Genomic DNA, 57671 nt, shown 5'->3' on the forward strand with positions numbered 1-57671 from the left:
TCTCGAGCGTAATGGTGACATCGCTCATTGTGAAACCTGTGACAAAAATTTCTCTCTCCAGGCATTGTGCCCTGATTGCCATCAGCCTTTGCAGGTACTCAAAGCCTGCGGTGCGGTAGATTACTTCTGTCAGAATGGTCACGGGCTTATTTCCCGCAAACGTGTTGAGTTTGTCCTTCCTGAATATTAAGTTTTATTTAAAATTTATATTCACACTATAAAAATTAGATTTATCAGTGTCTGGTCGATAAACAGATCGGTTAGACCATTTTAATTAAAATTGTATTTATATTTGCTTGAGTGATTTTTCCTTTATGTGTGGAATATACTGCCTGTCATTATTAATTTTTTGTATTGATATATTATTCAGGGATGGTGCATTGGGGGCGCTGTATTGTAATGATGCTGATCTCTGGTGCAGCCATTACCGCACCGGAGACAAACATTAAACAAAATAACGACCCATAGCTCGAGTTCGGCAGCGAAGCGACCCGACAAGAAGCACAAAATAATAAAGGAACTTCATTTAAAGAACGCAGTGCCGATTACATCACCAACTCTGCAACACAAGGGTTTGAAAAACACATCGACCTCTGTTGAAAACAGAATTACCTTCTGGTGCAGTTGTTGTGGCGGCACCAAATGTCGCCAACGAAACCTGGGCGTTGGGACACTGAGTTGATTCAGGCAAATGTGATATAGCAAAACAGTGTGGAAGTATGAGTAATACGGCAGGGTACATTCAGTGATGCCCGGATTATATCTGGTGTTGGCATGGTGATATTGCCGGATGCGATACTGGCGCATCTTATCCGGCCTACGGATTAGCCGCTTTTTTACGTGGTTTGCGGGTTTTCATAACTGAACTGACTTCGCTGACCACCACGCCATCACCTAACCGCGTGGTCAACGTATCGCCCGCTTTGACCTGCTTAACCTGTTTCAGCACTGTGCCATCGGCGGCGCTGGTTACGCTATATCCACGCGCCAGTGTTGACAGCGGGCTCACGGCTTCCAGGTGTGTTACTGCATTACCAAAACGTTCACGTGTTACGCTAAGTTGTGCGTGTAACACTTCCGCCAGACGATATTCCAGTTGCTGAATCCGCGTTTGCGCGCGATGAATACGTGACTGCGGATTTTGCTGGGTTAGTCGCTGTGTTAATCGCTGCTGTTGCTGTCCGACACGTTTTAGCTGATTTTCCAGTGCAAAGCTCATCCGCTTTTGTAGACGTTCGAGAGTGGTTTGCTGACGCGCCAGCCGTAGCTGTGGGTGCTGCTGCTGTAATCGATGATGAATCTGTGTAAAACGCCGGGTGCGATTGGCGAGATAATAATCCATCGCCATCTCCAGTCGCTGACGGGCAGATTGCACCTGACGGAGTAATTCTTGCTGATTACGGCTCACCACTTCGGCGGCAGCCGATGGTGTGGGTGCTCGTAAATCGGCAACAAAATCGGCAATGGTCACATCAGTTTCATGTCCAACGGCGCTGACAACCGGAATGTGACTGGCAAAAATCGCCCGCGCTACGCGTTCGTCGTTAAAACTCCATAAATCTTCCAGCGACCCGCCGCCGCGCCCGACAATCAATACGTCGCACTCGTTGCGCTTATTCGCCAGTTCAATGGCGCGAACAATTTGCCCAGGCGCATCATCACCCTGTACGGCGGTAGGATAGATGATCACGGGTAGAGACGGATCGCGGCGTTTAAGCACATGCAAAATATCGTGCAACGCGGCACCGGTTTTTGAGGTGATGACACCTACACAGTGCGCGGGGGAGGGGAGCGGCTTCTTAAACTGTTGATCGAAAAAACCTTCAGCCTGCAATTTCGCTTTTAGCTGTTCATACTTCTGTTGCAACAAGCCTTCACCGGCGGGCTGCATACTTTCAACGATTATCTGATAGTCACCACGCGGCTCATACAGCGTAATATTGGCGCGAACCAGCACCTGTTGCCCGTGCTGTGGGCGAAAGGCTACCCGGCGGTTGCTGTTACGGAACATTGCGCAGCGCACCTGGGCGGTATCGTCTTTGAGCGTAAAATACCAGTGACCGGAAGCCGGTTGCGTGAAGTTAGATATTTCACCGCTGATCCATACCTGTCCCATCTCATGCTCAAGCAGCAGACGAACCGTTTGATTCAGGCGACTAACGGTAAAAATTGCAGGGGATTGAGAAGGTAACATGTGAGCGAGATCAAATTCTAAATCAGCAAGTTATTCAGTCGATAGTAACCCGCCAGCAGGGGATAGCAAGCATTTTTTGCAAAAAGGGGTAGATGCAATCGGTTACGCTCTGTATAATGCCGCGGCAATATTTATTAACCACTCTGGTCGAGATATTGCCCATGCTACGTATCGCTAAAGAAGCTCTGACGTTTGACGACGTTCTCCTCGTTCCTGCTCATTCTACCGTCCTGCCGAATACCGCTGACCTCAGCACTCAACTGACGAAAACTATTCGTCTGAACATCCCTATGCTTTCCGCAGCAATGGATACCGTAACGGAAGCGCGCCTGGCTATTGCCCTGGCTCAGGAAGGCGGTATTGGCTTTATCCACAAAAACATGTCCATTGAACGCCAGGCGGAAGAAGTTCGCCGCGTGAAAAAACACGAGTCTGGCGTGGTGACTGACCCGCAGACTGTTCTGCCAACCACGACTCTGCGCGAGGTGAAAGAACTGACCGAGCGTAACGGTTTTGCTGGCTACCCGGTAGTAACCGAAGAAAACGAACTGGTTGGTATCATCACCGGTCGTGACGTGCGTTTTGTGACCGACCTGAATCAGCCGGTTAGCGTTTACATGACGCCGAAAGAGCGTTTGGTGACCGTGCGTGAAGGCGAAGCCCGTGAAGTTGTGCTGACCAAAATGCACGAAAAACGCGTTGAGAAAGCGCTGGTGGTTGATGATGAATTCCACCTGATTGGCATGATCACCGTGAAAGATTTCCAGAAAGCGGAGCGTAAACCGAACGCCTGTAAAGACGAGCAAGGCCGTCTGCGTGTTGGTGCGGCGGTTGGTGCTGGCGCAGGTAACGAAGAGCGTGTTGATGCGCTGGTGGCCGCTGGTGTTGACGTTCTGCTGATCGACTCCTCTCACGGTCACTCTGAAGGTGTTCTGCAACGTATTCGCGAAACCCGAGCCAAATACCCGGATCTGCAAATCATCGGCGGTAACGTCGCCACTGCTGCAGGCGCTCGTGCGCTGGCGGAAGCCGGTTGTAGCGCGGTTAAAGTTGGTATCGGCCCTGGTTCTATTTGTACCACCCGTATCGTCACTGGCGTAGGTGTTCCGCAGATCACCGCCGTTGCTGACGCAGTAGAAGCCCTGGAAGGCACCGGTATTCCAGTTATCGCTGACGGTGGTATTCGCTTCTCCGGCGATATCGCTAAAGCTATCGCTGCTGGCGCAAGCGCGGTGATGGTAGGCTCCATGCTGGCAGGTACGGAAGAATCTCCGGGTGAAATCGAACTCTACCAGGGCCGTTCTTATAAATCTTACCGTGGTATGGGCTCTCTGGGCGCGATGTCCAAAGGTTCTTCTGACCGTTACTTCCAGAGCGACAACGCCGCTGACAAACTGGTGCCAGAAGGCATCGAAGGCCGTGTGGCTTACAAAGGTCGCCTGAAAGAGATCATCCACCAGCAGATGGGCGGTCTGCGCTCCTGTATGGGCCTGACCGGCTGTGGTACTATCGACGAACTGCGTACTAAAGCGGAGTTTGTACGTATCAGCGGTGCTGGCATTCAGGAAAGCCACGTTCATGACGTGACCATCACCAAAGAGTCCCCGAACTACCGTATGGGCTCCTGATTCTCTTCGCCCGACTTCATGTCGGGCGATTTATATTATCTGTTTCACTTGCCTCGGAATAAGCGTCAATGACGGAAAACATTCATAAGCATCGCATCCTCATTCTGGACTTCGGTTCACAGTACACCCAACTGGTTGCGCGCCGCGTGCGTGAGCTGGGCGTTTACTGTGAACTGTGGGCATGGGATGTGACAGAAGCACAAATTCGTGACTTCAACCCAAGCGGCATTATTCTTTCCGGCGGCCCGGAAAGCACCACCGAAGAAAACAGCCCGCGAGCGCCGCAGTATGTCTTTGAAGCAGGCGTACCGGTATTCGGCGTTTGCTATGGTATGCAGACCATGGCGATGCAGTTAGGTGGCCATGTTGAAGCCTCTAACGAGCGTGAGTTTGGTTATGCACAGGTTGAAGTACAAACTGATAGCGCGCTCATTCGTGGCATCGAAGATGCGTTAAGTGCAGACGGCAAACCGCTGCTTGACGTGTGGATGAGCCACGGCGATAAGGTAACTGCAATTCCTGAGGGTTTCGTTACCGTAGCCAGCACCGAAAGTTGCCCGTTTGCCATAATGGCTAACGAAGAAAAACGTTTCTATGGCGTACAGTTCCACCCGGAAGTGACTCACACCCGTCAGGGGATGCGTATGCTGGAGCGTTTTGTGCGCGATATCTGCCAGTGTGAAGCACTGTGGACACCAGCAAAAATTATCGATGACGCCGTAGCCCGCATTCGCGAGCAGGTGGGCGATGATAAAGTGATCCTTGGCCTCTCTGGTGGCGTGGACTCTTCTGTTACTGCGATGCTTCTGCACCGTGCTATCGGTAAAAACCTGACCTGCGTATTCGTCGACAACGGCCTGCTGCGTCTGAATGAAGCTGAACAGGTAATGGATATGTTTGGTGATCGCTTCGGCCTGAACATCATTCACGTTCCGGCAGAAGAGCGTTTCCTGGCTGCGCTGGCGGGTGAAAACGATCCGGAAGCTAAACGTAAAATCATCGGTCGCGTCTTCGTTGAAGTATTCGATGAAGAAGCGCTGAAACTGGAAGATGTAAAGTGGCTGGCGCAGGGGACTATCTACCCTGACGTTATTGAATCCGCCGCTTCTGCGACGGGTAAAGCGCACGTTATCAAATCTCACCACAACGTAGGCGGCCTGCCGAAAGAGATGAAGATGGGCCTGGTTGAACCGCTGAAAGAGCTGTTCAAAGACGAAGTGCGTAAGATTGGTCTGGAGCTGGGTCTGCCGTACGACATGCTGTACCGCCACCCGTTCCCGGGGCCTGGCCTTGGCGTTCGTGTGTTGGGTGAAGTGAAGAAAGAGTACTGCGACCTGCTGCGCCGTGCGGATGCCATCTTCATTGAAGAACTGCGTAAAGCTGATCTGTACGACAAAGTCAGCCAGGCATTCACTGTCTTCCTGCCAGTACGCTCCGTAGGCGTAATGGGCGATGGTCGTAAATATGACTGGGTTGTCTCTCTGCGTGCTGTCGAAACCATCGACTTTATGACCGCACACTGGGCGCACCTGCCATATGATTTCTTAGGGCGCGTTTCCAACCGTATTATCAATGAAGTGAATGGTATTTCCCGCGTGGTGTATGACATCAGCGGTAAGCCGCCAGCTACTATTGAGTGGGAATAAACCCGAACACTAAATGCTGAGGTTTTCTATTCGTACGAGGCTTCAGCATATTTTGGTAACAAAACCCTCTGTTCATCCACTGGAGGGTTTTTTATGCAATTAAAAAGCCCATAATCCTCACGAATTACAGGCCTGGTAGTGGAAAGACGATTAATTAAACCAACTGTCTGATTTATTCTCTTCTGCTTTACCCACGCTTTTCATCAAATCACGACCACCTTCAGTCATATTCCTGTTAGCGTCAGCTTCAGATTGTACAACATCGGTTTGCGCTGCTTTGTGCTTCAGTTCCTGATCGATAAATTCGTTCTCACGCTTAACGCGCGCTTCTTCTTTTGCCAGCGCCAGTTTTTGCTTCTGAATCTCTAAGTTGCGCAGCTCATCTTCATAACTTTGATCGCGCTTTTTATCCGCAGTGAATTCGGCGTCCCGTTTATCCTGGCGAGCTTTTTTATCCGCTGCTGCTGCTGCCGCTCTTTTATTCGCTGCGGCCTGAGCGTTTGCGCGTCGTTGCTTCTCTTGCTGGATTTCCCTGTTGCGCTCCGCAACCCATTCGTCATGCTGCCTTTGTTCTTCATTTTTGCCTTGCTGTTCAGCTTCTGCGACCGCAGAGAGTTGATCCTGTAATGAAGAGGCGAAAGCCGGGCTACTAACAGCAGCTAATATGGCGGCGCAAAGAAAAACTTTCTTCATGAGTCCTCCTGATAGTTAGCTCTTTTCAGGACATTTTGTATTTGGCTGAATACGCGTTTCGTTATAAGTGGTGGTAATAACAACGGCTAAACCCGTTGTGAACTGGCATTCTTTACCCACCTGGGTGGAGGTGTACACTTTGGTGCCTTCCTTATAAGTTAAAGAGACACCTTCCACTAAGGTTTTATCATTCACCATAGTACCCGCTGCCGCGCCTACAGCTCCGCCACCAACTGCACCAGCCGTTGTTCCGGAGTTACTACCAGATCCAACGTTATGGCCGATAACGCCGCCTGCGACAGCGCCAATAAGTGCGCCAAAGGCTTGCGCATTCCGTTTATTTTGTGAGTTATCTACGGCAACTTTTGCGGGAAGAATGGAGATAATATTAACGGTTTTAGTTTCTTGCTTTGTATTCAGTTGATCGGTTTGATAGACATCGGCGGCATGGTCGTCAGCATTTGACTGGCATCCTGCCAGGGTGAATGACGCTAAAATTGCCACAGGCAGAAAACATTTTTTAAATTTCATCACTATTCCTTGTTGTACACATTACGAAAAATAAGACATTTAAGATCATCAAAAGAAGAAAGTAAATGTATTGCGGATAAAGGAATAGATTTAATTTATTAAAATTCACCAGAATAATAAATTAATAAAAAATATAATTGAAATATATATATTAATTTAATGTTTATTCCGTCCTTAGGCAAGATGATCGTCAGTCAGGGCAAAGAGGCGAGATTTAAGGTGAAAGAATGCTTGCCGCTTTGATAACAACAAAGAGCAACAGCATCTGACAACATTGAGCCGTCTTGTTCAGGAAGGATGACGAAGGTAACCGCTAACGTTGTACCGATGATTCGATAGAGAGTGTGGATTGTTGAGCTTCTTTTTTGCTCTGATGATGCTGCCAGGCACTGACGGACGAGTAGATAAAGCGGCCAAAGAAGAAGATAAAGCTAATGAGTAGTACGATACGGGTCATACGACTGTTAAATCGGTGTCGTTTTCGCATACTGGTTGCCTGACTCACAAAAGGTTCCTTGAAGTATGTCCCACTCAGGAGACGGTACTTACATTAAGGCACATCAGGAAAAAATGGTCAATTCTTCGTTATGTAAAAAAGCGTCAGTGGATACATATTTTAATGTTATGGAAATTAATTTAATTATTTACAGTGCTGATGTAATAATGATGAATTAACATAATAAACGTAATAATTCATTAATCAGGGTTATTTTGTTTGATATATATCAATTGGAACTTTCATATGACACTTAGAATCAATGTCCTCTATAGCGATGAGTAATCATCTTTCGAAGTCAGGTGGGATGCCTGTCTGAATACACCCCTTCAGGATGTGGGGGATTCTGCTGAGCATCTATGAAACTGAATGCAACTTATATAAAAATACGTGATAAATGGTGGGGGCTTCCGCTGATCCTGCCTTCTTTAATTTTACCTGTTTTCGCACAAATAAATACTTTCGCGCATATTTCCTCTGGTGAAGTATTTCTCTTTTATCTGCCCCTGGCTCTGATGATCAGCATGATGATGTTTTTTGGCTGGGCAGCATTACCGGGTATAGCATTAGGCATTTTTGTTCGTAAGTATGCGGAGCTTGGCCTTTACGAAACGCTTTCGTTAACGGCTAATTTTATTATCATTATTATTATTTGTTGGGGCGGTTACAGGGTCTTTACTCCCCGGCGTAACAACGTTTCACATGGCGATACCCGCTTAATTTCCCAGCGAATTTTTTGGCAGATTTTTTTTCCTGCAACGTTGTTCCTGGTGCTTTTCCAGTTTGCGGCGTTTGTAGGATTACTGGCGAGCAAAGAAAATCTGGTAGGCGTCATGCCTTTTAACCTTGGAACCTTAATCAATTATCAGGCCCTGCTGGTCGGTAATCTTATCGGTGTCCCGCTGTGCTATTTCATCATTCGGGTGGTGCGAAATCCACTTTATTTACGTAGCTATTATTCGCAGTTAAAACAGCAGGTTGACAGAAAAGTGACCAAAAAAGAATTTGCGATCTGGTTACTGGCTTTAGGTACGTTGCTGTTGCTGTTATGTATGCCGTTAAATGAAAAAAGCACAATTTTTAGCACCAACTATACGTTATCGTTATTGTTGCCGCTGATGATGTGGGGAGCAATGCGCTACGGCTATAAGTTTATATCGCTGCTCTGGGCGGTAGTGCTGATGATCAGTATTCACAGCTATCAGAATTACATTCCCCTTTATCCAGGATATACCACGCAACTGACCATAACTTCCTCCAGTTATTTAGTTTTTTCTTTTATTGTCAATTATATGGCTGTACTGGCAACCCGTCAGCGAGCGGTGGTCAGACGCATTCAACGGCTTGCCTATGTGGACCCGGTTGTTCATCTGCCAAATATTCGCGCCCTGAACCGCGCGCTGCGCGATGCACCCTGGTCCGTGCTATGTTATTTACGCATCCCAGGCATGGAAATGCTGGTAAAGAACTATGGCATCATGCTACGCATTCAATATAAACAAAAAATTTCACACTGGCTGACATCATTGCTGGAGCCGGGCGAATCTGTTTATCAGCTTTCCGGCAACGACCTTGCGTTACGATTGAATACAGAATCACACCAGGAGCGCATTACCGCGCTGGATAACCATCTGAAGCAGTTTCGTTTCTTTTGGGATGGAATGCCGTTACAACCTCAGATTGGCGTTAGTTATTGCTATGTCCGCTCACCGGTTAATCATATATACCTCCTGCTCGGGGAGTTAAATACGGTTGCCGAACTTTCCATCGTGACCAATACCCCGGAAAATATGCAACGTCGTGGGGCAATGTATTTACAACGGGAATTAAAAGACAAAGTGGCGATGATGAATCGGCTACAGCAGGCGCTTGAGCATAACCAGTTTTGCCTGATGGCCCAGCCGATTACTGGGGTGCGTGGTGATGTCTATCATGAAATTCTGCTGCGCATGAAAGGAGAGAACGATGAACTCATCAATCCTGACAATTTCTTACCGGTTGCGCATGAATTTGGCTTATCGTCCAGCATCGACATGTGGGTCATCGAACATACACTGCAATTTATGGCGGAAAATAGAGAAAAAATGCCTGCCCGCCGATTTGCTATTAACCTGTCGCCAACTTCCGTTTGTCAGGCGCATTTTCCTTTGAACGTCAGTCATTTTTTAGCTAAATATCAAATAGAAGCGTGGCAGCTTATTTTTGAGGTAACAGAAAGTAATATCCTGACCAATGTTAAACAGGCACAGAATACGTTGCAGCATCTTCAGGAGTTAGGATGCCAAATTGCAATTGATGATTTTGGCACCGGCTATGCCAGTTATGCGCGGCTAAAAAATGTGAATGCCAATTTATTAAAAATTGATGGCAGCTTCATACGCAATATTGTCTCGAATAGTCTGGATTACCAGATAGTGGCGTCAATTTGTCATCTGGCGCGAATGAAGAAAATGCAAGTGGTTGCGGAATATGTTGAAAATGAAGAGATTCGCCAGGCGGTTCATTCTTTGGGTATTGATTACCTGCAAGGCTTTTTGATTGGTGAACCGCAACTGTTAGTGGATATGCTGGATGAAAGAGAACCTGTCCGGGAAAGCGCGTAATTTATTGGGGCCGACATAACATGTTGGCCCGTTTTCATTTCATCTTAAGCCGCGATTTCAGGCGTGCTTTCTTCTTCAATTTTTAACCGCCAGCCAGCCACGCCTTCCCAGTATTCTTGCTCTTTTTCCAGATCAAGCAGAACCAGCGCGTTCTGGCTAAACCAGTCATGCGGAAAACGCAGAGTCCAGTGGCTGTCATCGGTAATCAGCGTTAATGTCGGTGGGGTAGTGGTTGCCTGACGTTGGTTGTTTAGCAATACGCCAAGGCGCAATAGCTGGATTAAGGGCAGAAACTGCTTCTTCTTAAACAGCGTAAAGCGCGGCAGATCGTCGAGCTTAATCGCTTTACGGTGATAGCGTACCAGCGTCGCCATCATCAATTGTTGTTCCTGATTAAAACCCGGTAAGTCGCTGTTTTGCAGGATATAGGCCGAATGGCGATGCAATCCGCTATGGTTGATATTTAACCCGACCTCATGCAGCATGGCGGCCCAGCGTAGCAAGGCTTCCAGTTGCGGATGCGCCAGCTTCGGTTGTTGTTCCCGCCACTGTTCGTACATCTGCATGGTGGTTTCCAGCACCCGCCGTGCCTGTTCACTGTCAATGTGATACTGGTTGGCGAGGCTGCTGGCGGTACGACTACGTACATCCTGATGGCGAAAACGGCCTTCCATTTCATAAAGTACGCCTTCGCGTAGCGCACCGTCAGAAAGCCGCAGTTCACGGATAGCTAAGGCATCAAACACACCGCATAAAATTGCCAGTCCAGGGACAAATACGGTTTTCCGTTCTTCGGAAAGGCCCGGTAAACTAAGCGATGCAAAATTACGATGGCGTAAAACTTCTTTCACCAGTTTTTCGAGACGTTCCGGGGTAATAATCCCGTCTTTCTCGCCCATTTCCATCAACACTTCATGGGCGGCTTTAATGGTGCCGGAAGCGCCCATTGCCACGTTCCAGCCCTGAATCCGGAATTGCCAGGTTAAGGTTTCCAGTTTTTGCGCCGCTGCCATGCGTGCGCGCTGAAAATTCTCTTTATTGATGACGCCACCCTGGAAATAAAGCTGGGCAAAGCTGACGCAACCCATTCGGCGGCTTTCCACGAGAATGGGTTCAAAATTTTCGCCAATCACCAGTTCCGTTGAGCCGCCGCCAATATCAATAACCAGCTTGCGGCCTTTTTCCGGTTGGGTATGCTCCACGCCCATAAAAATCAGACGTGCTTCTTCATTACCGGAGATAATTTCAATCGGGTAGGGGATAACCTTTTCTGCTCGCTTCAGAAAGTCAGTGGCATTCAGCGCCTGACGTAGCGTATGGGTCCCAACAATACAGACGCTGGAAGGAGAAAATCCTTGCAGGCGTTCGGCAAACAGCGACAGGCAGTTTAAGCCGCGCGTCATTGCTTCTTCACTCAACATATTATCTGGCCCCAGACCGTCCGCCAGATGCACACGCTGTTTCAGGCGACCAATAATCTGCATTGCGCCATCCACCACACGGGCAATGACCATGTGGAAACTGTTTGAACCAAGGTCGACCGCAGCAAACTCCTGTGGACGAGGGGATTTGTCGTGTATTGGCATAGGGTTATTCAGATTGTTCGAGTGATTTGATGTAGTCGTAAATCGCCAACTGCGCCCGTACTTTGCGGCGGTTACCGCGGGGAACGTAGCGATTACTGAGTTCTTTATCGATATAACGCGCTTTGACTGTATCGCTGAACAGAATTTCGATGATGTCCAGTACCCGCTGCTTCAGCCGTGGGTCGAGCAGTGGCGTTGCCACTTCAATACGATAATCAATATTGCGTGTCATCCAGTCGGCGGAGGACAGGTAAACCTTTTTATCGCCGCCATTTTCAAAAATATAAACCCGGTCGTGTTCCAGGTAACGATCGACAATGCTGATAGCACGGATGTTATCGCTAATGCCTTCCAGATTAGGGATCAGTGAACACATCCCGCGCACCAGCAGATTCACCGGCACGCCGGAGCTGGAGGCCGCATACAGACGATCAACCAGACCTTTATCGACCAGGTTATTCAATTTCAGGGTAATACCGCTGGGTAGCCCTTGTTGAGCGTTGGCGATCTCGCGGTCTACCATTTCATACAGCAGGCGACGAGAGTTTTGCGGTGACACCATTAAATAATCGAATGTCACGGGACGGTATGGATTTTCAATAAAATTGAACACTCGCCGTACTTCGTTGGTGATACGCGCATCGGCAGTCAGCAGCGAGTAGTCGGTATAAAGGCGCGCCGTTTTTTCGTTAAAGTTCCCGGTTCCGATATGCGCATAACGCACAACTTCGCCGTTTTCTTTACGCGAAATCAGGAATAATTTGGCATGAATCTTCAGCCCCGGGGCAGAGAAGATCACATGTACTCCCGCTTCGGTAAGCCGCTTCGCCCAATGAATGTTAGCTTCTTCGTCGAAACGTGCCTGTAACTCAACCACCACGGTGACTTTCTTACCGTTGTGCGCGGCGTGGATCATCGAGTCGATGATGCGCGAATCTTTCGCCACGCGGTAAATGTTAATTTTAATCGCCAGTACGCTTGGGTCGAACGAGGCCTGGCGTAGCAGTTCCAGCACGTGCTCAAAAGTGTGATAAGGATAATAGAGCAGCACATCGTGTTCGCGAATGGCGTCAAAACCGTTGCGGAACTGGGCTTTATCAAACCATATATGACGTAAACGCGGCAGTGGTTTGTTCACCAGATTGGCTTTGCCGACATTGGGGAAATTAATAAAGTCTTTAAAATTGTGATAACGGCCGCCGGGTACGATGGAGTCGTAGCGGGAGATGGTCAGTTTCTCACGCAACACTTCAACCAGCGCACTGGGCATATCGCGTTGATAAACAAAACGTACCGGTTCTGCGGTTAAGCGCTGCTTCAGGCTGGAAGACATCAACTCCATCAGGCTGGCTTCCATCTCGTGCACTAAATCGTATTCGGCATCGCGGGTCATCTTCATCGAATAGGCATTCAGCGCGTCGTAATCAAAGAAGCCTTTGAAAATATCATCAAGGCAGTAACGCAGAATGTTATCCAACAGAATCATTGGCTTGCGTCGACGCGGTGCTTCCGGCGGTAAATTCACAAAGCGCGGCACTTTATCTGATGGGATCTCCAGCAGCGCGTAACGGATGGTATCGCCACGGATAATTTCCACCGCCAGATAGGTGTAATCATCTTTCAGGAACTGCACTAAATCAGTGTCAGCATTGATTAAAATCGGCGTAATGTGCTGACGCAGATACTGCTTAAAGTAATGACGCAGCCAGTTTTGTTGATTGACGGAGAGCTGGCGTTCATTAATCAGGAAGATCTGGTTACGCGCCATCTCCAGCAGCAGTTCGTTGTAGAGACCGTCGAATTCCTGATCGGCTTTCAGCACGCGGGACTGAATTTTGCCCAGTAAATGGCGGGAATGAGAGTTAGAACCTTGTTCTTCGCTAATAATGATGCGTCGCTTCAGTTCAGCGAAGCGGACTTTATAGAACTCATCAAGGTTATTGGAATAGATCCCAAGGAAACGCATCCTTTCAATCAGCGGGTTAGATTTGTCCGCCGCTTCCTGAAGCACGCGTTCATTGAACGATAACCAACTGAGCTCTTTTTCGATGTATAGCTTTTCCTGACCCATTACCACTTTTACTCCGTTTTATTCACGGGACACTGCCTGGATATTATGGCGAGCAATATTGGCAGATGTCCAACTATGCCAGAAAAGGGGGAAAAAAACTGCTGGAGCTTGCGATTTACAAGGGAATTGAAAAGCGCCAACGGTAGAGCTGACGCTTTAACTACGGGGGCATTACTCGTCGGCGGCGTAACCCTGCGGCGGCAGGCGTTGACCATCCAGCCACGCGGCGTTTTCGTGCATCTTCAGACGCCCATCGGCAAACCAGCTAATTACCAGTGGGTAAATAGCGTGTTCCTGGGTTTGCACGCGGGCGATGATTTCATCTTCCGTATCACCTGCAAATACCGGGACTTTTGCCTGTAAAACAACCGGTCCGCCGTCCAGTTCATCGGTGACGAAATGCACCGATGTGCCGTGTTCCTCATCACCATTTTCCAGCGCCTGGCGATGGGTATGCAAACCGGGATATTTTGGTAGTAGGGAAGGGTGGATGTTCAACAAACGCCCGGTGTAGTGAGAAACAAACGTCGGGCTGAGAATGCGCATAAAACCGGCCAGCACGACCACGTCGGGTGCGTACATGTCGATTTCGTGAATCAACTCCCGGTCATAGGCTTCACGACTGTCAAACGCGCTGGCGATGAGCGTATGTGTTGCAATACCGGCTTTGCGGGCGCGTTCAAGGCCGAACGCGTCGGCCTTATTGCTGAAAACTGCCCGTAGGGTGCCTTTAATTTTGTTGGTTTTGCAGGCGTCAATAATTGCCTGCAAATTACTTCCGTTGCCGGAAATAAGCACCACAATATTCATTATTCGATAACCACGCGTTGTTCGGAATCAGAGGCTTTGATGATACCGATTTTCCACGCGTTTTCACCGTTGTCATTGAGCAGGGCGAGAGCTTTGTCCACTTCCGGAGCCGGCAGGGCGATAATCATCCCGACGCCGCAGTTGAAGGTGCGATACATTTCATGGCGGCTGACATTGCCTGCCGTTTGCAGCCAGTTGAATACTTCCGGCCATTGCCAGGAGGATTCATCAATCACTGCCTGGGTATTTTCCGGCAATACGCGCGGAATATTTTCCCAGAAGCCGCCACCGGTCAGATGCGCAATGGCGTGCACATCCACTTTTTCGATCAACTCCAGTACCGATTTCACATAAATACGGGTTGGGGCCAGCAGATGATCGGCTAATGGTTTGCCGTCGAGTTCAGTGGTTTGCGGATCGCAGCCACTGACTTCAAGAATTTTGCGTACCAGCGAATAGCCGTTCGAGTGCGGGCCGCTGGAGCCGAGAGCAATCAGCACATCGCCGTCGCTGACTTTCGAACCGTCGATGATTTCTGATTTTTCTACCACCCCAACACAGAAACCAGCTACGTCATAATCTTCGCCGTGATACATCCCCGGCATCTCTGCCGTTTCGCCACCCACTAGCGAGCAGCCCGATTGCAGACACCCTTCCGCGATGCCGCTGATCACCGATGAGGCAGTATCAACATCCAGTTTTCCGGTTGCGTAATAGTCGAGGAAAAACAGCGGTTCAGCGCCTTGCACCACCAGGTCGTTAACGCACATGGCGACCAGATCGATACCGATAGTGTCGTGACGTTTTAAGTCCATCGCCAGACGCAGCTTGGTGCCTACGCCGTCAGTGCCGGAAACCAACACGGGTTCGCGATATTTTTGCGGCAGCGCACACAACGCACCGAAGCCGCCCAGACCGCCCATCACTTCCGGGCGACGCGTTTTCTTCACTACGCCTTTGATTCTTCCAACCAGAGCATTACCCGCGTCAATATCAACACCGGCATCTTTGTAGCTAAGAGAGGTTTTATCGGTCACTGCTTGGGTCCCCACGCGTTACTTGCGGTAGAAAAATAAAATTCGGCGCAATTCTAACAGGGAAAGCAAACGTTTGCGAGACTGCTTTACACAACCTTTTTTACCCCCTTTTTGCTGAGCGAGAGGTGAAAAAATGCGCGAGCAGAGGCAACGAATGATTTATTGCCAGGATAATTATCTTTTTTAACTATTTGAATGTTAAATGTATTTATCTAAATTTTCTATGGGTTTGACTAAAATCAACGAAAATAATATTGCCGCCTTGAAGAAAGGCGGTATAATCCGTCGATTTTTTTTGTGGCTGCCCCTCAAAGGAGAAAGAGTATGAAGATCGTGGAAGTCAAACACCCACTCGTCAAACACAAGCTGGGACTGATGCGTGAGCAAGATATCAGCACCAAGCGCTTTCGCGAACTCGCTTCCGAAGTGGGTAGCCTGCTGACTTACGAAGCGACCGCTGACCTCGAAACTGAAAAAGTAACCATCGAAGGCTGGAACGGCCCGGTGGAAATCGACCAAATTAAAGGTAAAAAAATTACCGTAGTGCCGATTCTGCGTGCCGGTCTGGGGATGATGGACGGCGTTCTGGAAAACGTTCCGAGTGCGCGTATCAGCGTAGTCGGTATGTACCGTAATGAAGAAACACTGGAGCCGGTGCCGTACTTCCAGAAACTGGTGTCTAACATCGATGAGCGTATGGCGCTGATCGTTGACCCAATGCTGGCAACCGGTGGTTCAGTTATCGCCACCATTGACCTACTGAAAAAAGCAGGTTGCAGCAGCATTAAAGTGTTGGTGCTGGTGGCAGCTCCAGAAGGCATCGCTGCGCTGGAAAAAGCGCACCCGGACGTTGAGCTTTATACCGCATCGATTGACCAGGGGCTGAATGAGCACGGATACATTATTCCGGGTCTCGGTGATGCCGGTGACAAAATCTTTGGTACAAAATAAAGAATAAAAATAATTAAAGCCGACTTTAAGAGTCGGCTTTTTTTTGAGTAAAGCGCCTATAACACATAATACAGAGGAATATACTATGACGCGCCGTGCTATCGGGGTGAGTGAAAGACCGCCACTTTTACAGACAATCCCGCTTAGTTTGCAACATTTGTTCGCCATGTTTGGTGCAACCGTCCTGGTGCCCGTCTTATTTCATATTAACCCGGCGACCGTACTGTTATTTAACGGTATCGGAACGCTACTGTATCTCTTCATCTGTAAAGGTAAAATCCCGGCTTATCTCGGCTCCAGCTTTGCCTTTATTTCTCCAGTATTGTTACTGTTGCCGTTGGGTTATGAAGTCGCGTTGGGCGGCTTTATTATGTGCGGCGTGCTGTTCTGCCTGGTTTCTTTTATTGTGAAGAAAGCGGGAACCGGCTGGCTGGACGTCCTGTTTCCGCCCGCAGCAATGGGCGCGATCGTTGCCGTCATCGGTCTGGAGCTGGCAGGCGTAGCTGCCGGTATGGCTGGCTTACTCCCGACTGAAGGGCAAACGCCAGATTCCAAAACCGTCATCATTTCTATTACCACCCTGGCAGTCACGGTTTTAGGTTCCGTGCTGTTCCGTGGTTTCCTGGCGATTATCCCGATTTTGATTGGCGTGCTGGTGGGTTATGCGCTCTCCTTTGCGATGGGGATCGTCGATACCACGCCGATTATTAACGCTCACTGGTTTGCACTGCCAACCCTTTATACACCGCGCTTCGAGTGGTTTGCTATTTTGACTATTCTGCCAGCGGCGCTGGTGGTGATTGCCGAACACGTGGGGCATCTGGTCGTAACGGCTAACATTGTGAAGAAAGATCTGCTGCGCGATCCGGGCCTGCATCGTTCGATGTTCGCTAACGGTCTGTCGACCGTGATCTCCGGTTTCTTTGGTTCCACACCAAACACCACCTACGGGGAAAACATCGGTGTTATGGCGATCACCCGCGTATACAGTACATGGGTAATCGGCGGCGCGGCGATTTTCGCCATCCTGCTTTCCTGCGTTGGTAAACTGGCTGCCGCTATCCAGATGATCCCTCTGCCGGTGATGGGCGGCGTTTCACTGCTGCTTTACGGCGTGATTGGTGCTTCTGGTATTCGTGTGCTGATTGAATCGAAAGTGGATTACAACAAAGCTCAGAACCTGATCCTGACTTCTGTTATTTTGATCATCGGCGTCAGTGGCGCGAAGGTAAACATCGGCGCGGCGGAGCTGAAAGGCATGGCGCTGGCGACTATCGTCGGTATCGGCTTAAGCCTGATCTTCAAACTGATTAGCGTGCTGCGCCCTGAAGAAGTGGTGCTGGACGCAGAAGACGCGGATATAACAGATAAATAATGTACAGACCGGGCAGTGTTGCTGCCCGGTTCAAACATAATGGAATTCTGTGGTAAACTTCTCGCGATTTTGTGGAATCCCTGGTTGAGGTATCTCTGAACACACCGGCACAGCTCTCTTTGCCACTTTATCTTCCTGACGACGAAACCTTTGCAAGTTTCTGGCCGGGGGATAACTCCTCTCTACTGGCCGCGCTGCAAAATGTGCTGCGTCAGGAACATAGCGGTTACATTTATCTCTGGGCACGCGAAGGCGCGGGGCGCAGCCATCTGCTGCACGCGGCTTGCGCGGAATTGTCGCAGCGTGGCGATGCGGTGGGTTATGTCCCGCTGGATAAACGCACCTGGTTTGTCCCGGAAGTGCTCGACGGTATGGAGCATTTGTCGCTGGTCTGCATCGACAATATTGAGTGTATTGCTGGCGATGAGTTGTGGGAGATGGCGATTTTCGATCTCTACAATCGGATTCTGGAGTCGGGCAAAACGCGGTTGTTGATCACCGGCGATCGCCCTCCGCGCCAGTTGAATCTGGGATTACCTGATCTCGCGTCTCGTCTCGACTGGGGGCAGATCTACAAATTGCAGCCGCTTTCTGATGAAGATAAGTTGCAGGCGCTACAGTTACGTGCTCGTTTGCGTGGTTTTGAACTGCCGGAAGATGTGGGACGTTTCTTGCTGAAGCGACTCGACAGAGAGATGCGCACGCTATTTATGACGTTGGATCAGTTGGATCGCGCGTCTATTACCGCGCAACGTAAGTTGACCATTCCGTTTGTGAAAGAGATTTTGAAGCTGTAAACGGGACGTTTATTGTCGGATGCGGCGCGAGCGCCTTATCCGACCTACTCGAATCAAGTTCATTGTATTTGTAGGCCGGATAAGACTCGGCAAGCGTCGCATCCGGCAATATGCCTTAGCTACCGAAGGGGTACATCTTAACCCACGATTTCCAGCACCTGCTCCGGCGGACGACCAATGCGCGCTTTGCCATTCGCGACCACAATCGGGCGTTCCATCAGCTTCGGATTCTCCACCATCGCCTGAATCAGCGCCTCTTCGCTAAGCGAACTGTCAGCCAGATTCAGCTCTTTATAAAGATCCTCTTTCTGGCGCATTAATTCACGGGCGCTGTTCATCCCCAGCATGTTCAGCAAATCACGCAGCGTTGCCGCATCAGCGGGGGTTTCAAGGTAGAGCACTACTTCAGGCTCTACGCCGTTTTCTTTCAGCAAGTTCAGCGTTTCACGGCTCTTTGAACAGCGCGGGTTATGGTAGATTTTTACCTGTTTGGTCATTGTTCTTCCTTTAATGCGAATTACATCTTGGTATAAGGCTTAAAGCGTTCCTGCAACTGGCGCAACTGGTCAATACGCGCATCATAGCGGGCCTGTTGCAGGCTGCCTAATTTCACCTGCGAACTGGCGCTACTCAATAAGGAAATGGCCTGATCGAGTCGCCCGGCGAGCGCATAACCTTCTGCTCGCGCAGCCAGTTCCTGATCGCGGTTATTTAGCGCGGCCTCCGCCTGTGCCAGTAAATCCCAGCCATTAATGTCATCTTTATTATTAAAGGTGTAGCGATTCAGAATATTGGCCGCTTCCTGTGGTTGACCACCTTGTAAATAAGCATTCGCCAGGTTGAGCTGCAACACCGGATTGGTGCGTAAATCTCGAGCATTTTTCAGCCGATTGATCGCGTCATTGGCTTTGTTTTGCCCAAGGTCGATATCGGTTGCCAGATCGAGAAACCATGCATTCGTTGGTTCTGCCGTCAGTAATGGCTGAAGCGTTTTCCGCGCCTCGTCGTATTTATTGGCTTCCATCGCCTGCAAAGCACGACCATACTGCGCCGCGCGCTGCTGGCGGACGTTACCTTTCGCCCATTCATCCAGTAAATCGCTGGTGAGCTGGTTACGCCCGGAATTGTACATCCCCAGTGTGCGGGCTTTCGCCAGATAGAAATCTTCTGACGATTGCACCACCATCGGGCGCATCTGATTAGCACGGTTACGGGCATCTGCCAGACGGCTTTCCGGTAACGGGTGCGTCAGCAAAATTTCTGGCGGACGCGAAGAGTAGCGCGCCTGATCGAGCAATTTTTCGAGGAAAGTCGGCATCGCCTGCGGATCGAACCCCGAGCGTTGCAGCACCTGGATACCAATACGGTCTGCTTCCTGTTCGTTTTGCTGAGTGAAACTGATCATCCCCTGGCGTGTTCCCGCCAGCGTACCGGTCAGCGCCGCCATCCCCGCCTGCGGGCTGGCCATCGCCAGTAAAATAGAACCTAGCGCGCCAACCCAGGTCAGTGGTGCGCTACGCTGCTGATCTTCCATCGCTCGCGCCAGGTGACGTTGGGTGACGTGGGAGATTTCGTGCGCCATAACCGAAGCCAACTGGCTTTCGTTATCGGAATAACGGAACAGGGCAGAGTGCAGCACCACGTTGCCGCCAAAGAAAGCAAAGGCGTTAATTTCGTCGTTATTGATCAGAAAGAAATGGAACGGCGTCTTCACTGAGTTGGCATGTGAAACCAGGCGCATCCCCAACGAATTAATATATTGTGTTAACAGTGGGTCATTAATTAATGGTGCGCTACCGCGTAGCTGGCGAACGTAATAGTCGCCCATCTGCATTTCCTGACCAATGGAAAGCGTGCTTCCCGCGGAGGTTCCCATATCCGGCAAGGTGTCTGTGCTGTCGGCAAACGCCGGGGCTACCTGACCGATGGTCATGGCAGCAATGAGGGTAGCAACCAGGTTTTTTTTCAACTGCCTGAACATAACCTCTGTCCTGTATTTCTGGAGATAGTCATTTGACCGATACTGTGAAATATCGTTCCCACCGCACTGCCTTTGAGTGTAACGACGAAGATTAGCCCACTCAAATGGCTTTTCAGTTTCCTTAATCCGTCATAAAAAGCGAAGTCTTTTTTGTGACATTTCGATACAATTGCGGATCGCAATCCCGCTCTTGAGGTTCAGGGAAGGTCTTTATGCTCGAAATGTTGATGCAATGGTATCGCCGCCGTTTTAGCGACCCGGAAGCGATTGCCTTGCTGGTTATTTTAGTTGCCGGTTTTGGCATTATCTTTTTCTTTAGTGGCCTACTCGCGCCGTTGCTGGTGGCTATTGTGCTGGCCTATTTGCTGGAATGGCCGACCGTCCGCCTACAATCTATTGGCTGTTCCCGCCGTTGGGCGACGTCGATTGTGCTGGTTCTGTTTGTTGGCATCCTGCTACTGATGGCATTCGTGGTACTGCCTATTGCCTGGCAGCAGGGTATTTACTTAATCCGCGATATGCCGGGGATGCTCAATAAACTTTCCGATTTTGCCGCCACGTTGCCGCGACGTTATCCGGCGTTGATGGATGCGGGCATCATTGATGCGATGGCCGACAACATGCGCAGTCGGATGCTCACAATGGGCGATTCGGTGGTGAAAATCTCTCTCGCCTCGCTGGTGGGATTGCTGACCATTGCCGTCTATCTGGTGCTGGTGCCGCTGATGGTCTTCTTCCTGCTAAAAGACAAAGAGCAAATGCTGAATGCCGTTCGTCGGGTGCTACCACGTAACCGTGGGCTGGCAGGTCAGGTCTGGAAGGAAATGAACCAGCAAATCACCAACTACATTCGCGGTAAAGTGCTGGAGATGATCGTGGTGGGGATAGCCACCTGGCTGGGTTTTTTACTCTTCGGGCTGAACTATTCACTACTGTTGGCGGTACTGGTCGGCTTCTCGGTGCTTATCCCGTACATCGGTGCTTTTGTGGTGACTATTCCCGTAGTGGGGGTGGCGCTATTCCAGTTTGGAGCAGGCACTGAATTCTGGAGTTGCTTTGCGGTGTATCTGATTATCCAGGCGCTGGACGGTAACCTGTTAGTTCCCGTGTTGTTCTCCGAGGCGGTCAACCTGCATCCGCTGGTGATTATTTTATCGGTGGTGATCTTCGGTGGGCTGTGGGGATTCTGGGGCGTATTCTTCGCCATTCCTCTGGCGACACTAATTAAAGCGGTGATTCATGCCTGGCCCGATGGCCAAATCGCACAAGATTAACCTTCATTCCGGAATGTGAGATGTGCTGGCCGCAAGCGCAGCCAGCACGGAATGGAGCAAAGTAATCAGGCGTGTTCTTTCAGCCAGTTAATCACTACGTCGTGGTGATTGCTGGTTTTGAAATCGTCAAATACATGTTCGATTTTGCCGTCAGCGTCGATCAGGAAGCTGATGCGGTGAATACCATCGTAGGTTTTGCCCATGAAGGACTTCTCTCCCCAGACGCCGAATTGCTCGCACACCTGGTGATCCTCATCAGACAGAAGCGTAAAGTTGAGCAGCTCTTTTTCCGCGAAACGGAAGAGTTTTTCGGGTTTATCAGTGCTGATACCCAGCACATCAACACCGGCTTTTTTCAACTCATCCATGTTATCGCGTAAGCCGCAGGCCTGTACGGTACAGCCGGGGGTCATGGCTTTCGGGTAGAAATAAACCAGAACACGCTGTCCCTGGAAGTCGGCCAAATTAACTTGCTCTCCGTCTTGATCCGGCAAGCTAAATTTCGGTGCGATGTCACCGGCTTTCAGTGGATTCATTACTTAACTCCATCCTGTTCATCATGTTGGGAATAATTGACGACGCTAATACTGCCTTGCGCATTGAGTTCTGTACATAGTGCTTTGAAGGCTTGTTCAATATTTGCTGAATCCGCAGACGCCGGGCTGTGGGCTGTGATCTGAATATGTAGTTGTGCAGCGCGTTCATTTTCAGCAGGTTGCGTGCGAGACACCAGCTCCGCAATGTTCATATGGTGCGCGTCAAAAAGTGCGGTAAAGCGTTCAATTAAATGTGGTGAGTCTGCTACATCGACCTGAACCCAGACAGATGCTGGCATCGGCGGACGCGGACGAGCCGTCGTTCGCTTCATCACGATTAACAGATCCAGCTCGGCACCTTTCAACGGTAACGTTGATTCGATCAAGGTGATTGCGTTCCATGAACCGGAAAGCAGCATGATAAAAGTGAACTCTTCTCCCAGCATCGCCAGGCGACTGTCTTCAATATTACAGCCGCAACTACTGACATGACGGGTGATAGTGTTCACAATTCCGGGGCGATCGGCACCCAGAGCAGTAATCACCAGATAATGTTGCGATGACAGTGTCAAACCGGTTATTCCTTCAAGGGGGAGAGTAGCTCTTAAGGAAAGCATAAAAAAAACATGCATACAACAATCAGAACGGTTCTGTCTGCTTGCTTTTAATGCCATACCAAACGTACCATTGAGACACTTGTTTGCACAGAGGATGGCCCATGTTCACGGGAAGTATTGTCGCGATTGTTACTCCGATGGATGAAAAAGGTAATGTCTGTCGGGCTAGCTTAAAAAAACTGATTGATTATCATGTCGCCAGCGGTACTTCGGCGATTGTTTCTGTTGGCACCACTGGCGAGTCCGCTACCCTGAATCATGACGAACATGTTGATGTGGTGATGATGACGCTGGAACTGGCTGACGGGCGTATTCCGGTGATTGCCGGAACCGGCGCTAATGCTACTGCGGAAGCCATTAACCTGACACAGCGTTTCAATGACACTGGCATCGTTGGCTGCCTGACGGTAACCCCTTATTACAACCGCCCATCGCAGGAAGGTCTGTATCAGCATTTCAAAGCCATCGCTGAACATACTGACCTGCCGCAAATTCTGTATAATGTGCCGTCCCGCACTGGCTGCGATCTGCTACCAGAAACGGTCGGCCGCCTGGCGAAAGTAAAAAATATTATCGGAATCAAAGAGGCAACAGGGAACTTAACACGTGTTAACCAGATCAAAGAGCTGGTTTCAGACGATTTTGTTCTGCTGAGCGGTGATGATGCGAGCGCGCTGGACTTCATGCAATTAGGTGGTCATGGCGTTATTTCCGTTACGGCTAACGTTGCTGCGCGTGATATGGCTCAGATGTGCAAACTGGCGGCAGAAGGGTATTTTGCCGAGGCACGCCTTATTAATCAGCGTCTGATGCCATTACACAACAAACTATTTGTCGAACCCAATCCAATCCCGGTGAAATGGGCATGTAAGGAACTGGGTCTTGTGGCGACCGATACGCTGCGCCTGCCAATGACGCCAATCACCGACAATGGTCGTGAGACGGTCAGAGCGGCGCTTAAGCATGCCGGTTTGCTGTAAAGTTTAGGGAGATTTGATGGCTTACTCTGTTCAAAAGTCGCGCCTGGCGAAGGTTGCGGGTGTTTCGCTTGTTTTATTACTCGCTGCCTGTAGTTCTGACTCACGCTATAAGCGTCAGGTAAGTGGTGATGAAGCCTACCTGGAAGCAGCACCGCTTGCGGAGCTTCATGCCCCGGCAGGCATGATTTTGCCGGTGACCTCCGGTGATTATGCAATCCCGGTGACCAACGGTAGCGGTGCTGTCGGTAAGGCACTGGATATTCGTCCACCAGCCCAGCCGCTGGCGCTGGTATCTGGCGCACGTACCCAGTTCACGGGCGATACCGCTTCACTGCTGGTAGAAAATGGTCGTGGCAATACTCTGTGGCCGCAGGTGGTTAGCGTGCTGCAGGCGAAAAACTACACCATAACCCAACGCGATGATGCCGGTCAGACGCTGACCACCGATTGGGTGCAATGGAACCGTCTGGACGAAGACGAGCAGTATCGCGGCCGTTATCAAATCTCTGTTAAACCGCAGGGTTATCAGCAGGCGGTAACGGTGAAACTGCTGAACCTGGAGCAGGCGGGCAAACCGGTTGCAGACGCGGCTTCCATGCAGCGTTACAGCGCGGAGATGATGAACGTCATTTCCGCTGGCCTGGATAAATCCGTTACTGACGCGGCGAATGCAGCGCAAAATCGTGCTTCCACCACCATGGACGTACAAAGTGCTGCTGACGACACCGGTTTACCAATGCTGGTTGTTCGCGGGCCGTTCAACGTGGTTTGGCAACGTCTGCCAGCGGCGCTGGAAAAAGTGGGCATGAAAGTGACCGACAGCACCCGTTCGCAGGGCAGCATGGCCGTGACCTATAAGCCGCTGTCTGACAGCGACTGGCAGGAACTGGGCGCTCGCGATCCTGGCCTGGCATCCGGCGACTATAAACTGCAGGTCGGTGATTTAGATAACCGCAGCAGCTTACAGTTCATCGATCCGAAAGGTCATACGCTGACTCAAAGCCAAAACGACGCACTGGTATCTGTCTTCCAGGCTGCGTTTAGCAAGTAAAAATACAGGGCTGGAATCATCCGGCCCTTTTTTCTGATATGATACGCAAACGTGTGCGTCGACAGAAAAACGCAATTTTAGCGTTAATTCGCACGAAATTTGTTTGTCGGACACAGGTCGGATAAGGCGTTCACACCGCATCCGACAAAACATCTGGCACACCAGACAGCAAAAGATTTTAAAACGTTAATTCACACCCAGGAGTGATAAAGATGCAAAAGCAAGCTGAGTTGTATCGTGGTAAAGCGAAAACCGTATACAGCACGGAAAACCCGGATCTGTTGGTGCTCGAATTCCGCAATGATACGTCAGCAGGTGATGGCGCGCGCATTGAGCAGTTTGATCGCAAAGGTATGGTGAACAACAAGTTCAACTACTTCATTATGAGCAAACTGGCTGAAGCGGGTATCCCGACTCAAATGGAGCGTCTGCTCTCTGATACTGAATGTCTGGTGAAAAAGCTGGATATGGTGCCGGTTGAGTGTGTCGTACGTAACCGCGCCGCTGGCTCTCTGGTGAAACGTCTTGGAATCGAAGAAGGTATTGAGCTTAACCCGCCGCTGTTCGATCTGTTCCTGAAAAACGATGCAATGCACGACCCGATGGTTAACGAATCTTACTGCGAAACCTTTGGCTGGGTAAGCAAAGAGAACCTGGCGCGTATGAAAGAGTTGACCTACAAAGCGAACGACGTGCTGAAAAAACTGTTCGACGATGCCGGTCTGATTCTGGTCGATTTCAAGCTGGAGTTTGGTCTGTACAAAGGTGAAGTGGTACTGGGCGATGAGTTCTCCCCGGATGGCAGCCGCCTGTGGGACAAAGAAACGCTGGAGAAAATGGACAAAGACCGTTTCCGCCAGAGCCTCGGTGGCGTGATCGAAGCCTATGAAGCCGTCGCCCGCCGCCTGGGTGTAGAGCTGGACTGATTTTTTCGCTCATCATCTTGCCGTGCTGTTGGCACGGCAAGACAACCGCTTTTGTAAGACGTGAATTGAACGCTCATTCCTCCATCATTTCCTCCTGTTTTCCTGTGGTAATCTTCCTCTGAACCACCTACGATCATCACTATAATGAATATATTGTTGAGGTATCTATGCGCTGGCAAGGGCGTCGTGAAAGTGACAATGTTGAAGACAGGCGAAACAGTTCTGGTGGTCCGTCAATGGGCGGTCCCGGTTTTCGCCTGCCAAGCGGTAAAGGTGGGCTGATTTTACTGGTAGTGGTGCTGGTCGCTGGCTACTATGGTGTTGATTTAACCGGGCTGATGACTGGACAACCTGTTTCTCAGCAGCAATCAACGCGTTCAATTAGCCCAAATGAAGACGAAGCGGCAAAATTTACCTCGGTGATTCTGGCTACCACAGAAGATACCTGGGGGCAGCAATTTGAGAAGATGGGGAAGACTTATCAGCAACCGAAGCTGGTGATGTATCGCGGGATGACGCGCACCGGTTGCGGAGCCGGGCAGTCCATTATGGGGCCGTTCTATTGCCCGGCGGATGGCACGGTCTATATCGATCTCTCCTTCTATGATGACATGAAAGACAAGCTGGGCGCGGATGGCGATTTTGCCCAAGGGTATGTTATCGCCCATGAAGTCGGTCATCATGTACAGAAACTGTTAGGTATCGAGCCGAAAGTCCGTCAACTGCAACAAAATGCGACGCAGGCGGAAGTGAACCGCTTATCTGTGCGTATGGAGCTTCAAGCCGACTGCTTTGCCGGTGTCTGGGGACATAGTATGCAGCAGCAAGGCGTTCTGGAAACTGGCGATCTGGAAGAGGCTCTGAATGCGGCGCAAGCTATTGGCGATGACCGCTTACAACAGCAAAGTCAGGGGCAGGTGGTGCCGGACAGCTTTACTCATGGTACTTCTCAACAACGCTATAGCTGGTTTAAACGTGGTTTCGATAGTGGCGATCCGGCACAATGCAATACTTTCGGTAAAAGTATTTAACTCTCGGGGCAGGGATGGCTGAACTGACTGCGCTACACACATTAACAGCGCAAATGAAACGCGAAGGGATTCGCCGCTTGTTGGTGTTGAGCGGGGAAGAGGGCTGGTGCTGTGAACATGCACTGAAATTGCGTGACACATTACCCGGTGACTGGTTGTGGGTTTCGCCGCAGCCAACTACTGAAAACCACTGTACGCCATCGGCGCTACAAACTTTGCTGGGGCGCGAGTTCTGTCATGCCGTATTTGACGCCCACCAGGGTTTTGATGCTGCAGCATTTGCGGCGCTTAGTGGGACACTGAAAGCGGGAAGTTGGTTGGTTTTGTTGCTTCCTGTATGGGAAGAATGGGAAAACCATCCCGATGCCGATTCTCTGCGCTGGAGTGATTGCTCCAGCCCCATTGCTACTCCACATTTTGTCCAACATCTCAAATGCGTCCTTACGACGGAGAACGATGCTATTCTCTGGCGACAAAACCAGCCGCTAACGTTGGCTGACTTTGTTCCCCGTACTGACTGGCAACCCGCTACTGGCGCACCACAGCCGGAACAGCAACAGATACTACAGCAGCTTCTGACCATGCCGCCTGGCGTGGCCGCGGTAACTGCTGCGCGCGGGCGCGGTAAGTCGGCACTGGCGGGGCAACTCATTTCCCGTATCGCAGGTCGTGCGATTGTTACTGCGCCTGCGAAAGCCGCAACGGATGTGCTGGCACAGTTTGCGGGCGAGAAATATCGCTTTGTGGCACCAGATGTATTATTAGCCAGCAATGAGAAAGCCGACTGGCTGGTGGTCGATGAAGCCGCAGCCATTCCCGCACCGTTACTGCATCAACTGGTATCGCGTTTTCCGCGTACTTTGTTAACCACTACGGTGCAGGGCTATGAAGGCACCGGGCGCGGATTTTTGCTGAAATTTTGCGCTCGTTTTCCGCATCTGCAACGTTTTGAATTGCAACAACCGATCCGTTGGGCGCTGGGGTGTCCACTGGAAAAAGTGGTCAGCGAGGCACTGGTTTTTGACGATGAAAATTTCACGCACGCACCACAAGGCGAGATCACCATTTCTCCATTTGAACAGATATTATGGCGCAGTGAGCCGGAAACACCGTTAAAGGTTTATCAATTATTGTCTGGTGCGCACTACCGGACGTCGCCACTGGATTTACGGCGGATGATGGACGCACCCGGGCAACATTTCCTACAGGCGACTTGCGAAAACGAGATCGCCGGGGCGCTATGGTTGGTGGATGAAGGCGGATTATCTGAACAACTCAGTCAGGCGGTCTGGGCCGGTTTTCGTCGTCCGCGGGGAAATCTGGTGGCTCAATCGCTGGCAGCGCACGGCAGCAATCCACTGGCGGCGACATTACGCGGGCGGCGTGTCAGTCGGATAGCCGTTCATCCGGCGCGTCAACGGGAAGGCATAGGACAACAGCTTATTGTCAGCGCCCTGAAATATACGTATGACCTCGATTATCTTTCTGTGAGTTTTGGTTACACCGATGAATTATGGCGCTTCTGGCAACGATGTGGTTTTGTGCTGGTGCGGATAGGTAACCATCGCGAAGCCAGCAGCGGCTGTTATACGGCGATAGCGCTGTTACCTGTTAGCGAAGCGGGGAAACAACTGGCGGAGCGTGAGCATGACCGTTTACGCCGCGATGCGCAAATTCTCGCGCAGTGGAATGGCGAAACTATTCCGGTTGATCGGCTAAACGACACCGTGCTTTCTGACGACGACTGGCTTGAACTGGCTGGTTTTGCTTTCGCCCATCGTCCGCTTTTAACGTCGTTAGGTTGTTTAACGCGTCTGCTACAAACCAGTGAACTGGCGTTACCGGCGCTGCGTGGACGCTTGCAGAAAAGCGTCAGCGACGCGCGGTTATGTACCACACTTAAACTTTCAGGCCGTAAGGCATTGCTGGCCCGCCAACGCGAAGAAGCCGTGCAGGCGCTATTGGCACTTGATGATGTTCGCACTGAACGCCTGCGCGATGGCATAACGCAATGGCAATTTTTTCACTGACTCCTTCAATTTTCTCTCATGGTCATTGTGAGTCAGCGGCGTAAAATTACTGACATCAGTTAAGGAGTTCGCCATGAAACATGACCATTTTGTTGTTCAAAGTCCGGACAAACCAGCGCAACAGTTGTTACTGCTTTTCCACGGTGTTGGGGATAATCCAGTGGCGATGGGGGAAATCGGCAGTTGGTTTGCGCCGCTGTTTCCGGATGCGCTGGTGGTGAGTGTCGGCGGCGCGGAGCCGAGTGGTAATCCGGCAGGGCGTCAATGGTTTTCGGTGCAGGGTATAACGGAAGAAAATCGCCAGGCGCGGGTAGATGCCATCATGCCGACGTTTATTGAAACGGTACGCTACTGGCAGAAACAGAGCGGAGTAGGGGCTAACGCCACGGCGCTGATCGGTTTCTCACAAGGGGCGATTATGGCGCTGGAGAGCATTAAGGCCGAACCGGGTCTTGCCTCACGCGTAATAGCCTTTAACGGGCGTTATGCCAGCCTGCCGGAAAGCGCATCTACTGCCACGACAATTCACTTGATTCACGGTGGTGAAGATCCGGTTATCGATCTGGCACATGCGGTTGCGGCACAAGAAGCGTTAATTAACGCTGGTGGTGATGTCACGCTGGATATCGTGGAAGATTTGGGGCATGCGATCGATAATCGCAGTATGCAATTTGCCCTGGATCACTTGCGTTATACCATTCCGAAACATTACTTCGACGAAGCGTTAAGCGGCGGTAAGCCCGGCGATAATGATGTGATTGAAATGATGTGAAAAACAGGTGCCAGGTGCGTAGGCCGGATAAGGCGTTTACGCCGCATCCGGCTATGGTGCCTGATGCGACGCTGAGGCGTCTTATCAGGCCTACGGTTGAAGGCCAGACATTGTCCGGCTCCTCCAGCTTACTTCTTCGGTTGATCCTTCTTCGGCCAGTCGTCGTCATCGTCCCACTTATCGTTGAAATCACGATGCGGGGGAAGCTCCGGCTTGTTGGCGAGAAATTTCTTATGGTCGACGCGCTTGAGATCTTTGATCACATTCAGCAGAACGCCCACCAAAAAGACAATCACCAGAATCCACCAATATTTAGCCAGCCAGTCCATGCTTATTTCCTCTTGCAGAACTACTCATCAGGCGACGAGCTGTTCCATGATACGTTGATACATACGGGCAAGTAGCTGCAGGTCGGCAGCATTGACGCATTCATTAATTTTATGAATGGTGGCATTGACCGGCCCGAGTTCCACCACCTGCGCCCCCATGCGGGCAATAAAGCGCCCATCGGACGTTCCGCCTGTGGTCAGTAGCTGCGGTTTAATTTCATTATAGTGCTCAACAGCGTTGACTACCGCATCGACCAGTTTACCGCGCGCGGTCAAAAATGGCTGTCCGGAAAGCCACCAGTCAACGGTGTAGCGTAGCTGATATTTTTCCAGTAACGCATGAACCTGCGCTTTGATCATTTCGTCTGTCAGTTCAGTACTGAAACGAAAGTTAAACTGTATAAACAGCTCACCCGGAATGACGTTATTACTGCCAGTACCCGCCTGAATATTGGCTACCTGCATACTGGTTGCCGGGAAAAATTCATTACCCTTATCCCACTCGATAGCCACTAACTCATTGAGGAAAGGTGCTGCGCGATGCACGGGGTTATCTGCAAGGTGTGGGTAGGCTACGTGTCCCTGCACGCCATGAATAGTAAGGTTACAGGTCAACGAGCCGCGACGGCCATTTTTCACTACATCACCGACAACTTCGATACTCGACGGTTCGCCAACCAGGCAGTAATCCAGCCGTTCACGACGCGCCATTAAGGTTTCAACCACTTTGACCGTGCCGTTGTGGGCGCTGGCCTCTTCGTCTGAGGTGATCAGAAACGCCAGTCGACCTTTATGGTTGGGATGTTGCGCGACAAAGCGTTCTGCCGCCACGACCATCGCCGCCAACGACCCTTTCATATCTGCCGCGCCGCGCCCGAATAACATACCATCACGAATGGTCGGTTCAAACGGTGGGTTGATCCAACGGTCGGCATCGCCAGGCGGTACAACGTCGGTATGTCCGGCAAAGGCTAACGTTTCTCCCTGTCCACGCCACGCCCAGAAATTCTGCGTATCCGCAAAGTCCATGCGTTCGACGGTAAAACCGATCGCCTGTAAACGTTCGATCATAATTGCCTGACACCCTGCGTCATCAGGACTTAAGGATGGGCGGCGAATAAGCTGCTGTGTCAGCTCAATAACCGGACACGACATAGACTACACCTCATGGAAAAATTGCTGATAACTGGATTCACTGAAACCCAGCAGCATAGGCTTCCCGGGCGCGCAGAGCAATGGGCGTTTGATAATTGCAGGCATTTCAGTCATTAATGCCGCAGCAGACGCCGCATCGGTGATTTTATTGCGAGTGATTTCGTCCAGTTTACGCCAGGTGGTGCCACGGGTGTTGAGTAACGCTTCCCAGCCTAATTCGTTGATAAATGAGTTCAGCAATTCACTGTCCAGACCATCAACACGGTAATCGTGAAAGCGAAAGTCAATGCTATTGGTTTCCAGCCAACGGCGGGCTTTTTTAATGGTGTCACAGTTTTTGATGCCGTAAAGGGTAACCATAATGAATCCTTTTGCGATTATTAAGAATAAATAATCATTTAACGGGCAATACATTTCCCCTGCAAATGATTGTCAGAGAATATAACATTATTAAGGTATTTCACTTAACAACTATTAAATAATTGTGAGCAGTTTGAACGCAATTATTAAGAATATTCCCCTAGGTATCTGTCTGTATTTCAAGCAGAATTGATTCAGTATTAGAATCCGTATGAATATGTTGAAATGTTGCTTTGCATCACATAAAAATCCCTGTCTCAGGGCCATAGTATTTACATAGGTTTTGCCCCGGAGGTAGTAATCACAGCAATCGAATAAATTAGCTTCACCGCGGTATATTGTTTCCGTAGAATACCCATAATTATAAGAGAGGTTGTTATGATTGAACGTGAACTGGGGAACTGGAAAGACTTTATCGAAGTTATGCTTCGTAAGTAATTACCAGGACAAAAGGTAAAATGAAAGAACCTGATGAACAGGTTCTTTATCAGAAAGTTGAAAAAGGCGACACGTTGGCATGTCGCCTTTTTTATTGTTTATTCCGGCCGGGGTTTCAGCGGGAAGCGGCGACGTACCAGCACAAAGAATAGCGGTACGAAGTAAATTGCCAGAATGGTAGCGGAAATCATCCCCCCCATTACGCCAGTACCAACCGCATGTTGTCCGCCGGAGCCAGCACCGCTGCTGACTGCCATCGGCAGTACGCCGAAGACAAACGCCAGCGAGGTCATTAAAATCGGGCGTAAACGCTGGCGGCAGGCATAAAGCGTTGCTTCAAAAAGGTCGTGGCCTTTTTGATTCATCTCGTTAGCGAACTCGACAATCAGAATGGCGTTTTTCGCTGATAAACCAATGACCGTTAACAGTCCCACCTGGAAATAAACATCGTTTTCCAGCCCACGCATCCAGGTTGCCAGCAGCGCGCCGATAACCCCCAATGGCACGACCAGCATCACCGAGAACGGCACCGACCAGCTTTCGTACAGTGCTGCCAGACACAGGAACACGACCAGCAATGAAATCGCATACAGCGCCGGAGCCTGCGCGCCGGAAAGCCGTTCCTGATACGACATTGCCGTCCACTCCAGACCGAAGCCGTTCGGCAATTGCTGAACTAACGATTCCATAATATCCATTGCAGTACCGGTACTGACGCCCGGCGCAGCTTCCCCGACAATCTCTACCGCGGAATAACCGTTATAGCGTTCCAGACGCGGCGAACCTGTTTCCCAGCGGGAGGTCGCGAAGGCAGAGAAAGGCACCATGCCGCCGTCTTTGTTACGCACATACCACAGATTGATGTCATCTGGCAGCATGCGATACGGCGCGGCAGCCTGCACATAGACTTTCTTCACGCGACCGCGATCCATAAAGTCATTTACATAGCTCGAACCCCACGCGGTTTGCAGCGTGTCGTTAATATCGTCAATGGCAACGCCCAGCGCCTGGGCTTTACGTTGGTCGATATCAATCTGCAACTGCGGACTGTCATCAAGACCATTATGGCGCACACGGGTTAATTCCGGGTTTTCTGCCGCCAGCGCCAGTAACTGGTTACGTGCTGCCATTAGCGCATCGTGACCCGCCCCGGCGTGGTCCTGCAACTCCATATCAAAACCCGCAGAACTGCCAAGACCGCTAATTGCTGGCGGGCTGCTGGCAATAACTCGGGCTTCTTTAATCTTATTAAATTCTTTCGTTGCACGTTCGATAATGGCAAACGAGGTGCCGGTTTTACTGTCGCGTTCGCTCCAGTCTTTCAGGCGGATAAACATCCGCGCCACGTTTTGCCCGTTGCCGCCAGGGCCAGAACCGACCGTGGCAAACACCGACGTGATGTTGTCTTTCTCATGAGTGAAGTAATACTTCTCGATCTGTTCCACCACTTTCAGGGTTTGTTGCTGGGTCGAGCCGCTGGGCAACTGCACCGAGGTGGTGAACATGCCACGGTCTTCCAGTGGCAGGAACGACGTTGGCAGACGCAGGAACAGAAACACCATGCCGCCAAGTAGCAGGACATAAATCACAATCCAGCGCAGGCTGCGGTGGAGAATTTTCGCCACCCCTTTTTCGTAGCGTTCGGCGTTGCGGTTGAACATCTGGTTAAACCAGGCAAAAAAGCCTTTCTGCCCGTGATGCTCACCTTTTTTCAGTGGCTTAAGTAGCGTGGCGCACAGTGCCGGAGTGAGAATCATCGCCACCAGTACCGACAGTACCATCGCCGCAACAATAGTGATGGAGAACTGGCGATAGATAGCCCCGGTGGTGCCGCCGAAGAAGGCCATTGGCACAAAAACAGCCGAAAGCACCATCGCAATCCCGACCAGCGCGCCCTGGATCTGACTCATCGATTTCCGCGTCGCCTCGCGGGGCGAAAGTCCGTCTTCGCTCATAATACGTTCGACGTTTTCCACCACCACGATGGCGTCATCCACCAGCAGGCCGATCGCCAGCACCATCGCGAACATGGTTAAGGTGTTGACGCTGTAACCGAAGGCGTAAAGCACGGAGAAGGTTCCCATCAACACTACCGGTACGGCGATAGTCGGAATCAGCGTGGCACGGAAGTTTTGCAGGAACAGGTACATGACGAGGAAAACCAGTGCGATAGCTTCCAGCAGAGTTTTCACCACGTCTTCAATGGAGGCCTTAACAAACGAGGTGGTTTCATATGCCACCTTGTACTCCAGTCCGGGGGGGAAATACTGCGCCAGTTCATCCAGACGGTTGAGCACCAGCTCCGCCGTTGCCATTTCGTTCGCGCCGGAGGCCAGTTTTACTCCCAGACCCGAGGCTGGCTTACCATTAAAGCGGCTAAGATAATCATATTTCTCCGCTCCCATTTCGACGGTGGCGACATCGCCCAGCCTTACTTCTGAACCGCCCTGATTCACCCGCAAGGTGATATCACGGAACTGTTCAGGCGTTTGCAACAGCGACTGAGCGTTAATGGTGGCATTTAGCGCCTGTTTATCAACAGAAGGTGTTCCGCCAAGTTGCCCAACCGCAATCTGCGCATTCTGCGACTCAATGGCATCAGTGACATCTTTGGCGGTCATCTGGAAACTGTTCAGTTTTGCCGGATCAAGCCAGATACGCATCGAATACTGCGAACCGTAAGCGTCAATATCACCAACGCCATTAACACGGCTTAACGGATCCTGAATATTACTGGCAACATAATCGGCAATATCCTGTTTATCCATTGAACCATCAGTAGAGACGAAGGCAATGGTCAGAATGTTGGTATCGCCGGTTTTACGTACCGTTACGCCCTGATTTTGCACCGCCTGGGGGAGTTTACGCATGGCTGATTGCAACTGGTTTTGCACCTGTTGCACTGCTTCGTCCGGGTCTGTGCCTGCTTTAAAACTGAGCGTCACCGACGCCTGGCCGGTGCCGCTGCTTTGTGACGACATATACATCAGGTTATCGAGGCCAGTCATATTCTGCTCAATAACCTGGGTCACGGTGTTTTCCAGCGTCTGGGCCGACGCGCCAGGATAGTTAGCCGTTACTCGCACATTAGGGGGGGCGAGATCCGGGTATTGTTCAACAGGCAATGAAAAAATCGCCAGGGTTCCTGTCAGACACAACAGGATTGCCAGTACCCAGGCAAAAATGGGGCGATCAATAAAGAAATTCGCCATTAAAAGAGGACCTCGTGTTTCTGCGTATCGTTATGGGCATACCTTGCTTCACTGTAGCGGCAAGGTACGAGCCAATCGTGGAGAAAAAAAGGAGATAATGTAAATTATCAGCACTCGGTAGCAAAGTTTGCATAAGCGTAAAGTAACGGCAGCTATCTCTTTCCATTGCGGTGCATGAACGGAATGTTTTTCTAATTTGTTGAATTTTTGATAAAAAATACAGCGATTTTTTATTTTGATATCGCAAGGAAGAGCATCATTCGAACCCTGTCAGCGAAAACTCACCTTTACAAATGTAAAGCCGCAGCAGGATGTTAACAAAATTTCTTCTTAACGGAATCGTTGCCCGGCATCGTTTTTCCCGGAGAGCTTGCAAAAAGCGGATATTTCGTTTGTCTGGTTCCATATCAATAAGCGAGGAAACTGCTCGTTTTTGCTGACGCTCATCAACATACTAAACACTATTTTATGACTTCTGCTAATAATCATATGAATATATAGAGATATTAAATCGATGTCATGTATGATTTTTGTATTTTGTTTGTGTGGAATTATTTTTGATATCTATTGTTTTATACGAATATGACTTGCTCTCTATCTTATTAATTAACGTCGGGTATCTTTTCCCTCTATGGTTCTTAAAATGAGAAGACCATTTTTTTGGTTGAAAATCATATGCTAAGTGATGTGGTAAATATTCTTAGCTTTCTGAGAAAGTATTTTAATCATCTTGGTAGGTACACCGTGAACTATTCTTCATATGGATCGATCTGTTTTATAGATCGATTTTCATTTATCGATCTATAAAAACTATATGACTTTATTTAAATAAACTGTCACTATTTTTAATATCTATTTCATGGAGGGGTGTCGCTCCGGATGAACTATTGCCAATAAAATATATTGGCATGGTTTGCAATGGTTTTTTATTAACTTTTGCATTACATGCGTTTATGTTTATTGAGTATAATCAATTGATTTTATTGATATTTTTTCTTGGTGCGAAACGTTTTAAAGACTGTTTGGGCACCTTGTTTCAGGCAGGCTAACAGTAGTCCACTATTAACTAGTGAACGGTAGATGAAGATGTAATATGGAAGTGATTAATCACTAACTTGTCGATAATAATGATTTTACGTTGTTGGTTAAATATCAGCAACGGTGGCGTGTTAGCGCCAAAAATAAAAAACTTTACTCTGATGAATGTTTTTGGATGTTTTTCAATACTTGTTATGGGTAAGGGGGATATTGCGCCAAATTTTATTAAATTATATTGCGCGCAATATGTGTTTATTACCAGAGCATTGGGATAAAAAGTTCTCTGTTATGAAAATCATAATCGGTGAGTTTGTTTCTTTCCTCAAAATAAGGCGCTTTATTGAACTTTAATTAAAAAGGAATTTTACAGTGAGTAATGATGATACCCTTGTAGGTACTAAAGCGTTGCAGCAATCTTTTGCTAATGCGCCTTATGTTCCCACTCAAAAATCCCTGCACGGCATTCGCTACGATTTCAACGATGGTGCGCGCATCAAACTCCCTCCGGGTAACTGGCTGGTTAATTTAATCGACGACGCTTCCGGCAATGTTTTATTTACCTGTCAGTCCAGTGAAGGCTGGGTATTGAGCGGTAAAAAGTACTTTGTTGATTTTCGTATTCAGGTTTTTAAGGCGGATGAATCCACGCCGGTGCTGGATGTCGAGCAGGATCTGCGAGACAAGTCTGTCATTATTCATTTCCCCACCGGAACGTTAGGCGATCTCCTTGGCTGGTTTCCATATGCCGAACGTTTTCGCCAGCAGCATCAGTGTCAACTGGAGTGCGTGATGGGAGCAGAAATTATCGAACTGCTCCACGAACAGTACCCTGAAATACAGTTCTCCACCCGCGAAACCATTAAAACCCATAACCCCTACGCCAGCTACCGCATAGGGTTGTACTTCGAAGGTAACGACACCCATCAGCCGCTGGATTTCCGTCAGGTCGGTTTTACCCGCATTGCAGGCTATATCCTCGGTGTCCCGCCGCAAGAAGAACCTCCCCGGCTGAAGCTCGACGCACCGCGCGTCATTGATGAACCCTACGTTTGTATCGCCACCCAGTCCTCTTGCCAGGCGAAATACTGGAACAATGGTTATGGCTGGTCGGAGGTGGTGGCAGAGCTGAAAACGTTGGGCTATCGGGTGCTGTGTATTGATAAGGAAGCACACTACGGCTCTGGTTTTGTCTGGAATCACATTCCCCACGGGGCGGAGGATTTTACCGGTGCGCTGCCGTTACAACAGCGGGTAGATCTCCTGCGCCACGCGGACTTTTTTGTCGGTCTGAGCAGTGGCCTGAGTTGGCTGGCGTGGGGGTGTCACATCCCGGTGGTGTTGATTAGTGGTTTTACCGATCCGCAAAGCGAGTTCTATACCCCGTGGCGGGTATTCAACTCACACGGCTGCCACGGCTGCTGGGATGACGTAAGCATCGATTTTGACCAGGAAGATTTTTTGTGGTGTCCGCGGCACAAGGGCACCGACCGACAGTACGAATGCTCTCGACTCATAACTGGTCAGCAAGTTAACCGCATTATCCGCCAGCTTCATCAAACCCTAAGCGACGAACGCGCCGCCCTTAGCCTAAAGGACTAATTCATGAATAAAACCCATAACATTGTCTGGAGTGTGGCACGAAATATGTATGTCGTCGCCTCCGAATTTTCGCGTGGCGACAGCCGGATGAAAACGCAGGTGAAGACGGTGGCGACAATGGTATTGTTGGCGTTAAGCCCGCTTGATGCGCAAGCGGTGTTTACGCCAGACGTGACGGATGAAACGGTCGCGGGGGAGGCGGGGGAAAAAGGCTCGCAGCATAACACCTATGTTAACGGTAGCCTCCTGGTTGTTGGAACGGGTAATACTCTGGGGAGCGGCGGCGGGCTGGAGCTGGCGTCAGGCGCGACCTTTGACCTGAATGGTATGAGCCAGAGTTTCGATTATCTGTACAGCGATGTCGGCAGCACGCTGAACCTTGATGGCGGCGAGCTGACTCTCGGACGCGACAGCGGCTACAGTTCCAGAATATCGGGGATAGTTACCGGCAGTGGTTTGCTGGATATCTATGGTTCACTGGATATTTATGAGGAAAGCGATCTCAGCGGGCTGAGTGCGACAATCGATATCGAGCAGAATGCTGAGGTACATACCTGGAATGCGGCTCTCGGCACCGGGAGCATTGTGGTTGACGGCGTGTTATACATGGATGCATCCGCCGGCGATCTGAGTAACAACCTCAGCGGCAGTGGCGATATCTGGGCGATAAGCGCGCTCACCATCAGCGGCGAAAACGGCGATTTTGGCGGCACCTGGACCATCGACAGGGACAGCAGCCTTACCGTGGCGGATGTCCCGGTGTTGGGTACAGGTAATGTTGTTGATGGCGGCACTCTGTATCTCGGTGGCACTGAAGACTGGGCGCTGAACAGCGGCAACGTGATTAGTGACTACTACAACTACGACGGCGAGCAACACGTCGAGATAAACGCGGGTAAAGTGGTGAAACAGGACGCTAATATCATCACCATTGCGCACGCCAACACTTACAGCGGCGGCACGCTAATTGCCGAAGGCACGCTGAATGCCAGTGACGTTGGTGCGCTGGGGATGGGCGACGTGGATAACTACGCCATGCTGAACCTGAATGCGGCGGGAGAATACGTGCTGGCGAACCTGACGACATTTAGCGGTGGCACCACCACGCTGGCGGCGGGTTCAACGCTTAACACCGGCGTATTCACCCAGCAGGATGGCAGCGTTCTGAATATCAACCTTGGGGAAGACGCCAGTAGCCCAATCATCACCGCCGACAGCGCCTCGCTGGACGGTACGCTGAATATTACTGGGGTGGGTAATATTCAGGAGCCACTCAGCCATGATCCCTACACCTTCACGCTGATCGACACCGATGGCACCATCAACGGCGACTTTGACGACCTGACCGTCGCCGGAATGAAGACGAGAGCGATCGACTTCCTGACGGTCGCGGGTCGTATTAACCCCACGGATAACTCGCAGTACGAGCTCGCCACCTCGCTGTCCTGGTACGCAGATGAAAACAGTGCGGTCACAGATGCTCACGGAACCTTCACCCTGAGCGATCCCGATGGCAGCTTTACGCTGAACACCATACTGGCCGATGTTGCCCCGAACGACGCCACTCGCTGGGATGGTTCAACGCTGACCAAAGCGGGTGACGGCACGCTTATCCTGAAGGCGGCGAATACTTACAGCGGCAACACGCTCGTTAACGGTGGCACCCTGATTGCCGGAGTCGATAACTCGCTGGGTGAAGAGGGGGGGCTGGAGCTGGAATCTGGCTCCACCTTTGACCTGGATGGCATGAGCCAGAACCTTGAGTACGTATATGGCGATGTCGGGAGCACGCTGGATCTGGACGGAGGTAAATTGACTCTGGGAGGCGACAGCTATATGACCTCCTGGTTTAACGGCATCGTGACCGGCGGCGGCCTGCTGGATGTGTACGGCGATCTTATTATCGGGCAGACGAGCGATCTCAGCGGACTGAGTGCGACTATCGACATTGAGCAGTATGCCGTGGTGGAGGCTCAAACCCTGGAACTTGGCAGTGGGCGTATTGTGGCTGATGGCCTGCTGCTCATTGAATCCGCATCCGGTACTCTGGATAACAACATCAGCGGCAGCGGCGATGTCTGGAGCACAGGCGATACCACCCTCAGCGGTGACAATAGCGGGTTTAGCGGCTCCTGGACCCTCCGTAATTATGCCAGTTTCCGGGTGGCTGATGCTTCCGCGCTTGGCACGGGTAATGTCGTTGATGGCGGAACCCTGTATCTCGGCGGCACTGAAGACTGGGCGCTGAACAGCGGCAACGTGATTAGCGACTACTACAACTACGACGGCGAGCAACTCGTCGAGATGAACGCGGGTAAAGTGGTGAAACAGGGCGCTAACGCCATCACCATTGCGCATGCCAACACTTACAGCGGCGGCACGCTGATTGCCGAAGGCACGCTGAATGCCAGTGACGTTGGTGCGCTGGGGATGGGCGACGTGGATAACTACGCCATGCTGAATCTGAATGCGGCGGGAGAATATGTACTGGCGAACCTGACGACGTTTAGCGGCGGCACCACCTCGCTGGCGGCGAGCGCAACGCTCAGTACGACCGTGCTTGACCAGCAGGAGGGCAGCGTGCTGAGCATTGATTTAGGCGCGGATGCCAGTAGCCCAATCATTACCGCCGACAGCGTCAGCCTGAACGGCACGCTGAATATCACCGGGATTGGCAATATTCAGGATCCGCTTACCCATGCCCCTTACGCCTTCACGCTGATCGATGCCGACAGCGCCATTAGTGGGGACTTTGACGACCTGACCGTCGCCGGAATCGAAGCCAAAGAAACGGATTTCCTGACGGTTGACAGCCGTGTAGTACCCGCCGATAACTCGCAATACGAACTGACGGCGTCACTCTCCTGGTATGCGGATGAAAATAATGCGGCGACGGATGCGCACGGCATCTTTACCCTCAGCGATCCCGATGGCAGCTTTACGCTGAATACGGTGCTGGCGGATGTCGACCCGAACAGCGTGACTGGCTGGGATGGCAAAACGCTGACCAAAGCGGGTGACGGCACGTTGATCCTGAACACTGCCAACACTTACAGCGGTGAAACTCGCGTCACCGAAGGCACATTGTGGCTGACGGATACCGGAGTAATTGGCGTGCCGGATGCGTCTGGCCAGGGGGCTGTAAATGTTGACTCTGGTGCCACTTTCGGCGGCAGCGGCGTAGTGAACGGCGATGTCTACAACAGTGGCAAGATTGCTATGAGCCATGAAGGCGAAACGGGCAACACACTAACCATCAACGGTAACTACACTGGCGACAACGGTAATCTGTATTTCAACACGCAACTGGGCGACGACAGTTCACCAACCGATAAACTGGTCATCTCCGGTGATACTTCGGGTAACACGACGGTCTATGTTGCTAACGTCAATGGTAAAGGCGCACAGACGAAAAATGGTATTGAAGTGATCGATGTCGGCGGCCAGTCAGAAGGTGTCTTTACCCAGGGTAACCAGGTGCAGATTGGGCTGTATGAATACCGTCTGTATGAAGATGAAGGCGACTGGTATTTACGCTCACAATCCACCGTTCCACCGGAACCGGATGATAGTGGCGATGTCCCGGTAACGCCGCAATATCGCCCTGATATCGGCGCTTACCTCGGTAACCAGTGGATGGTGCGTAACCTGCAAATGCAGACGTTGTACGATCGCGAAGGTAGTCAGTACCATAATGAAGATGGCAGTGTCTGGATGCGTTTCAAGGCGGGTAATGCCGGGTCGCAGGCGGCTGACGGCAATGTTGATATCAACAACAACTATTCGCAGTTTCAGTTGGGCGGCGATATCCTGGCGTGGGATAACGACAGGCAGAGTCTGAAAGTCGGCGTGATGGCCAGTTACATCAACGCAGACACCGACAGCGAGGGTAATCGTGGCGCGGACGGCAGTCGGTTCAGCGCGACAGGTAATGTTGATGGCTACAATCTCGGAGTATATGCGACCTGGTTTGCTGATGCGCAAAACCATCAAGGGGTTTATGTCGATAGCTGGTATCAGTATGGCTTCTACAACAACAGCGTGAGTAACGGTGACGTAGGTTCTGAGGGTTATGACTCCACGGCACATGCCATCTCACTGGAGACGGGCTACCGCCACGATATTGCGCTGAGTAACCAGAATACAGTGAGCCTGATACCACAGGCGCAGGCGACCTGGCAGAAGTATGATGCTGACAGCGTTATCGACAATAACGGCACTCGTATTGACGATCAGGATAGTGATAGCTGGACCACCCGTCTGGGGCTGCGTGTGGATGGTAAATTGCACAGGAACGCAAAATCCATGATCCAGCCATTTGCCGAAGTGAACTGGTTGTACACTAGCGGTGATGTTTCAGTTTCGTTCGATGGCGCGGAGATGAAACAGGATAGCCCGACTAACCGGGCGCAGGCGAAAGTAGGGATTCAGGCGAACCAGGACTGCCAGTGGAGTATTACTGGCCAGGTTGTTGGTGAGACAGGAAGCCATAACTATAACGATCTTAATGGCAGTCTGAACCTGCGTTACAGTTGGTAAAATACAGAGGGCTTACCCGGTGTTGTTTCGCCGCCGGGTAAGTAAATGTATCAGGCTTATATCAGTCGTAGAGCCTTATTTAAAGTCGGCTTATTTCGAGCATGGATGTCAAATAAGCTGGCTTTCCTCACCCTCCGCAGAGCGAAAGCTAATACTCACTAACGTGCCACCGCCAGAAGGTTGCGAAAAAGTCAGCGTACCACCCAGCCGTTCTGCACGCTCGCGCATGATATTCAGACCATAATGACCTTCGGGTTCTTTCGGTTCACCGATGCCGATACCGTTATCACGGATATAGACCGTGTGATTGCCGTCCGGCGCGGTGACGCAACTGACGGCAATTTCGCTGGCGTTGGCGTGCTTCATCGCATTCAGCACCGCCTCGCGAATAATTTGCAACAAATGCACTTGCATTTGTGCATCCAGCGCCAGGGTTGGCAGACGGCAGTCGAGCGTCAGTCTGGCACTGGTTTGGTTTTGCAACGCATCCAGCATTTCACGCAGCGCAGAGGGGAGATCCGCCTGCTGGAGTGTCAGACGGAAAGTGGTCAACAGCTCGCGCAACTGCCGATAAGCATCATTCAACGCCTGGGAAAAATCGGCCATGATACTTTGTGCGGTGGCGTTATCTTCCGGTATCGAACGCTTCAGTAATGTCAACTGGATACGTAAGTAAGAAAGCACCTGTGCCAGCGAGTCGTGCAACTCGCGGGCGATGGTTGCGCGTTCTTCCATCAACAGCAACTGCTGAAAATGCTTCTGCGCCTGATTAAAGTACAAACCACGACCCAGCATCGACGAAACGCTGTTAAGCAGCGGTTCTGACGCTGACACGTTACTATTTTGCCAGTGTAGTTCGCCATACACTGTCTCTTGCATGGTCACCGGCAAAATTTGCATCGGCAGTTCAGGGTTTGGCTTTCCTTCGCTAATCCGCCAGTTTTCACCAACGTTAAGCTCCAGGTAATCAGCCGCTTCATTGTCGCGAACAATCTGCAAAATATGACGGAAACAATGTACATCAATCTGGCTGGTATTTAGCGCCTGCGAGCATTGGTACAGCACTTCCAGACGGCGCTTCGCTTCGTGGAGATCGCGGGTTTTTTCTTCTACTGACGCCTCCAGCGAGCGGTACAACTTATGCAGCTCGCTCGACATCTGGTTAAAGGTTTTTGCAAGCAGCCCCAGTTCATTCGGCAGGCTGGTATCCAGTGGCGGTGAGTCGAACTGCCCGTGTTCAATACGCTGACTGGCGGTCACCAGATGATTCAGAGGGGCAACCACCTGATGGCGTATGCGGCGCAGAGTAAAAAAGACCAGCGTGAAAATACCGATGCCGCCAGCCAGAGAAATCGCCACCACCAGCAGCATTTTGCGTTCAGCGTAGTGCTGCAAAGCCAGCACGAACAGGTCTATCTGATTGACATAACTATTGATATTAGCCTGATACCACGGCAAATCGCCGTTAATGAGCCGGTTATTCATCTCCAGCCAGTTGGCATTTAAATGCGCATAGCGAGTTTTTACCGCTTCTGGCACATACCAGACGTTGAGATTGGTTAATACCGGTGAATGCAGTGCCTGCTGGAACAGTTGGCGATGCGCATTGAGCTGCGGGCTGCCGCGTTGCAGATCGTAACCCAAACGATAACTTTGCATACGTAGCGATCCGGCAATATTGATCGCTTCGGCATCGCGCAAACTGCTCGCCAAAGTTAGCAGAGCAATACCAGTGGAAAGGATCGACAGCAGCACAATGTAAAAAAAGGCCCGGGCCAGACTGGCCGAGACGGGTCGTTTGACAATCACACGCGTCTTCTCCACATAAAATAATTAATGTTTCAGGTCGCTGAAACGCAATTTAATAAGCGATGAGATTATTTGATCTGCCACAGTTTATAGCGAAATAGTTACTTGTCCTGGGCAAATGAATATTGCCGATTCCCCTGTAAGTCGGGTAATAACAACACTCATATAAAGAATAAGGTTTTTACAACCAAAAAAGAAGGTCGTTATGAATCGTTTTATTATGGCCAACAGTCAGCAATGTCTGGGTTGTCATGCTTGTGAAATTGCCTGTGTCATGGCTCACAATGATGAACAACATGTCTTGAGCCAACACCATTTTCACCCCCGAATTACGGTTATTAAACATCAGCAACAGCGTAGTGCGGTAACCTGCCATCACTGCGAAGATGCGCCCTGTGCCCGTAGCTGCCCCAATGGCGCGATCAGCCATGTTGATGACAGTATTCAGGTCAATCAACAAAAGTGCATTGGCTGTAAATCCTGCGTGGTGGCCTGTCCGTTTGGCACCATGCAAATCGTCCTGACCCCCGTCGCTGCGGGTAAAGTGAAAGCTACAGCGCATAAATGCGACCTGTGCGCAGGGCGAGAAAACGGCCCCGCCTGTGTCGAAAACTGCCCGGCGGATGCGTTGCAACTGGTCACCGACTCCACATTATCCGGCATGGCGAAATCCCGCCGCTTACGCACCGCTCGTCAGGAACATCAACCCTGGCATGCCAGTACAACGGCACAAGAAATGCCGGTGATGAGTAAAGTTGAGCAAATGCAGGCAACGCCCGCGCGCGGCGAGCCGGATAAACTGGCAATTGAAGCGCGTAAAACTGGCTTTGATGAGATTTATCTACCGTTTCGTGCCGATCAGGCGCAGCGAGAAGCCTCGCGCTGCCTGAAGTGCGGTGAACACAGCGTCTGTGAATGGACTTGCCCGCTGCATAACCATATTCCACAGTGGATTGAACTGGTGAAAGCCGGAAACATCGACGCAGCGGTCGAGCTTTCTCACCAGACCAACACCCTGCCAGAAATTACCGGGCGTGTCTGCCCGCAAGACCGCCTGTGTGAAGGTGCCTGCACCATTCGCGATGAACACGGCGCGGTAACCATCGGCAACATTGAACGCTACATTTCGGATCAGGCGCTGGCGAAAGGCTGGCGGCCTGACTTAAGCCACGTCACCAAAGTCGACAAGCGGGTGGCGATTATCGGCGCGGGGCCGGCGGGGCTGGCTTGTGCGGATGTCCTGACGCGTAACGGTGTTGAGGTGACGGTGTACGATCGCCATCCGGAAATCGGCGGCCTGCTCACCTTTGGCATTCCTTCTTTTAAACTGGATAAATCTCTGCTGGCGCGTCGTCGGGAAATCTTCAGCGCGATGGGAATTCACTTCGAACTCAATTGTGAAGTGGGCAAAGATGTCTCTTTGGATGCGTTGCTGGAACAGTATGATGCGGTCTTCGTTGGCGTAGGTACTTACCGTTCCATGAAAGCGGGCTTACCCAATGAAGATGCGCCGGGCGTTTATGACGCTCTGCCGTTCCTCATTGCTAACACCAAACAGGTGATGGGGCTTGAAGAATTACCGGAAGAGCCGTTTATCAATACCGCCGGACTAAATGTCGTGGTACTGGGCGGTGGCGACACCGCAATGGACTGTGTGCGCACCGCGTTGCGTCACGACGCGAGTAACGTCACCTGTGCCTATCGTCGTGACGAAGCTAACATGCCTGGCTCGAAAAAAGAGGTGAAAAACGCCCGCGAAGAGGGAGCGAACTTCGAATTTAACGTCCAGCCGGTGGCGCTTGAGCTGAATGAACAAGGTCACGTTTGCGGAATTCGTTTCCTGCGCACGCGTCTTGGTGAAGCGGATGCACAAGGACGTCGACGTCCGGTGCCGGTTGAAGGCAGTGAATTTGTCATGCCAGCCGACGCGGTGATTATGGCGTTTGGTTTTAACCCGCACGGGATGCCGTGGCTGGAGTCGCACGGTGTCAATGTGGATAAATGGGGCCGTATTGTGGCGGACGTTGAAAGCCAGTACCGTTACCAGACGACGAACCCGAAAATCTTCGCCGGTGGCGACGCCGTGCGTGGTGCGGATCTGGTGGTTACCGCAATGGCGGAAGGGCGTCATGCGGCGCAGGGAATTATTGACTGGCTGGGGGTAAAATCAGTCAAATCTCACTAATTTCATACACAGACAAACCCGACTTCACAGCGTAAGATAACAGTTCATTTCGCGCTGTGGAGTCGGTATGACGCAACAAATCACCCTCATCAAAGACAAAATTCTCTCCGATAACTATTTCACCCTGCACAACATTACTTATGATCTTACGCGCAAAGATGGCGAAGTGATCCGCCATAAACGTGAGGTTTATGATCGCGGTAATGGCGCGACGATCCTTCTGTACAACGCGAAGAAAAAGACCGTGGTGCTGATTCGTCAGTTCCGCGTTGCCACCTGGGTTAATGGCAATGAAAGTGGGCAGTTGATTGAAACCTGTGCCGGGCTGCTGGATAACGATGAACCGGAAGTCTGTATTCGCAAAGAAGCGATTGAAGAGACGGGTTATGAAGTTGGCGAAGTACGCAAATTATTTGAACTGTATATGTCGCCTGGCGGTGTAACCGAGTTAATCCACTTTTTTATCGCGGAATACAGTGACAGTCAGCGCGCTAACGCGGGTGGCGGCGTAGAAGATGAAGATATTGAAGTGCTCGAGCTGCCGTTCAGCCAGGCGCTGGAGATGATCAAAACTGGCGAGATACGTGACGGTAAGACGGTGTTATTGCTTAACTATTTGCAAGCGTCACATTTAATGGACTGAAAAGTAACAATAATATTTCGCTGATTATTATTGGCTCAATCCGATAAATCCGATTGAGCCGCGCTATCTGCGCAACGAAGATACGACTTGTGCTGTTTGTTTGAACTTCTGGGGTCGTACCGTCCATGCGCTATCGCATTTTCCTTCTCATGTTTATCGCTTTGTTGCCGACGTCTTTAGCGTGGGCAGCACCAGCGCAACGGACGTTTTCCGACTGGCAGGTCACTTGTAATAATCAAAATTTCTGCGTAGCGCGCAACACAGGCGATCACAATGGGTTGGTGATGACTCTTAGCCGCAGTGCCGGGGCGCATACCGACGCCGTTTTACGTATTGAGCGTGGTGGTTTGAAATCACCGGATGCGTTGGAAGAGGAGATAGCGCCACGACTACTATTAGATGGCAAGCCGCTGGCATTAATAGGAGATAAGTGGCGAATTTCGCCGTGGTTATTAGTGACCGATGATACGGCGACCATCACCGCGTTTTTAAAGAGGGTTCAGGATGGGAAGGCAATCACCTTACGTGACGGCGAGCAGACCATTTCTTTGAACGGTTTAAAAGCGGCGTTGATATTTATTGATGCCCAACAAAAGCGCGTTGGTAGTGAAACCGCGTGGATCAAGAAAGGGGATGAGCCGCCGCTTAGCGTGCCGCCTGCGCCTGCACTGAAAGAGGTCGCAGTAGTGAATCCAACGCCAACGCCACTCTCACTTGAAGAACGTAATGATTTGCTGGATTACGGTAACTGGCGGATGAAGGGGCTGCGTTGTTCGCTTGACCCGTTGCGTCGTGAAGTGAGCGTCACGGCGCTGACCGACGACAAGGCATTAATGATGATTGGCTGTGAGGCTGGCGCGTATAACACCATTGATCTGGCGTGGATCGTTTCGCGTAAAAAACCGCTGGCATCGCGCCCGGTAAGGTTGCGCTTACCGTTCAACAACGGTCAGGAGACGAATGAACTGGAGTTGATGAACGCGACATTTGATGAAAAGTCGCGTGAACTGGTGACGTTAGCGAAAGGGCGTGGGTTAAGCGATTGTGGTATCCAGACTCGCTGGCGTTTTGACGGCCAGCGCTTTCGTCTGGTGCGTTACGCCGCAGAGCCAACCTGCGATAACTGGCATGGACCAGACGCCTGGCCCACGTTGTGGATCACCCGTTAAACATCATGGCGGGAACATGTAAGCCTGATAAGACGCGCCAGGCCGGATAAGACGCGGTAGGCCGGATAAGACGCGTCAGCGTCGCATCCGGCAATCAGCATCCGGCAATCAGCATCAGACGCCTTTTACCCCAAGCACCTTATGCGCTTTTGCCACAATATTCTCGGCAGTAAAGCCAAAGAACGGGAATAGTTTATCCGCCGGAGCAGATTCGCCATAACCCGTCATTCCGACAATCGCCCCTTTCAGACCGACATATTTGTACCAGTAATCGGCAATACCTGCTTCTACCGCTACGCGGGCAGAAACGTTTGAGGGCAGCACCGACTCACGATATTCCTCATCCTGGGCGTCAAAAATATCCGTCGAGGGTAAGGAAACCACGCGCACATTGCGTCCTTCGCCTGCCAGTTTCTCTGCCGCTTGCAGGGTAATCTCCATCTCTGAACCGGTAGCAATCAAGATAATATCCGGCTTGCCGCCGCTGTCTTTCAACACATAACCGCCACGAGCAATCTCTTTCACCTGCTCCGGAGTGCGTTCCACCTGGGCCAGATTTTGTCTGGAGAGGATCAGCGCCGTCGGTCCGTTATGGCGCTCAACCGCCAGTTTCCAGCCCACCGCCGCTTCTACCTGATCGCACGGTCGCCAGGTGCTGAAATTCGGCGTTAAGCGCAAACTGGCCAGTTGCTCAACCGCCTGGTGCGTCGGGCCATCTTCCCCCAGACCAATCGAGTCATGGGTATAAACCATAATTTGCCGCGCTTTCATCAGTGCCGCCATACGCGCGGCGTTGCGGGCATATTCAACAAACATCAGGAACGTTGCGGTATACGGTACAAATCCACCGTGGTGCGCGATGCCGTTGGCGATAGCGGTCATACCAAATTCACGCACCCCGTAGTGAATATAATTCCCTGCTGGATCTTCCTTCAGCGACACAGAACCTTTCCAGATGGTGAGGTTGCTGGGAGCCAGATCCGCTGAACCACCAAGCAGCTCCGGCAGCATTGGGCCGTAAGCGTTAAGCGTATTTTGCGAGGCTTTGCGGGTCGCGATTTTCGCCGGATTCGCCTGCAACTCATTGATATATTTCTGAGTCGTTTTCTCCCAGTCTTTCGGCAAACCGCCACTCATCCGGCGGGTAAACTCTTCTGCCAGTTGTGGATGGGCTTTTTTATACGCGGCAAACTTCTCATTCCAGCTCTGCTGCGCTTTTTCGCCTTTTTCGCGGCCATCCCAGGCGTGGTAAATCTCTTTGGGGATCTCAAAGGGTGGATGATGCCAGCCCAGTTTTTGCCGTGCCAGCGCCACTTCTTCTTCACCCAGTGGGGCGCCGTGCGCCTCTTCTTTACCCGCTTTATTAGGCGAGCCAAAGCCAATCACCGTGCGGCAGATAATCAGCGACGGCTTATCTTTCACGCTTTGTGCTTCGAGAATAGCTTCCTTCACCGCTTGCGGATCGTGACCGTCGATTTCGTGGACAACATGCCAGTGATAGGCTTCAAAGCGTTTTGCCGTATCGTCGGTAAACCAGCCTTCAGTTTCACCATCAATCGAAATCCCGTTGTGATCGTAAAAACCAATCAGCTTACCGAGTCCCAGCGTTCCCGCCAGTGAACAGACCTCATGGGAGATACCTTCCATCAGGCAACCATCACCCATAAACACATAAGTGAAGTGATCGACAATCTCATGATCCGGCTGGTTAAACTGCGCCGCCAGCGTGCGTTCTGCTATCGCCAGTCCGACTGCGTTCGCCAGCCCCTGACCCAGCGGCCCCGTGGTGGTTTCTACGCCCGGCGTATAGCCAATCTCCGGGTGACCTGGTGTTTTTGAATGTAGCTGACGGAAGTTCTTCAGCTCTTCCAGCGGCAGGTCATAACCGGTCAGATGCAGCAAACTGTAGAGCAGCATCGATGCGTGACCGTTAGAGAGAATAAAGCGGTCGCGATCATACCAGGTCGGGTCGGTGGGGTTATGTTTAAGAAAATCGTTCCACAGCACTTCGGCAATATCGGCCATGCCCATCGGCGCGCCGGGATGACCAGAATTGGCTTTTTGCACCGCATCCATACTGAGCGCGCGAATCGCATTGGCAAGGTCTTTTCGGGACATAGAACACTCCGTGGCTGGTTTACAGTTTGGCGGCAAGAAGATCTTCCAGTTTGCGTTGATCGACAGCGAACAGGCGGATGCCTTCAGACAGTTTTTCTACCGCCATTGCATCCTGATTGTGTTCCCAACGAAATTCCGCTTCGCTCATAGGGGTAGGGCGCGGGAAATGCTGAGAAGGCGGGATTAATTTACGTACCACCGGCGAGACTTTTTCCTGCAACTCTTTCAGCAAGTTCGGCGCGATGGTCAGACGGTCACAACCGGTTAAAGCGAGGATTTGCTCGGTACGGCGGAAACTTGCGCCCATCACGATGGTTTCGTAACGGTGCTGTTTATAGTAGTCGTAGATATTGCGTACTGATTTGACGCCCGGATCTTCTTCTACCACATATGGGTCCATTGGTTTGCGCGCCTGATACCAGTCATAAATACGGCCCACAAACGGTGAAATCAGAAAAACGCCTGCTTCTGCGCAGGCTCGTGCCTGAGCAAAGGAAAACAGCAGCGTCAGATTGCAATTAATACCTTCTTTTTCCAGCTCTTCTGCCGCGCGAATTCCTTCCCATGTCGAAGCCAACTTGATCAGAATGCGTGACTTCTCAACGCCCTGCTGCTGGTACAAATCCACCAGATGGCGCGCTTTCTCAATACTCTTTTCTTTATCAAAAGAGAGGCGTGCATCAACTTCTGTCGACACACGACCGGGTACGATTTTGAGAATTTCTGTACCGAAATTGACCGCCAGTTTGTCACAGGCCGCGACGACTTGTTGTTCCTGGGTTTGACCGTTTTTTTTACCCCAGGCAATAGCATCGTCTATTAAATGCTCATATTGTGATAATCCGGCAGCCTTGAGTAACAGCGAAGGATTAGTGGTGGCATCCTGAGGATGGTAGTGACGAATGGACTCAATATCGCCACTGTCTGCCACGACCGTGGTGAACTGTTTGATGCCGTCTAACTCGTTCATAGGAAATACTCCTTGAAAAGTAAAGTGTTAGATGAGTGCGTTAATTCACACTTCTGACAAATTTCGCGAAACGCATCAAAAAAGCATAGCAGACAGGCATGGTATTGCTGGATTAAGCAGGTAACATCAGTGTTATAGGATTATTACCGAAACATTATTTTGATGTGGAGAGTTTGGACTTGCTCAAAGTCTGAAAGCTCCGGCAAGGTGATAATGTGCGCCACGTTGTGGGCGAAGGCAGCAACCCACACATTTTTGTGAACGTTACGTGAAAGGAACAACCAAATGGATGACCAGTTAAAACAAAGTGCACTTGATTTCCATGAATTTCCAGTCCCAGGGAAAATCCAGGTTTCTCCGACCAAACCTCTGGCAACGCAGCGCGATCTGGCGCTGGCCTATTCGCCTGGCGTCGCCGCGCCTTGTCTTGAAATCGAAAAAGATCCGTTAAAAGCCTACAAATATACAGCGCGCGGTAACCTGGTGGCGGTGATCTCTAACGGTACGGCAGTGCTGGGGCTCGGTAACATTGGAGCACTGGCAGGCAAACCGGTAATGGAAGGCAAGGGCGTTCTGTTTAAGAAATTCGCCGGGATAGATGTGTTTGACATCGAAGTTGATGAGCTGGACCCGGATAAATTTATTGAAGTGGTCGCCGCACTCGAACCGACGTTCGGTGGTATCAACCTTGAAGACATTAAAGCGCCAGAATGTTTCTACATTGAGCAGAAACTGCGCCAGCGAATGAACATTCCGGTATTCCATGACGACCAGCACGGTACGGCAATCATCAGCACCGCCGCCATCCTCAACGGCTTGCGCGTGGTGGAGAAAAATATCTCCGACGTAAGGATGGTGGTTTCTGGCGCAGGTGCAGCGGCAATCGCCTGTATGAACCTGCTGGTGGCGCTGGGTCTGCAAAAACACAACATCGTAGTTTGCGACTCAAAAGGCGTTATCTATCAGGGGCGCGAGCCGAACATGGCGGAAACCAAAGCGGCATATGCAGTTGTGGATGACGGCAAACGTACCCTCGACGATGTGATTGAAGGCGCGGATATTTTCCTCGGCTGTTCCGGCCCGAAAGTGCTGACCCAGGAGATGGTGAAGAAAATGGCTCGCGCGCCGATGATTCTGGCGCTGGCGAACCCGGAACCGGAAATTCTGCCGCCGCTGGCGAAAGAAGTGCGTCCGGACGCCATCATCTGTACCGGTCGTTCCGACTATCCGAACCAGGTCAACAACGTGCTTTGCTTCCCGTTCATCTTCCGTGGCGCGCTGGACGTTGGCGCAACGGCCATCAACGAAGAGATGAAACTGGCAGCGGTACGCGCAATTGCTGAACTGGCTCATGCGGAACAGAGCGAAGTGGTTGCTTCTGCCTATGGCGATCAGGATCTGAGCTTTGGCCCGGAATACATTATTCCTAAACCGTTCGATCCACGTCTGATCGTCAAGATCGCGCCAGCGGTGGCAAAAGCGGCAATGGAGTCCGGTGTGGCGACGCGCCCGATTGCCGACTTTGACGCCTACATCGACAAGTTGACCGAGTTCGTTTACAAAACCAACCTGTTTATGAAGCCGATTTTCTCCCAGGCTCGCAAAGCGCCGAAGCGCGTTGTCCTGCCTGAAGGGGAAGAGGCGCGCGTTCTGCACGCGACTCAGGAACTGGTAACGCTGGGACTGGCAAAACCAATTCTTATTGGTCGTCCAAACGTGATCGAAATGCGCATTCAGAAACTGGGTTTGCAGATCAAAGCGGGCGTTGATTTTGAGATCGTCAATAACGAATCCGATCCGCGCTTTAAAGAGTACTGGAGCGAATACTTCCAGATCATGAAGCGTCGTGGTGTAACTCAGGAACAGGCGCAGCGTGCTCTGATCAGCAACCCGACTGTGATCGGCGCGATCATGGTTCAGCGTGGCGAAGCCGATGCAATGATCTGCGGTACGGTGGGCGAATATCACGAACACTTCAGCGTGGTGAAAAATGTGTTTGGCTATCGCGATGGTGTTCACACCGCTGGCGCAATGAACGCGCTGCTGCTGCCGAGTGGTAACACCTTTATTGCTGATACTTACGTCAATAATGAGCCAGATGCAGAAGAGCTGGCGGAGATCACCTTGATGGCGGCAGAAACGGTCCGTCGTTTCGGTATTGAGCCGCGCGTTGCTCTGCTGTCGCATTCCAACTTCGGCTCTTCTGACTGCCCGTCGTCAAGCAAGATGCGTAAAGCGCTGGAGCTGGTGAGAGAACGTGCTCCTGAACTGATGATTGATGGTGAAATGCATGGTGACGCGGCGCTGGTAGAAGCGATTCGCAACGACCGTATGCCGGACAGCCCTTTGAAAGGTTCCGCCAATATTCTGGTGATGCCGAACATGGAAGCCGCCCGCATTAGTTACAACTTGTTGCGCGTTTCTAGCTCGGAAGGTGTGACGGTCGGCCCGGTGCTGATGGGCGTGGCAAAACCGGTTCACGTATTAACGCCAATCGCGTCAGTGCGTCGTATCGTTAACATGGTGGCGCTGGCCGTGGTTGAAGCGCAAACTCAACCGCTGTAATTCTTAATGTTAAATCACGCTTACCCTGAATTATTCGGGGTAAGCGATTTACCGCAATATATCAGAAGGGATTATTACTGGTTTTTCGAATAATAAAGTACGCCATATAAAAATAAATCAATATCAATTTAATTATATTCATGTGCTGCACGTGAAAATTTATGCATTACATAAAATATCTCCCCATTCTTAGTGATCTACCTCACCTTTCAAACTCGCTTGCCGAATTTTGTTATTTACTCTGACGAAAAATTGTCACGATAGCCGCAAGTTTTTCACAGGCGGCGACTCATGGATAAAGAACGCATCATTCAGGAATTTGTGCCCGGGAAACAGGTCACGTTGGCACATCTCATTGCGCACCCTGGCGAGGAACTGGCGAAGAAAATCGGTGTTCCGGATGCAGGTGCAATCGGCATTATGACGCTAACTCCCGGCGAAACGGCGATGATTGCCGGTGATTTAGCATTGAAAGCCGCCGACGTACACATTGGTTTTCTCGACCGCTTCAGTGGTGCTCTGGTGATTTATGGCTCGGTGGGCGCAGTGGAAGAAGCTTTATTACAAACCGTTAGCGGTTTAGGGCGCTTATTAAATTATACGCTGTGTGAAATGACGAAAAGTTAATACGAGGCATTCATGAAACGAATCGCGTTTGTGGGGGCCGTCGGGGCAGGAAAAACAACGCTTTTTAATGCTTTGCAGGGGAATTACGCTCTCGCCAGAAAAACGCAGGCTGTGGAATTTAATGATAAGGGTGATATTGATACTCCAGGTGAATATTTTAGCCATCCCCGCCTGTATCACGCCTTAATTACCACGCTACAGGATGTGGACATGCTGATCTATGTCCACGGCGCGAATGACCCGGAAAGCCGATTACCTGTCGGGTTGCTGGATATTGGCGTTATTAAACGGCAAATCGCCGTCATCAGTAAAACGGACATGCCAGATGCTGACATCGCCGCTACGCGACAGCTATTGCTTGAGACGGGCTTCGAAGAACCGATTTTCGCGCTAAACAGCCACGACCCGCAAAGCGTGCAGCAACTGGTGGATTATCTGGCATCTCTCACCGAACAGGAGGAAGCAGGTGAAAAAACTCATCACAGCGAATGATATTCGTGAAGCACATTCACGCGGCGAACAGGCAATGTCCGTGGTTCTGCGTGCCAGCATTATTACCCCGGAAGCGCGAGAAGTGGCGGCCCTGCTGGGGGTTACCATCATCGAGTGCGATGAATCGACGCCGGTAACGGCATCCGTTCCCGCCAGCGCGCCAGCCGATAAAACCGAAAACCAGCGCATCCGCGAAACCATCATCGCCCAGTTACCGGAAGGCCAGTTTACCGAAAGCCTGGTCGCGCAACTGATGGAAAAAGTGATGAAGGAAAAACAGTCGCTGGAGCAGGGCGCAATGCAGCCGAGCTTTAAATCGGTGACCGGCAAAGGCGGCATCAAAGTGATTGATGGCGGCAGCGTGAAATTTGGTCGTTTCGATGGCGCACAACCGCACTGCGTGGGCTTGACTGATCTCGTGACCGGAGACGACGGCAGCAGCATGGCCGCCGGTTTTATGCAGTGGGAGAACGCCTTCTTCCCGTGGACCCTAAACTACGACGAAATCGACATGGTACTGGAAGGGGAACTGCATGTTCGCCACGAAGGCGAAACCATGATCGCCAAAGCGGGCGATGTGATGTTTATCCCGAAAGGTTCCAGCATCGAATTTGGTACGACATCCAGCGTGAAGTTCCTGTATGTCGCCTGGCCGGCGAACTGGCAATCCCTATGAAAGATTTCATCACCGAAGCATGGCTAAGAGCAAACCATACGCTCAGCGAAGGCGCAGAGATCCATCTCCCTGCGGACAGTCGCCTGACGCCCTCTGCCCGGGAGTTGCTGGAAAGCCGCCATCTGCGCATCAAGTTTATTGATGAGCAGGGGAGTTTGTTTGTTGACGATGAACTGCAGCAGCCGCAGCGTGTTCACGGGTTGACCAGTAGCGATGAATATCCGCAAGCGTGCTGCGAACTGTGTCGCCAGCCGGTGGCAAAAAAGCCTGACACGCTGACTCACCTGTCGGCGGAAAAAATGGTCGCTAAAAGCGATCCGCGCCTGGGTTTTCGCGCTGTCCTCGACAGCACCATTGCGCTGACAGTGTGGCTGCAAATTGAACTGGCGGAACCGTGGCAGCCGTGGCTGGCGGATATCCGTTCGCGTCTTGGCAACATTATGCGTGCCGATGCGTTGGGGGAACCGCTGGCCGATCAGGCGATTGTCGGGTTTTCTGACGAAGAGCTGCATCGGCTTTCTCACCAGCCGCTGCGTTATCTCGACCACGATCATCTGGTGCCGGAAGCCAGCCACGGACGCGATGCGGCGTTGCTGAACCTGCTGCGAACCAAAGTGCGGGAAACCGAAACCGTCGCGGCGCAGGTGTTTATTACCCGCAGTTTTAACGTACTGCGTCCGGACATCTTGCAGGCGCTGAACCGCCTTTCCAGCACGGTTTACGTGATGATGATTTTGAGCGTAACGAAGCAGCCGCTAACGGTGAAACAGATCCAACAACGACTGGGGGAAACGCAATGATTATTGAACGTTGTCGTGAACTGGCGTTGCGAGCGCCCGCCAGAGTGGTTTTTCCGGATGCGTTAGACCAGCGTGTGCTGAAAGCTGCGCAATATCTGCATCAGCAAGGCCTGGCGACGCCCATTCTGGTCGCCAGCCCGTTTGAACTTCGCCAGTTTGCGTTCACTCATGGTGTGGCGATGGATGGACTACAGGCCATTGATCCGCATGGCAACCTCGCAATGCGGGAAGAATTTGCCCAGCGCTGGCTGACCCGTGCGGGAGAAAAAACGCCGCCGGATGCGCTGGAAAAACTCACCGACCCGTTGATGTTCGCCGCCGCGATGGTTAGCGCCGGTAAAGCGGATGTCTGTATCGCGGGCAATCTCTCTTCCACGGCGAATGTGTTGCGTGCCGGATTACGCATTATTGGTTTGCAACCTGACTGTAAAACGCTCTCCTCCATTTTCCTGATGTTGCCGCAGTACAGCGGCCCGGCGTTGGGTTTTGCCGATTGCAGCGTAGTGCCGCAACCAACGGCGGCGCAACTGGCTGATATCGCGCTTGCCAGCGCCGAAACATGGCGGGCTATCACCGGAGAAGAGCCGCGCGTGGCGATGCTGTCATTTTCCAGCAACGGCAGCGCCCGCCACCCCTGCGTTGCTAACGTTCAGCAGGCGACAGAAATAATCCGTGAACGCGCGCCACAACTGGTAGTGGATGGCGAGTTGCAGTTTGACGCCGCCTTTGTGCCGGAAGTGGCAGCGCAAAAAGCGCCTGCCAGCCCGCTTCAGGGCAACGCCAATGTGATGGTTTTTCCGTCGCTAGAGGCGGGAAATATTGGCTACAAAATCGCACAACGACTTGGCGGATATCGTGCCGTCGGGCCATTGATACAAGGACTTGCCGCGCCGATGCACGATCTCTCGCGTGGTTGTAGCGTGCAGGAAATTATCGAGCTGGCGCTGGTGGCCGCCGTACCGCGTCAGACAAAAGTGAACCGCGAAAGCAGTTTACCCACACTGGTTGAATGAACGGTCCCGTTCTGGACCCCTATAAAGAGGAAAACACAATGGAAGCATTAGGAATGATCGAAACCCGGGGCCTGGTTGCACTGATTGAGGCTTCTGATGCGATGGTGAAAGCCGCGCGCGTCAAACTGGTTGGTGTTAAGCAGATTGGTGGCGGTCTGGTGACTGCAATGGTTCGCGGTGATGTTGCTGCCTGTAAAGCCGCGACCGATGCTGGTGCCGCAGCGGCACAGCGTATTGGCGAGCTGGTATCCGTACACGTTATCCCGCGTCCGCACGGCGACCTGGAAGAAGTCTTTCCGATCGGCCTGAAAGGCGACA

At 51.1% G+C, this 57671-nt stretch carries 47 protein-coding genes (2 of these 47 only partly in view); 28 read left to right on the plus strand and 19 right to left on the minus strand.

The window, feature by feature from the left end:
* Positions 1 to 190: the 3' portion of a zinc ribbon domain-containing protein gene (locus ESM_RS0114440; protein ID WP_000422354.1), read on the plus strand. The gene continues 32 nt to the left of window position 1, outside the view; the window shows 190 of its 222 coding nt (coding positions 33-222); its start codon lies beyond the left edge, outside the window; it ends in the stop codon at positions 188 to 190.
* Positions 191 to 817: 627 nt separating this feature from the next.
* Here ESM_RS0114440 and xseA read toward each other — a convergent pair.
* Positions 818 to 2194: an exodeoxyribonuclease VII large subunit gene (xseA, locus tag ESM_RS0114445; RefSeq protein WP_000937874.1), complete on the minus strand. Its 1377-nt coding sequence runs from the start codon at positions 2192 to 2194 to the stop codon at positions 818 to 820.
* 161 nt (positions 2195 to 2355) lie between these two features.
* Here xseA and guaB point away from each other — a divergent pair, with 161 nt between their 5' ends.
* Both guaB and guaA read left to right on the plus strand, forming a co-directional pair.
* On the plus strand, positions 2356 to 3822 hold the full coding sequence (gene guaB, locus ESM_RS0114450) for an IMP dehydrogenase (RefSeq protein WP_001516870.1): 1467 nt from the start codon (positions 2356 to 2358) through the stop codon (positions 3820 to 3822).
* A 68-nt stretch (positions 3823 to 3890) separates the two neighbouring features.
* Positions 3891 to 5468, plus strand: coding sequence for a glutamine-hydrolyzing GMP synthase (gene guaA, locus ESM_RS0114455; protein WP_000138266.1), 1578 nt, complete (start codon positions 3891 to 3893; stop codon positions 5466 to 5468).
* A 150-nt stretch (positions 5469 to 5618) separates the two neighbouring features.
* On the opposite strand, the gene ESM_RS0114460 is transcribed toward guaA, so the two are convergent.
* The 3 genes from ESM_RS0114460 to ESM_RS01000000124980 form a co-directional block, all read right to left on the minus strand.
* Positions 5619 to 6161, minus strand: coding sequence for a DUF5384 family protein (locus tag ESM_RS0114460; protein WP_000755156.1), 543 nt, complete (start codon positions 6159 to 6161; stop codon positions 5619 to 5621).
* A 15-nt stretch (positions 6162 to 6176) separates the two neighbouring features.
* A complete protein-coding gene (locus tag ESM_RS0114465; protein WP_010378956.1) occupies positions 6177 to 6695 on the minus strand; it encodes a glycine zipper 2TM domain-containing protein in 519 nt (172 codons plus the stop codon).
* Between the two features lie 310 nt (positions 6696 to 7005).
* A complete protein-coding gene (locus ESM_RS01000000124980; RefSeq protein WP_000076002.1) occupies positions 7006 to 7197 on the minus strand; it encodes a YfgG family protein in 192 nt (63 codons plus the stop codon).
* 17 nt (positions 7198 to 7214) lie between these two features.
* On the opposite strand from ESM_RS01000000124980, the gene ESM_RS1000000128830 reads away from it, so the two are divergent.
* The gene (locus tag ESM_RS1000000128830) at positions 7215 to 7367 is read left to right on the plus strand and encodes a hypothetical protein (RefSeq protein ID WP_000019728.1); all 153 of its coding nucleotides are present in this window, start codon (positions 7215 to 7217) and stop codon (positions 7365 to 7367) included.
* Positions 7368 to 7547: 180 nt separating this feature from the next.
* Entirely contained in the window at positions 7548 to 9791 is a 2244-nt protein-coding gene (locus ESM_RS0114475) for a bifunctional diguanylate cyclase/phosphodiesterase (protein ID WP_000772787.1), read from the plus strand.
* Between the two features lie 44 nt (positions 9792 to 9835).
* Here the strand turns inward: ESM_RS0114475 and ppx are convergent, their stop codons facing one another.
* The 4 genes from ppx to purM all read right to left on the minus strand — a co-directional run bounded on the left by ppx (position 9836) and on the right by purM (position 15295).
* On the minus strand, positions 9836 to 11377 hold the full coding sequence (gene ppx, locus ESM_RS0114480) for an exopolyphosphatase (protein ID WP_001121375.1): 1542 nt from the start codon (positions 11375 to 11377) through the stop codon (positions 9836 to 9838).
* Positions 11378 to 11381: 4 nt separating this feature from the next.
* Positions 11382 to 13448 (minus strand): polyphosphate kinase 1, encoded by a 2067-nt coding sequence (gene ppk1, locus ESM_RS0114485; protein ID WP_001516868.1) that lies wholly within the window; start codon positions 13446 to 13448, stop codon positions 11382 to 11384.
* A gap of 171 nt (positions 13449 to 13619) precedes the next feature.
* Complete coding sequence (gene purN, locus ESM_RS0114490; protein WP_001028606.1) at positions 13620 to 14258, minus strand: phosphoribosylglycinamide formyltransferase; 639 nt, start codon at positions 14256 to 14258, stop codon at positions 13620 to 13622.
* Positions 14258 to 15295, minus strand: coding sequence for a phosphoribosylformylglycinamidine cyclo-ligase (purM, locus tag ESM_RS0114495; protein ID WP_001516867.1), 1038 nt, complete (start codon positions 15293 to 15295; stop codon positions 14258 to 14260). Before purM ends, purN begins: the two co-directional genes overlap by 1 nt.
* 324 nt (positions 15296 to 15619) lie before the next feature.
* Between purM and upp the strand changes: the two genes are divergently transcribed.
* The 3 genes from upp to ESM_RS0114515 all read left to right on the plus strand — a co-directional run bounded on the left by upp (position 15620) and on the right by ESM_RS0114515 (position 18418).
* Positions 15620 to 16246, plus strand: a complete 627-nt coding sequence (upp, locus tag ESM_RS0114505; RefSeq protein WP_001295473.1) for a uracil phosphoribosyltransferase — start codon at positions 15620 to 15622, stop codon at positions 16244 to 16246.
* Between the two features lie 85 nt (positions 16247 to 16331).
* A complete protein-coding gene (gene uraA / locus ESM_RS0114510) occupies positions 16332 to 17621 on the plus strand; it encodes a uracil permease (protein WP_010378964.1) in 1290 nt (429 codons plus the stop codon).
* A 95-nt stretch (positions 17622 to 17716) separates the two neighbouring features.
* Complete coding sequence (locus ESM_RS0114515; protein WP_001307333.1) at positions 17717 to 18418, plus strand: DnaA inactivator Hda; 702 nt, start codon at positions 17717 to 17719, stop codon at positions 18416 to 18418.
* A 137-nt stretch (positions 18419 to 18555) separates the two neighbouring features.
* Here the strand turns inward: ESM_RS0114515 and arsC are convergent, their stop codons facing one another.
* Complete coding sequence (gene arsC / locus ESM_RS0114520) at positions 18556 to 18915, minus strand: arsenate reductase (glutaredoxin) (protein WP_000166463.1); 360 nt, start codon at positions 18913 to 18915, stop codon at positions 18556 to 18558.
* Positions 18916 to 18935: 20 nt separating this feature from the next.
* A complete protein-coding gene (bepA, locus tag ESM_RS0114525; protein WP_000489687.1) occupies positions 18936 to 20399 on the minus strand; it encodes a beta-barrel assembly-enhancing protease in 1464 nt (487 codons plus the stop codon).
* A 212-nt stretch (positions 20400 to 20611) separates the two neighbouring features.
* Here bepA and ESM_RS0114530 point away from each other — a divergent pair, with 212 nt between their 5' ends.
* Positions 20612 to 21673 (plus strand): AI-2E family transporter, encoded by a 1062-nt coding sequence (locus ESM_RS0114530; RefSeq protein ID WP_000892035.1) that lies wholly within the window; start codon positions 20612 to 20614, stop codon positions 21671 to 21673.
* A 65-nt stretch (positions 21674 to 21738) separates the two neighbouring features.
* Here the strand turns inward: ESM_RS0114530 and bcp are convergent, their stop codons facing one another.
* A complete protein-coding gene (gene bcp, locus ESM_RS0114535; protein WP_001068673.1) occupies positions 21739 to 22209 on the minus strand; it encodes a thioredoxin-dependent thiol peroxidase in 471 nt (156 codons plus the stop codon).
* Entirely contained in the window at positions 22209 to 22781 is a 573-nt protein-coding gene (locus tag ESM_RS0114540) for a glycine cleavage system transcriptional repressor (protein ID WP_010378971.1), read from the minus strand. Before ESM_RS0114540 ends, bcp begins: the two co-directional genes overlap by 1 nt.
* Positions 22782 to 22927: 146 nt before the next feature.
* Here ESM_RS0114540 and dapA point away from each other — a divergent pair, with 146 nt between their 5' ends.
* The 6 genes from dapA to ypfH all read left to right on the plus strand — a co-directional run bounded on the left by dapA (position 22928) and on the right by ypfH (position 29616).
* A complete protein-coding gene (gene dapA / locus ESM_RS0114545; RefSeq protein WP_001516863.1) occupies positions 22928 to 23806 on the plus strand; it encodes a 4-hydroxy-tetrahydrodipicolinate synthase in 879 nt (292 codons plus the stop codon).
* 16 nt (positions 23807 to 23822) lie between these two features.
* Entirely contained in the window at positions 23823 to 24857 is a 1035-nt protein-coding gene (gene bamC / locus ESM_RS0114550) for an outer membrane protein assembly factor BamC (protein WP_001516862.1), read from the plus strand.
* Positions 24858 to 25069: 212 nt separating this feature from the next.
* Positions 25070 to 25783 carry a phosphoribosylaminoimidazolesuccinocarboxamide synthase gene (purC, locus tag ESM_RS0114555; protein WP_001516861.1) on the plus strand — a complete coding sequence of 238 codons (714 nt, stop codon included), beginning with the start codon at positions 25070 to 25072 and terminating at the stop codon, positions 25781 to 25783.
* Between the two features lie 167 nt (positions 25784 to 25950).
* Complete coding sequence (ypfJ, locus tag ESM_RS0114560; protein ID WP_001267513.1) at positions 25951 to 26814, plus strand: KPN_02809 family neutral zinc metallopeptidase; 864 nt, start codon at positions 25951 to 25953, stop codon at positions 26812 to 26814.
* Positions 26815 to 26828: 14 nt separating this feature from the next.
* Entirely contained in the window at positions 26829 to 28844 is a 2016-nt protein-coding gene (gene tmcA / locus ESM_RS0114565) for a tRNA cytosine(34) acetyltransferase TmcA (RefSeq protein WP_000829308.1), read from the plus strand.
* A 73-nt stretch (positions 28845 to 28917) separates the two neighbouring features.
* Positions 28918 to 29616 (plus strand): esterase, encoded by a 699-nt coding sequence (gene ypfH / locus ESM_RS0114570; RefSeq protein ID WP_000679835.1) that lies wholly within the window; start codon positions 28918 to 28920, stop codon positions 29614 to 29616.
* Positions 29617 to 29744: 128 nt separating this feature from the next.
* Here ypfH and ESM_RS0114575 read toward each other — a convergent pair whose 3' ends face one another.
* Genes ESM_RS0114575 through ESM_RS0114585 form a run of 3 tightly spaced genes read right to left on the minus strand, consistent with a single transcriptional unit; the run spans position 29745 to position 31460 of the window.
* Positions 29745 to 29945: a YpfN family protein gene (locus ESM_RS0114575; protein ID WP_000383836.1), complete on the minus strand. Its 201-nt coding sequence runs from the start codon at positions 29943 to 29945 to the stop codon at positions 29745 to 29747.
* Between the two features lie 27 nt (positions 29946 to 29972).
* A complete protein-coding gene (dapE, locus tag ESM_RS0114580; protein WP_001277783.1) occupies positions 29973 to 31100 on the minus strand; it encodes a succinyl-diaminopimelate desuccinylase in 1128 nt (375 codons plus the stop codon).
* A gap of 3 nt (positions 31101 to 31103) precedes the next feature.
* The gene (locus tag ESM_RS0114585; RefSeq protein WP_000258263.1) at positions 31104 to 31460 is read right to left on the minus strand and encodes an ArsC family reductase; all 357 of its coding nucleotides are present in this window, start codon (positions 31458 to 31460) and stop codon (positions 31104 to 31106) included.
* Between the two features lie 378 nt (positions 31461 to 31838).
* Between ESM_RS0114585 and ypfM the strand changes: the two genes are divergently transcribed.
* Positions 31839 to 31898 carry a protein YpfM gene (ypfM, locus tag ESM_RS1000000127840; protein ID WP_001386977.1) on the plus strand — a complete coding sequence of 20 codons (60 nt, stop codon included), beginning with the start codon at positions 31839 to 31841 and terminating at the stop codon, positions 31896 to 31898.
* 98 nt (positions 31899 to 31996) lie between these two features.
* On the opposite strand, the gene acrD is transcribed toward ypfM, so the two are convergent.
* Positions 31997 to 35110 carry a multidrug efflux RND transporter permease AcrD gene (acrD, locus tag ESM_RS0114590; protein ID WP_001273173.1) on the minus strand — a complete coding sequence of 1038 codons (3114 nt, stop codon included), beginning with the start codon at positions 35108 to 35110 and terminating at the stop codon, positions 31997 to 31999.
* A gap of 1407 nt (positions 35111 to 36517) precedes the next feature.
* Between acrD and ESM_RS0114600 the strand changes: the two genes are divergently transcribed.
* Positions 36518 to 37747, plus strand: a complete 1230-nt coding sequence (locus ESM_RS0114600; RefSeq protein WP_000063802.1) for an autotransporter strand-loop-strand O-heptosyltransferase — start codon at positions 36518 to 36520, stop codon at positions 37745 to 37747.
* Between the two features lie 3 nt (positions 37748 to 37750).
* Positions 37751 to 42286 carry an autotransporter outer membrane beta-barrel domain-containing protein gene (locus ESM_RS0114605; protein ID WP_001044021.1) on the plus strand — a complete coding sequence of 1512 codons (4536 nt, stop codon included), beginning with the start codon at positions 37751 to 37753 and terminating at the stop codon, positions 42284 to 42286.
* Between the two features lie 108 nt (positions 42287 to 42394).
* Here the strand turns inward: ESM_RS0114605 and narQ are convergent, their stop codons facing one another.
* Positions 42395 to 44095 (minus strand): nitrate/nitrite two-component system sensor histidine kinase NarQ, encoded by a 1701-nt coding sequence (narQ, locus tag ESM_RS0114610; RefSeq protein WP_010378985.1) that lies wholly within the window; start codon positions 44093 to 44095, stop codon positions 42395 to 42397.
* Positions 44096 to 44300: 205 nt separating this feature from the next.
* On the opposite strand from narQ, the gene aegA reads away from it, so the two are divergent.
* From aegA to ESM_RS0114625, 3 genes are all read left to right on the plus strand, one after another.
* The gene (aegA, locus tag ESM_RS0114615; RefSeq protein WP_001078853.1) at positions 44301 to 46280 is read left to right on the plus strand and encodes a formate-dependent uric acid utilization protein AegA; all 1980 of its coding nucleotides are present in this window, start codon (positions 44301 to 44303) and stop codon (positions 46278 to 46280) included.
* 67 nt (positions 46281 to 46347) lie between these two features.
* Positions 46348 to 46923: a GDP-mannose pyrophosphatase NudK gene (gene nudK / locus ESM_RS0114620; protein ID WP_000193712.1), complete on the plus strand. Its 576-nt coding sequence runs from the start codon at positions 46348 to 46350 to the stop codon at positions 46921 to 46923.
* A gap of 125 nt (positions 46924 to 47048) precedes the next feature.
* Entirely contained in the window at positions 47049 to 48092 is a 1044-nt protein-coding gene (locus ESM_RS0114625; protein WP_001270555.1) for a DUF1176 domain-containing protein, read from the plus strand.
* 114 nt (positions 48093 to 48206) lie between these two features.
* Here ESM_RS0114625 and tkt read toward each other — a convergent pair whose 3' ends face one another.
* Positions 48207 to 50210 carry a transketolase gene (gene tkt / locus ESM_RS0114630; protein WP_000087315.1) on the minus strand — a complete coding sequence of 668 codons (2004 nt, stop codon included), beginning with the start codon at positions 50208 to 50210 and terminating at the stop codon, positions 48207 to 48209.
* 19 nt (positions 50211 to 50229) lie between these two features.
* Positions 50230 to 51180, minus strand: a complete 951-nt coding sequence (gene tal / locus ESM_RS0114635) for a transaldolase (protein WP_001003730.1) — start codon at positions 51178 to 51180, stop codon at positions 50230 to 50232.
* Positions 51181 to 51465: 285 nt separating this feature from the next.
* On the opposite strand from tal, the gene maeB reads away from it, so the two are divergent.
* The 7 genes from maeB to eutM all read left to right on the plus strand — a co-directional run.
* Positions 51466 to 53745, plus strand: coding sequence for an NADP-dependent oxaloacetate-decarboxylating malate dehydrogenase (gene maeB, locus ESM_RS0114640; protein WP_000342663.1), 2280 nt, complete (start codon positions 51466 to 51468; stop codon positions 53743 to 53745).
* 291 nt (positions 53746 to 54036) lie between these two features.
* A complete protein-coding gene (gene eutS, locus ESM_RS0114645) occupies positions 54037 to 54372 on the plus strand; it encodes an ethanolamine utilization microcompartment protein EutS (RefSeq protein ID WP_000356954.1) in 336 nt (111 codons plus the stop codon).
* 12 nt (positions 54373 to 54384) lie between these two features.
* The gene (gene eutP / locus ESM_RS0114650) at positions 54385 to 54864 is read left to right on the plus strand and encodes an ethanolamine utilization acetate kinase EutP (RefSeq protein WP_000820743.1); all 480 of its coding nucleotides are present in this window, start codon (positions 54385 to 54387) and stop codon (positions 54862 to 54864) included.
* Entirely contained in the window at positions 54839 to 55540 is a 702-nt protein-coding gene (gene eutQ, locus ESM_RS0114655; protein ID WP_000733938.1) for an ethanolamine utilization acetate kinase EutQ, read from the plus strand. Before eutP ends, eutQ begins: the two co-directional genes overlap by 26 nt.
* On the plus strand, positions 55537 to 56340 hold the full coding sequence (gene eutT / locus ESM_RS0114660; RefSeq protein WP_000651314.1) for an ethanolamine utilization cob(I)yrinic acid a,c-diamide adenosyltransferase EutT: 804 nt from the start codon (positions 55537 to 55539) through the stop codon (positions 56338 to 56340). Before eutQ ends, eutT begins: the two co-directional genes overlap by 4 nt.
* Positions 56337 to 57353 carry a phosphate acetyltransferase gene (gene pta / locus ESM_RS0114665; protein WP_000583002.1) on the plus strand — a complete coding sequence of 339 codons (1017 nt, stop codon included), beginning with the start codon at positions 56337 to 56339 and terminating at the stop codon, positions 57351 to 57353. Before eutT ends, pta begins: the two co-directional genes overlap by 4 nt.
* A gap of 38 nt (positions 57354 to 57391) precedes the next feature.
* Positions 57392 to 57671: the 5' portion of an ethanolamine utilization microcompartment protein EutM gene (gene eutM, locus ESM_RS0114670; protein WP_000387719.1), read on the plus strand. 14 nt of this gene lie beyond the right edge of the window; 280 of the gene's 294 nt are visible here — the first part of the coding sequence; its start codon is at positions 57392 to 57394; its stop codon lies off the right edge, out of view.

It is taken from the genome of Escherichia sp. TW09308 (assembly GCF_000208565.1).
Taxonomy (GTDB): Bacteria; Pseudomonadota; Gammaproteobacteria; order Enterobacterales; family Enterobacteriaceae; genus Escherichia; species Escherichia marmotae.

Bases quoted from the DNA above. Each gene is read 5' to 3' on its own strand.
- xseA (WP_000937874.1), bottom strand. From the start codon at position 2,194: ATGTTACCTTCTCAATCCCCTGCAATTTTTACCGTTAGTCGCCTGAAT.
- guaB (WP_001516870.1), top strand. From the start codon at position 2,356: ATGCTACGTATCGCTAAAGAAGCTCTGACGTTTGACGACGTTCTCCTC.
- guaA (WP_000138266.1), top strand. From the start codon at position 3,891: ATGACGGAAAACATTCATAAGCATCGCATCCTCATTCTGGACTTCGGT.
- ESM_RS0114460 (WP_000755156.1), bottom strand. From the start codon at position 6,161: ATGAAGAAAGTTTTTCTTTGCGCCGCCATATTAGCTGCTGTTAGTAGC.
- ESM_RS1000000128830 (WP_000019728.1), top strand. From the start codon at position 7,215: ATGTCCCACTCAGGAGACGGTACTTACATTAAGGCACATCAGGAAAAA.
- ESM_RS0114475 (WP_000772787.1), top strand. From the start codon at position 7,548: ATGAAACTGAATGCAACTTATATAAAAATACGTGATAAATGGTGGGGG.
- ppx (WP_001121375.1), bottom strand. From the start codon at position 11,377: ATGCCAATACACGACAAATCCCCTCGTCCACAGGAGTTTGCTGCGGTC.
- ppk1 (WP_001516868.1), bottom strand. From the start codon at position 13,448: ATGGGTCAGGAAAAGCTATACATCGAAAAAGAGCTCAGTTGGTTATCG.
- purN (WP_001028606.1), bottom strand. From the start codon at position 14,258: ATGAATATTGTGGTGCTTATTTCCGGCAACGGAAGTAATTTGCAGGCA.
- upp (WP_001295473.1), top strand. From the start codon at position 15,620: ATGAAGATCGTGGAAGTCAAACACCCACTCGTCAAACACAAGCTGGGA.
- uraA (WP_010378964.1), top strand. From the start codon at position 16,332: ATGACGCGCCGTGCTATCGGGGTGAGTGAAAGACCGCCACTTTTACAG.
- arsC (WP_000166463.1), bottom strand. From the start codon at position 18,915: ATGACCAAACAGGTAAAAATCTACCATAACCCGCGCTGTTCAAAGAGC.
- bepA (WP_000489687.1), bottom strand. From the start codon at position 20,399: ATGTTCAGGCAGTTGAAAAAAAACCTGGTTGCTACCCTCATTGCTGCC.
- ESM_RS0114530 (WP_000892035.1), top strand. From the start codon at position 20,612: ATGCTCGAAATGTTGATGCAATGGTATCGCCGCCGTTTTAGCGACCCG.
- bcp (WP_001068673.1), bottom strand. From the start codon at position 22,209: ATGAATCCACTGAAAGCCGGTGACATCGCACCGAAATTTAGCTTGCCG.
- dapA (WP_001516863.1), top strand. From the start codon at position 22,928: ATGTTCACGGGAAGTATTGTCGCGATTGTTACTCCGATGGATGAAAAA.
- bamC (WP_001516862.1), top strand. From the start codon at position 23,823: ATGGCTTACTCTGTTCAAAAGTCGCGCCTGGCGAAGGTTGCGGGTGTT.
- purC (WP_001516861.1), top strand. From the start codon at position 25,070: ATGCAAAAGCAAGCTGAGTTGTATCGTGGTAAAGCGAAAACCGTATAC.
- ypfJ (WP_001267513.1), top strand. From the start codon at position 25,951: ATGCGCTGGCAAGGGCGTCGTGAAAGTGACAATGTTGAAGACAGGCGA.
- tmcA (WP_000829308.1), top strand. From the start codon at position 26,829: ATGGCTGAACTGACTGCGCTACACACATTAACAGCGCAAATGAAACGC.
- ypfH (WP_000679835.1), top strand. From the start codon at position 28,918: ATGAAACATGACCATTTTGTTGTTCAAAGTCCGGACAAACCAGCGCAA.
- ESM_RS0114575 (WP_000383836.1), bottom strand. From the start codon at position 29,945: ATGGACTGGCTGGCTAAATATTGGTGGATTCTGGTGATTGTCTTTTTG.
- dapE (WP_001277783.1), bottom strand. From the start codon at position 31,100: ATGTCGTGTCCGGTTATTGAGCTGACACAGCAGCTTATTCGCCGCCCA.
- ESM_RS0114585 (WP_000258263.1), bottom strand. From the start codon at position 31,460: ATGGTTACCCTTTACGGCATCAAAAACTGTGACACCATTAAAAAAGCC.
- acrD (WP_001273173.1), bottom strand. From the start codon at position 35,110: ATGGCGAATTTCTTTATTGATCGCCCCATTTTTGCCTGGGTACTGGCA.
- ESM_RS0114605 (WP_001044021.1), top strand. From the start codon at position 37,751: ATGAATAAAACCCATAACATTGTCTGGAGTGTGGCACGAAATATGTAT.
- aegA (WP_001078853.1), top strand. From the start codon at position 44,301: ATGAATCGTTTTATTATGGCCAACAGTCAGCAATGTCTGGGTTGTCAT.
- nudK (WP_000193712.1), top strand. From the start codon at position 46,348: ATGACGCAACAAATCACCCTCATCAAAGACAAAATTCTCTCCGATAAC.
- ESM_RS0114625 (WP_001270555.1), top strand. From the start codon at position 47,049: ATGCGCTATCGCATTTTCCTTCTCATGTTTATCGCTTTGTTGCCGACG.
- tkt (WP_000087315.1), bottom strand. From the start codon at position 50,210: ATGTCCCGAAAAGACCTTGCCAATGCGATTCGCGCGCTCAGTATGGAT.
- tal (WP_001003730.1), bottom strand. From the start codon at position 51,180: ATGAACGAGTTAGACGGCATCAAACAGTTCACCACGGTCGTGGCAGAC.
- maeB (WP_000342663.1), top strand. From the start codon at position 51,466: ATGGATGACCAGTTAAAACAAAGTGCACTTGATTTCCATGAATTTCCA.
- eutS (WP_000356954.1), top strand. From the start codon at position 54,037: ATGGATAAAGAACGCATCATTCAGGAATTTGTGCCCGGGAAACAGGTC.
- eutP (WP_000820743.1), top strand. From the start codon at position 54,385: ATGAAACGAATCGCGTTTGTGGGGGCCGTCGGGGCAGGAAAAACAACG.
- eutT (WP_000651314.1), top strand. From the start codon at position 55,537: ATGAAAGATTTCATCACCGAAGCATGGCTAAGAGCAAACCATACGCTC.
- pta (WP_000583002.1), top strand. From the start codon at position 56,337: ATGATTATTGAACGTTGTCGTGAACTGGCGTTGCGAGCGCCCGCCAGA.